General features: G+C 74.4%; 42 protein-coding genes, 3 tRNA genes and 1 pseudogene (1 of these 46 running past the window's edge). 25 read left to right on the plus strand and 21 right to left on the minus strand.

Annotated features, from left to right (window positions below; translation table 11 throughout):
• From IF30_RS0117185 to trpS, 3 genes are all read right to left on the minus strand, one after another.
• Positions 1 to 909: nucleoside/nucleotide kinase family protein (locus IF30_RS0117185; RefSeq protein WP_063752665.1), on the minus strand; the 909-nt coding region annotated here is incomplete at its 3' end.
• Between the two features lie 66 nt (positions 910 to 975).
• A complete protein-coding gene (locus IF30_RS0117190; RefSeq protein ID WP_030238617.1) occupies positions 976 to 1,938 on the minus strand; it encodes a S66 peptidase family protein in 963 nt (320 codons plus the stop codon).
• 161 nt (positions 1,939 to 2,099) lie between these two features.
• Positions 2,100 to 3,194, minus strand: a complete 1,095-nt coding sequence (gene trpS, locus IF30_RS0117195) for a tryptophan--tRNA ligase (protein WP_030238619.1) — start codon at positions 3,192 to 3,194, stop codon at positions 2,100 to 2,102.
• A gap of 333 nt (positions 3,195 to 3,527) precedes the next feature.
• Here trpS and IF30_RS0117200 point away from each other — a divergent pair, with 333 nt between their 5' ends.
• Complete coding sequence (locus IF30_RS0117200; RefSeq protein ID WP_234322732.1) at positions 3,528 to 4,643, plus strand: ABC transporter substrate-binding protein; 1,116 nt, start codon at positions 3,528 to 3,530, stop codon at positions 4,641 to 4,643.
• A 305-nt stretch (positions 4,644 to 4,948) separates the two neighbouring features.
• Positions 4,949 to 6,268: a hypothetical protein gene (locus IF30_RS48680; RefSeq protein WP_030238625.1), complete on the plus strand. Its 1,320-nt coding sequence runs from the start codon at positions 4,949 to 4,951 to the stop codon at positions 6,266 to 6,268.
• Positions 6,269 to 6,361: 93 nt separating this feature from the next.
• On the opposite strand, the gene IF30_RS0117210 is transcribed toward IF30_RS48680, so the two are convergent.
• Positions 6,362 to 6,895, minus strand: coding sequence for an NUDIX hydrolase (locus IF30_RS0117210; protein WP_030238628.1), 534 nt, complete (start codon positions 6,893 to 6,895; stop codon positions 6,362 to 6,364).
• 175 nt (positions 6,896 to 7,070) lie between these two features.
• On the opposite strand from IF30_RS0117210, the gene IF30_RS41605 reads away from it, so the two are divergent.
• Complete coding sequence (locus IF30_RS41605) at positions 7,071 to 8,060, plus strand: ATP-grasp domain-containing protein (RefSeq protein ID WP_037900242.1); 990 nt, start codon at positions 7,071 to 7,073, stop codon at positions 8,058 to 8,060.
• A 143-nt stretch (positions 8,061 to 8,203) separates the two neighbouring features.
• Here the strand turns inward: IF30_RS41605 and IF30_RS0117220 are convergent, their stop codons facing one another.
• A complete protein-coding gene (locus IF30_RS0117220; RefSeq protein WP_234322733.1) occupies positions 8,204 to 12,277 on the minus strand; it encodes an ABC transporter ATP-binding protein in 4,074 nt (1,357 codons plus the stop codon).
• 279 nt (positions 12,278 to 12,556) lie between these two features.
• The gene (locus tag IF30_RS0117225) at positions 12,557 to 13,363 is read right to left on the minus strand and encodes a TetR/AcrR family transcriptional regulator (protein WP_078891451.1); all 807 of its coding nucleotides are present in this window, start codon (positions 13,361 to 13,363) and stop codon (positions 12,557 to 12,559) included.
• A gap of 134 nt (positions 13,364 to 13,497) precedes the next feature.
• On the opposite strand from IF30_RS0117225, the gene IF30_RS0117230 reads away from it, so the two are divergent.
• The 4 genes from IF30_RS0117230 (at position 13,498) to IF30_RS0117245 (ending at position 20,163) form a co-directional block, all read left to right on the plus strand.
• Entirely contained in the window at positions 13,498 to 15,222 is a 1,725-nt protein-coding gene (locus tag IF30_RS0117230) for a carboxyl transferase domain-containing protein (RefSeq protein WP_234322734.1), read from the plus strand.
• 219 nt (positions 15,223 to 15,441) lie between these two features.
• Positions 15,442 to 17,751 carry a biotin carboxylase N-terminal domain-containing protein gene (locus IF30_RS0117235; protein WP_037900244.1) on the plus strand — a complete coding sequence of 770 codons (2,310 nt, stop codon included), beginning with the start codon at positions 15,442 to 15,444 and terminating at the stop codon, positions 17,749 to 17,751.
• Positions 17,748 to 18,734 (plus strand): hydroxymethylglutaryl-CoA lyase, encoded by a 987-nt coding sequence (locus tag IF30_RS0117240; RefSeq protein ID WP_107054422.1) that lies wholly within the window; start codon positions 17,748 to 17,750, stop codon positions 18,732 to 18,734. The genes IF30_RS0117235 and IF30_RS0117240 overlap by 4 nt, the downstream gene beginning before the upstream one ends.
• A gap of 238 nt (positions 18,735 to 18,972) precedes the next feature.
• Complete coding sequence (locus IF30_RS0117245; RefSeq protein WP_030238647.1) at positions 18,973 to 20,163, plus strand: acyl-CoA dehydrogenase family protein; 1,191 nt, start codon at positions 18,973 to 18,975, stop codon at positions 20,161 to 20,163.
• A gap of 94 nt (positions 20,164 to 20,257) precedes the next feature.
• Here IF30_RS0117245 and IF30_RS0117250 read toward each other — a convergent pair whose 3' ends face one another.
• A complete protein-coding gene (locus tag IF30_RS0117250) occupies positions 20,258 to 20,701 on the minus strand; it encodes a universal stress protein (protein WP_051710503.1) in 444 nt (147 codons plus the stop codon).
• Between the two features lie 183 nt (positions 20,702 to 20,884).
• Between IF30_RS0117250 and IF30_RS49370 the strand changes: the two genes are divergently transcribed.
• Both IF30_RS49370 and IF30_RS50240 read left to right on the plus strand, forming a co-directional pair.
• The gene (locus IF30_RS49370) at positions 20,885 to 21,421 is read left to right on the plus strand and encodes a hypothetical protein (RefSeq protein WP_030238654.1); all 537 of its coding nucleotides are present in this window, start codon (positions 20,885 to 20,887) and stop codon (positions 21,419 to 21,421) included.
• A 621-nt stretch (positions 21,422 to 22,042) separates the two neighbouring features.
• Positions 22,043 to 23,227, plus strand: a complete 1,185-nt coding sequence (locus IF30_RS50240) for an HAD family hydrolase (RefSeq protein WP_107054427.1) — start codon at positions 22,043 to 22,045, stop codon at positions 23,225 to 23,227.
• 23 nt (positions 23,228 to 23,250) lie between these two features.
• Here IF30_RS50240 and IF30_RS43705 read toward each other — a convergent pair whose 3' ends face one another.
• A complete protein-coding gene (locus IF30_RS43705) occupies positions 23,251 to 24,114 on the minus strand; it encodes a GNAT family N-acetyltransferase (RefSeq protein WP_051710469.1) in 864 nt (287 codons plus the stop codon).
• A 956-nt stretch (positions 24,115 to 25,070) separates the two neighbouring features.
• Here IF30_RS43705 and IF30_RS46755 point away from each other — a divergent pair.
• From IF30_RS46755 to IF30_RS0117290, 5 genes and pseudogenes are all read left to right on the plus strand, one after another.
• A pseudogene (locus IF30_RS46755) lies at positions 25,071 to 26,252 on the plus strand (helix-turn-helix domain-containing protein); the annotation flags it as partial.
• A 692-nt stretch (positions 26,253 to 26,944) separates the two neighbouring features.
• Complete coding sequence (gene orn / locus IF30_RS0117275; RefSeq protein ID WP_030238669.1) at positions 26,945 to 27,547, plus strand: oligoribonuclease; 603 nt, start codon at positions 26,945 to 26,947, stop codon at positions 27,545 to 27,547.
• A 197-nt stretch (positions 27,548 to 27,744) separates the two neighbouring features.
• Positions 27,745 to 27,820, plus strand: a tRNA-His gene (locus IF30_RS0117280).
• A gap of 132 nt (positions 27,821 to 27,952) precedes the next feature.
• Positions 27,953 to 28,399 (plus strand): DUF4442 domain-containing protein, encoded by a 447-nt coding sequence (locus IF30_RS0117285; RefSeq protein WP_030238674.1) that lies wholly within the window; start codon positions 27,953 to 27,955, stop codon positions 28,397 to 28,399.
• Positions 28,400 to 28,508: 109 nt separating this feature from the next.
• Complete coding sequence (locus tag IF30_RS0117290) at positions 28,509 to 29,450, plus strand: hypothetical protein (protein ID WP_030238677.1); 942 nt, start codon at positions 28,509 to 28,511, stop codon at positions 29,448 to 29,450.
• Positions 29,451 to 29,632: 182 nt separating this feature from the next.
• Here IF30_RS0117290 and IF30_RS0117295 read toward each other — a convergent pair whose 3' ends face one another.
• Positions 29,633 to 30,550, minus strand: a complete 918-nt coding sequence (locus IF30_RS0117295) for a spermidine synthase (protein ID WP_078891453.1) — start codon at positions 30,548 to 30,550, stop codon at positions 29,633 to 29,635.
• Between the two features lie 195 nt (positions 30,551 to 30,745).
• Positions 30,746 to 31,258 carry a hypothetical protein gene (locus IF30_RS48685; protein WP_051710472.1) on the minus strand — a complete coding sequence of 171 codons (513 nt, stop codon included), beginning with the start codon at positions 31,256 to 31,258 and terminating at the stop codon, positions 30,746 to 30,748.
• A gap of 259 nt (positions 31,259 to 31,517) precedes the next feature.
• Between IF30_RS48685 and IF30_RS0117310 the strand changes: the two genes are divergently transcribed.
• The gene (locus tag IF30_RS0117310) at positions 31,518 to 33,137 is read left to right on the plus strand and encodes a hypothetical protein (RefSeq protein WP_030238686.1); all 1,620 of its coding nucleotides are present in this window, start codon (positions 31,518 to 31,520) and stop codon (positions 33,135 to 33,137) included.
• An 86-nt stretch (positions 33,138 to 33,223) separates the two neighbouring features.
• On the opposite strand, the gene IF30_RS0117315 is transcribed toward IF30_RS0117310, so the two are convergent.
• Positions 33,224 to 33,880, minus strand: a complete 657-nt coding sequence (locus IF30_RS0117315; RefSeq protein ID WP_030238689.1) for a histidine phosphatase family protein — start codon at positions 33,878 to 33,880, stop codon at positions 33,224 to 33,226.
• Between the two features lie 319 nt (positions 33,881 to 34,199).
• On the opposite strand from IF30_RS0117315, the gene IF30_RS0117320 reads away from it, so the two are divergent.
• Genes IF30_RS0117320 through IF30_RS0117330 form a run of 3 tightly spaced genes read left to right on the plus strand, consistent with a single transcriptional unit; the run spans position 34,200 to position 38,535 of the window.
• Entirely contained in the window at positions 34,200 to 35,516 is a 1,317-nt protein-coding gene (locus tag IF30_RS0117320) for a hypothetical protein (protein WP_037900278.1), read from the plus strand.
• On the plus strand, positions 35,513 to 37,138 hold the full coding sequence (locus IF30_RS0117325) for a membrane protein (RefSeq protein WP_030238694.1): 1,626 nt from the start codon (positions 35,513 to 35,515) through the stop codon (positions 37,136 to 37,138). Before IF30_RS0117320 ends, IF30_RS0117325 begins: the two co-directional genes overlap by 4 nt.
• Positions 37,138 to 38,535, plus strand: a complete 1,398-nt coding sequence (locus tag IF30_RS0117330; RefSeq protein WP_107054423.1) for an AAA domain-containing protein — start codon at positions 37,138 to 37,140, stop codon at positions 38,533 to 38,535. Before IF30_RS0117325 ends, IF30_RS0117330 begins: the two co-directional genes overlap by 1 nt.
• Positions 38,536 to 38,539: 4 nt before the next feature.
• Here the strand turns inward: IF30_RS0117330 and IF30_RS0117335 are convergent, their stop codons facing one another.
• A complete protein-coding gene (locus tag IF30_RS0117335) occupies positions 38,540 to 38,845 on the minus strand; it encodes a hypothetical protein (protein WP_030238698.1) in 306 nt (101 codons plus the stop codon).
• Positions 38,846 to 39,092: 247 nt separating this feature from the next.
• On the opposite strand from IF30_RS0117335, the gene IF30_RS0117340 reads away from it, so the two are divergent.
• The 3 genes from IF30_RS0117340 (at position 39,093) to IF30_RS0117350 (ending at position 40,303) form a co-directional block, all read left to right on the plus strand.
• On the plus strand, positions 39,093 to 39,449 hold the full coding sequence (locus tag IF30_RS0117340; protein WP_030238699.1) for a hypothetical protein: 357 nt from the start codon (positions 39,093 to 39,095) through the stop codon (positions 39,447 to 39,449).
• Between the two features lie 154 nt (positions 39,450 to 39,603).
• Positions 39,604 to 40,161 carry a bifunctional DNA primase/polymerase gene (locus IF30_RS0117345; protein ID WP_030238701.1) on the plus strand — a complete coding sequence of 186 codons (558 nt, stop codon included), beginning with the start codon at positions 39,604 to 39,606 and terminating at the stop codon, positions 40,159 to 40,161.
• 68 nt (positions 40,162 to 40,229) lie between these two features.
• Positions 40,230 to 40,303, plus strand: a tRNA-Lys gene (locus IF30_RS0117350).
• Between the two features lie 140 nt (positions 40,304 to 40,443).
• On the opposite strand, the gene pgi is transcribed toward IF30_RS0117350, so the two are convergent.
• Together pgi and IF30_RS0117360 are read right to left on the minus strand one after the other, a co-directional pair.
• Positions 40,444 to 42,135 carry a glucose-6-phosphate isomerase gene (gene pgi, locus IF30_RS0117355; protein ID WP_030238703.1) on the minus strand — a complete coding sequence of 564 codons (1,692 nt, stop codon included), beginning with the start codon at positions 42,133 to 42,135 and terminating at the stop codon, positions 40,444 to 40,446.
• 240 nt (positions 42,136 to 42,375) lie between these two features.
• Positions 42,376 to 43,959, minus strand: a complete 1,584-nt coding sequence (locus IF30_RS0117360) for a Na+/H+ antiporter (protein WP_030238705.1) — start codon at positions 43,957 to 43,959, stop codon at positions 42,376 to 42,378.
• A gap of 237 nt (positions 43,960 to 44,196) precedes the next feature.
• Between IF30_RS0117360 and IF30_RS0117365 the strand changes: the two genes are divergently transcribed.
• On the plus strand, positions 44,197 to 45,105 hold the full coding sequence (locus IF30_RS0117365; RefSeq protein WP_030238708.1) for an NADP-dependent oxidoreductase: 909 nt from the start codon (positions 44,197 to 44,199) through the stop codon (positions 45,103 to 45,105).
• A gap of 80 nt (positions 45,106 to 45,185) precedes the next feature.
• A tRNA-Lys gene (locus IF30_RS0117370) sits at positions 45,186 to 45,259 on the plus strand.
• A 119-nt stretch (positions 45,260 to 45,378) separates the two neighbouring features.
• Here the strand turns inward: IF30_RS0117370 and IF30_RS0117375 are convergent.
• Entirely contained in the window at positions 45,379 to 46,569 is a 1,191-nt protein-coding gene (locus tag IF30_RS0117375; protein ID WP_030238711.1) for an MFS transporter, read from the minus strand.
• 133 nt (positions 46,570 to 46,702) lie between these two features.
• Positions 46,703 to 48,358: a chitinase gene (locus IF30_RS0117380; protein ID WP_030238715.1), complete on the minus strand. Its 1,656-nt coding sequence runs from the start codon at positions 48,356 to 48,358 to the stop codon at positions 46,703 to 46,705.
• A gap of 220 nt (positions 48,359 to 48,578) precedes the next feature.
• Here IF30_RS0117380 and IF30_RS0117385 point away from each other — a divergent pair, with 220 nt between their 5' ends.
• Complete coding sequence (locus IF30_RS0117385; protein WP_030238718.1) at positions 48,579 to 51,788, plus strand: S41 family peptidase; 3,210 nt, start codon at positions 48,579 to 48,581, stop codon at positions 51,786 to 51,788.
• A 48-nt stretch (positions 51,789 to 51,836) separates the two neighbouring features.
• On the opposite strand, the gene IF30_RS0117390 is transcribed toward IF30_RS0117385, so the two are convergent.
• A complete protein-coding gene (locus IF30_RS0117390; RefSeq protein ID WP_030238721.1) occupies positions 51,837 to 52,097 on the minus strand; it encodes a hypothetical protein in 261 nt (86 codons plus the stop codon).
• 182 nt (positions 52,098 to 52,279) lie between these two features.
• Between IF30_RS0117390 and IF30_RS43715 the strand changes: the two genes are divergently transcribed.
• A complete protein-coding gene (locus IF30_RS43715) occupies positions 52,280 to 53,086 on the plus strand; it encodes a phosphoribosyl-dephospho-CoA transferase MdcG domain-containing protein (protein ID WP_051710476.1) in 807 nt (268 codons plus the stop codon).
• Positions 53,087 to 53,163: 77 nt separating this feature from the next.
• Here IF30_RS43715 and IF30_RS0117400 read toward each other — a convergent pair whose 3' ends face one another.
• The 4 genes from IF30_RS0117400 to snpA (IF30_RS0117415) form a co-directional block, all read right to left on the minus strand.
• Positions 53,164 to 55,242 carry a phosphocholine-specific phospholipase C gene (locus tag IF30_RS0117400; protein ID WP_030238727.1) on the minus strand — a complete coding sequence of 693 codons (2,079 nt, stop codon included), beginning with the start codon at positions 55,240 to 55,242 and terminating at the stop codon, positions 53,164 to 53,166.
• 209 nt (positions 55,243 to 55,451) lie between these two features.
• Positions 55,452 to 56,111 carry a pentapeptide repeat-containing protein gene (locus tag IF30_RS0117405; protein ID WP_030238729.1) on the minus strand — a complete coding sequence of 220 codons (660 nt, stop codon included), beginning with the start codon at positions 56,109 to 56,111 and terminating at the stop codon, positions 55,452 to 55,454.
• Positions 56,112 to 56,343: 232 nt separating this feature from the next.
• The gene (gene snpA, locus IF30_RS0117410) at positions 56,344 to 56,967 is read right to left on the minus strand and encodes a snapalysin (RefSeq protein WP_030238732.1); all 624 of its coding nucleotides are present in this window, start codon (positions 56,965 to 56,967) and stop codon (positions 56,344 to 56,346) included.
• Positions 56,968 to 57,318: 351 nt separating this feature from the next.
• Positions 57,319 to 57,671 carry the 3' portion of a snapalysin gene (snpA, locus tag IF30_RS0117415; protein WP_030238735.1) on the minus strand. 313 nt of this gene lie beyond the right edge of the window, so only the last 353 of its 666 coding nucleotides appear in the window; its start codon lies off the right edge, out of view — the gene reads right to left on this strand; the stop codon is at positions 57,319 to 57,321.

Consider the following 57,671-nt stretch of genomic DNA (forward strand, 5'->3'; position numbering starts at 1 on the left):
CCGGTGTCTTCCGGGGCTTGACGCCCTGTCCGACGTTTCAAACTCTAGCCGATCCCCGCCTCGAAAGGCGAATCCAGCCGCAATCCGATAAAACGCACACGCCACAGAAGAACCGAGCCGCGAATCGGAAATGCCGACGCGACCCAGCCCGAACCTGGGAAAGTGGTGTTTCAAAGGATTGGCCGCCCCGGGACCGTCCGCGCAGACGCGTGTCCGGTGCTCCCTGCCGAGCGACTCGGAAACACTACCCCTGACCGCTGCCGGAGGCAAACCGGTCCCGGGGACGGTCCGGGTGCAGAGTGCGCGGCCCCGCTTCACGTACTCGCCGTTGGGGTGGTCGTTGCCGGTCACCCAGCGGCGGGCGGTGGCCTCGTCGCGGCCGCTGTCCCGGTGGCGGCCGAGGAGGCGCTCCTCGCGGACGGCGTCGTCGGTGTCCACGTACCAGAGCTCGCGCAGCAGGCGGCGGGCGTCCGGCCAGGGGGTGTCGGAGGAGACGAGGTAGTTGCCCTCGGTGATGACGAGGCGGGTGTGCGGGCGCACCACGTGGCGGGCTGCGACCGGTTCGTCCAGGGCCCGGTCGAAGTCCGGGACATAGATGTCATGGAAGCGGTCGGCGGCGATGCGGCGCAGCAGGGCGACGTAGCCGTGGGCGTCGAAGGTGGCGGGGGCGCCCTTGCGGTGGGCGAGGCCGAGGCGGTCGAGCTGGGTGCCGGAGAGGTGGAACCCGTCGAGCGGGACGTAGGCCGCGGTGCCCGGCCCTTCGGCCCGCTCGACTTCGGCGACCAGGTGGCGGGCCAGGGTGGACTTTCCGGCGCCGGGCGGGCCGGCGAGTCCGAGGATCGCGCGGGCGTTGCTGCCCGGGCCGTGGAGGAAGCCGAGGGCAAGGGCGGTGAGGCGGTCCTCGTTCATGGCCGCACCTTACTCATCGAGGCTTCTCGACTCACGGGCTCTCGCCGGAGCCGGGGCGCAGGACGGTCAGTCGGACCGTTCGGTGAGGGCGGGCCCGTCCAGTGTGAGCGTGCCGGCATCGGCGTCGAGCACGGCGGGGACGCCGAGCGGGACGGTGAGGGTGGACGGGCAGTGGCCGAAACCGAGCTCCCAGAGCACTGGTACGCCGAGTTCGCCGAGTCGGTCGAGCATCACGTCGCGGACTCGTTCGGGCCGTCCGCAGCCCTCCCAGGAGCCGAGGGCTATGCCGGCCACACCGTCGAGGGCTCCGGAGCGGCGGAACTGGGTGAGGAGGCGGTCCAGCTGGTACGGGTGCTCGTTGACGTCTTCGAGCACCAGGATGCTGCCCGTGTACGAGGGCCGGGCGGCGGGTGTGCCGCGCTCGGAGGCGAGGACGTGGACGCAGCCTCCGGCGGTGACGCCCCGGGCTCGGCCGGGGACGAGCGGGCCGGCCGTGGGTGAGGTGAGGACGGTGGTCGCGGCGGGATCGAAGAGGGTGCGGCGCAGGTGCTCGGCGGTGGGGCGGTCGGAGACGAAGGAGGCGCCGGCGGCCAACGGCCCGTACAGGGTGGCGAGGCCGAGGCGCTGGGCGAAGGCCTCGTGCAGGGAGCTGACGTCGCTGAAGCCGATGAAGGGTTTGGGCCGGGCGGCGCTCATCGCCGTCCAGTCGAGCAGGTCGACCATGCGGTGGACGCCGTAGCCGCCGCGGGCGCATATGACGGCGTCGACGGTCGGGTCGAGCCAGGCGGACTGGAGGTCGACGGCGCGGTCGGCGTCGGTGCCGGCCAGGTATCCGAGCGCGGGGTGGGTGTCGCGGGCGTGCGGGGCGACGGTGACGCGCAGGCCCCAGGAGCGGAGGATCTCGCAGCCGGCGGTGAGGCGTTCCGGTTCGACCGGGCCGCTGGTGGCGACGACGACGATGTGGTCGCCGGGGCGCAGGTGCGACGGGCGGGTCAGCCCCTGGCCGGGTGTGGTCGGGTGCTGGTCCATGGGCCGGGCCGCCTTTCGGGCGCGGGGAGGGGGTCGCGGGCGGCCGCGGTGTGGTCGCGGCCGCCCGTGACGGTATGCCCCCTCGCCGACCGGCCGATGTCCGGGGGGGCGGTGTCCGCCGGTCCGCGGTGTGAAGCCGGGAGGGGCGGGGTGAGCGCTCTTCAGATCGCCCCCATCACCTCCCGGACCTCGGTGAGGGTGGCGTCGGCGACGGCGTTGGCGCGTTCGGCTCCGTCCCGGAGGACCTGCCGCAGGTGGCCGCGGTCGGCGGCGAGGTCGGCGCGGCGGGCGCGCATCGGTCGGAGGTGCTCGTTGACGGACTCGGTGACGGTGCGCTTGAGCGCGGCGGCGCCACGGTCGCCGATCTCCTCGGCGACGGCCTCGGGGGCACGGTCCTGACAGAGCGCGGCGAGCAGGACCAGGCCGGCGACCTCGGGGCGGCCGACCGGGTCGTAGCCGATGCGGCGGTCGGCGTCGGTCCTGGCGCCGCGGATGATCCGGGCGGTCTCGTCCTCGGTGGCGCCCAGGGGGATGGCGTTGCCCCGGCTCTTGCTCATCTTGCCGCCGTCCGTGCCGAGCAGCATGGGGGCGTCCGAGAGGAGGGCCTGCGGGTGGGGGAAGACGGCGCCGCCGTCGGCGTGCGGGTAGCGCTCGTTGAAGCGGCGGGCGACGGTGCGGGCGACTTCGAGGTGGGGCAGCTGGTCCTGGCCGACCGGGACGAGGTCGGCCTTGCAGAAGAGGATGTCGGCGGCCTGGTGGACGGGGTAGGTGAACATCAGTCCGCTGACGGCGGACTGGCGGGAATGGGCGATCTCGTCCTTGACGGTGGGGTTGCGGCTCAGTTCGGCGACGCTCACCAGGCTGAGGAAGGGCAGCAGCAGCTGGTTGAGGGCGGGGACGGCGCTGTGCGCGAAGATCGTCGCCCGCTCGGGGTCGAGGCCGGCCGCGAGGTAGTCGAGGACGAGGTTCTCGGTGTGCTCGGCGAGCCGGTCGGCGAGGTCGCGGTCGGTGATGACCTGGTAGTCGGCGACCACGACGAACAACTCGACGCCCTGGTCCTGCAGGCGGACGCGGTTGCGCAGGGTGCCGAAGTAGTGGCCGAGGTGGAGCGGGCCGGTGGGGCGGTCCCCGGTGAGGACCCTGTGCGCGGCCGGATCGTCGATGAGGCCGGGCGAAACGGCGGCGGTGGCGGCGGTGGTGGTGGGCGGGGTGGTGGCAGGCGTGCTGGTGGCAGCGGTGATGGTCTCGGCGGTCACGGTTTCTCCTCGGTACGGCGGGTGGTGGTGGCCGTCCGGGGCGAGGGGCCCGTCCCGCGTGCGCGGGGAAATGCGACAGGGCCGTCCATCCCGGACGGCCCTGGGCAGGCGAGTGCTGGTGGCCGTCCTAGGACGGCCACCAGCCCAGGCCCACGAAGCGCTTCATGGGCCCGAGCGTACCGTCAGTCCTCTCTCCCGAGCGCGGGAGTATCCCTGCGCGGCATCCCGCCACAGAAGAGTTGCGTTGGGCCCCGGCGGAAGCACCGAGGGTGGCGTCGAGATAGGTTTGCCTCACCTAAGTTCGATCTGTCCCGACCCACGAAGGAGCGTCGCGTGGCCCCCAGCTCCGACGACCCGGCCGTCACCCCCCGCACCCCCAGCCGCCGCAGGCTCCTCACCGCCGGGATCGCCGGCGGGGCGGTGCTCGGCCTCGGCGGGCTACTCACCGCCTGCGGCAGTTCGGGCGGCTCCGGTAGCAGTGGCGGCTCGGGAGGCAGTGGCGGCTCGGCGGCGGGCGGCGGCTCCACGCCCGACCAGAAGTCGGTCAAGCAGGGCGGCGACGACTACGCCGGCGTGATCGAGAAGATGAAGGGCTTCGGCACCGACGCGGCCCCCGGCGTCTACCCGCGCACCGTCAGGCACGCGATGGGCGAGACCGTCATCCCGGCCAAGCCCGCCCGGGTCGTGGTGCTGGACACCGGCGAGCTCGACAACGTCGTCTCGCTCGGCATCCGACCCGTCGGCGTCGTCCACACCGACGGGTCCAAGTCCCTGCCGTCCTACCTCAAGGACAGGGCCGGCAGCCCGACCGCCGTCGGCACCATCAACAGCCTCAACCTGGAGGCGATCGCCGCCCTCAAGCCGGACCTGATCCTCGGCAGCCAGTTGCGTGCCCAGGACCAGTACGCGCAACTGTCCAAGATCGCGCCGACCGTCTTCTCGCTGCGCCCCGGCTACCCCTGGAAGCAGAACTTCCTGCTCAACGCGAGCCCGTTCGGCCTGGGCGCCGAAGCCAAGGCGCAGTTGGACGCGTACCAGGCGGCGGCCACCACGATCGGCGCCGAGCTCGGCGACAAGCGGCCCACCGTCACGCCGCTGCGCTTCATGCCGGGCCGCACCCGGCTCTACGCCGAACTCTCCTTCGTCGGCACCATCCTCACCGACGTGCCGCTGCCGCAGCCCGAGATCGAGCAGGTCAAGGAGCTCGCGGTGGAGGTCAGCCCGGAACAGATCGACAAGGCCGACGCCGACTGGATCTTCTACGGCGTGTACGGCAGCCCCAGCTCTACCAATCAGGACACGGTGCTGGGCGGCGCGCTCTGGAAGACCCTCGGTGCGGTCAAGTCCGGTCAGGCCCGGCCGGTTTCGGACGAGACCTGGTTCCTCGGGCTCGGAGTCCTGGCAGCGAACGCGGTACTCGCCGACCTCAAGGGGTTCGTCGCCCGGTAGTTGACCGCCCACCCGCAGGAGGGGCAGGAGGCAGCGGCGACGGGAACGACGCTGCGGCGGCGATCTCCCGGCGCTCGCAACGTCGTTGCGCGGTGCTGCGGGCGCGGTACGCGGGTACCGCACGCGTAGGACCGGCGTACCGCGCGCCTGGCACCGGCGCACCCACGCGCGTGGCACCGGCGTACCGGACGCGTGGCACCGGCGTACCGGACGCGGTGGTCTCGCGCACACCGCCGGGTTCGACGCTTGGAGCTGGTCGCGCGGTGCGGCAGGATCGTCGGGACCGTCCCCTGAAGGGCCCGCCGATGACCTCACTGCACCCCGCCACGACCGACCCGTCCCAGCCCGGCCCACCCGGGGACAGGACCGGGTCCTCGCCCCCGCCGACCGCGCCCGGGCTGACGTTCGCGGCCGTCCGGATGTGCTCGATCGCGACCGCCGTCGAGGCGGGGGGCCCGGCCGCCTCCGGTTCCTCCGACGGGGTGCTCCGCCACGACTCGGTGCCGCAACCGCGCGGCCGGGAGGATGCGGAGCCGCAAGCCCTCCCCGCAGTGGCCGCCGGCCTGGGCGCGGCTCCGGAGTCCGAGCCGCAGCCGGCCGCGCACAGGGCTCCGGAGGCAAGCTCGGATCCGGCCGCCACTCCTCCGGCGGACAGTGATCCGACCGCGGCACGGCTGCGGGCGGCCTTCGCCGAGCGGCTGCGGGCCGCACGCGCCCAGGGCCGTTCGATCGCCGAGCTGGCGGACGCGTGCCGTCGGCCGGTCGCAGAGGTACTGGCACTGCTCGGCGAGTCGGTCGCTTCGGTCCAGCCGGACCAGTCGAACCAGTCGGACCAGTCGGACCAGTCGGACCAGTCGGACCAGTCGGACCAGTCGGACCGGCCGGCAGAGGCAACCGAGGCAGCCGAGGCGGCTGGGGACGGTGCGGGGGTGCCCGGCTTCGTCCGGTTCCGACCGGACGTCCCGCCGTCGGAGAACGGGCCGTCCGTACCGGCGCCACTTCCGGTGCGCGAAGAGCCACGGACCCCGGGATCCCTGGGCTTGCTGGGCTCTCCGGGCTTCCGGCGGCCGTCACCCTCGCGCCGACTGCGCCGAATGCACCCGCAGGCCGCACCGATCGGGCGGGAGGCGACCGCACGGGAGACGGCCGCGACCGGCCCGCTCGGGGCGGGTTCGCGGGCCGGCACTCCCGGGGCGGGCGAATTCGCCGGCCCCGGGGGAACGGTGGCGGGTCAGGTGCCGTTCGCGGCCGACTCCGCCATGGCCGCCCCCGGCGCCGAGGCCTCCCGGGCCGAAGCTCCGCTCGGCATCCTGATCGGCGGCAGCCCCGGCCAGCCCGACACCGTCGGCCGACCGGAGGAGCGCACGCCGGTCCGGGTGGTGGCAGAGCCGATCAGGGTCGGGCGGGGCACCAGCCTGGTGGTCCTGCCGTCCTGGCGCCCCGCCATCGCCGTCTCCGTCTCCACCGAGCTGCTGCTGTCCGCGACCGGGCTCGGTTTCGAGCAGCTCGCCGGCACCCGGCTGACGGTGCTGATGAACCCCAACGCGCTGCACGACCGGGAGCTGGATCTGCACGGCTGGGAGCCCTGCCCGACCGGGCGTGGCCGACGCGCCGGACGCGGCTGACCAGCCCTCGGACGGCGGTCGGCGGGCAGCGACCGGCCGGCGGCGGACGGGGAGCAGCGACCGGACGGGGAGCAGCGGGCGGGGGCTGGGCGGCTATCGGGCGGCCCGGGCGTTCGGGATGAACCCGAGGTCGACGGGCACCGGTGGGCGCCTGCCGACCGCCCAGTCCTCGCGCACGGCGTCCAGCAGCTCCGGCAGTCGGGGCGGCCAGAGCGCGTCGGCGTTCTCGTCGGCGAGGTCGGCGGGGGTCCACCAGCGCCAGTCGAGTATCCGGTCCACGGCGTGCACCGCGCTGACGTCGCCGACCGGGCCGCGGTGCGGTCCGCCGGTGAGGTAGATGTGCTCGTGCTGGCGGACCGGGGTGCCGTGCCAGGTGAAGTCGTGCTCCCAGGTGCAGAGCAGCGGGCCGGGTTCGAGGTCGGTCCAGCCGGTCTCCTCCCACAGCTCGCGCCGGGCGCCGTCCCGGGGGGACTCGCCCGGTTCCAGTCCGCCGCCCGGCATGGTCCAGTGGACGCCGACCTCGTCGTTGTCCGAACGGAGCAGGAACACCGAGCCGTCGCCGTCCAGGACCACCGTGCGGGCGGCCTGCCGGGGTACGCGCTTGCGGGGACGCAGCAGATTTCGCATCGGATCACTCTCGCAGCGGCCGTCCGGGGCGTCGAGCGGATTGGTCGCGGCGGCCCGGCGCCGGCCGGGGATTCGTGCCCGCAGGGCCGGGTGCGCGGGTGTCGCTTCCGGATTCGCGGGCGCAGGGCCGGATTTCGCGGGCTCGGGAGCTGCCCGGGGCCGTACCCTGACGGCCATGTCCGTTCCCGCGATCATCTTCCCCGCCGATCCGCTCAACCCGCGCCGACCCGACCCGCACTTCGCCTGGGAGGCCCGGCTGTTGCGGGAGTTGGGCGGCGAGCACCACCTGGTCGACCACGACGCGCTGCTCGCGGGGCAGGCCGAGGAGGCGGTGCGGCGGGTGCCGCAGGCCGGCGGCCCGCTCTGGTACCGGGGTTGGATGCTGCCCTCCGCCCGGTACGCCGAGTTCGCCGCCGCGCTCGCCGACCGCGGCGGCAACCTGCTCACCAGCGCGCCCGGCTACGCGACGGCACACGAACTGCCCGGCTGGTACGGCGTGTTCGAGGGGGCGACCCCGGTCAGTGCGTGGATCCCGTCCGACGGGCCGTCGGCACCGCGGCCGGAGGAGCTGGCGGCGGCCGTGGCCCGGCTCGGCGGCCGCGGGCCGGCGATCGTCAAGGACTACGTGAAGTCGCGCAAGCACGAGTGGCACGAGGCCTGCTACGTACCGGAGTTGGCCGATCTGGCAGCCGTCGGCCGGGTGGTGGAACGGTTCGTCGAGCTGCAGGGCGAGTTCCTGGCCGGCGGGGTCGTGCTGCGGCGGTACGAGGAGTTCGAGCGCGCGGGTGGCGGCGCGGAGGATCCGGCCGGTACGAGTGAGGCGAACGGGGGCAGCGGCGCCGACGGCGCCGAACCCGCCGACACCGACGGTGACGACGCGCACGGAGCAGTCGGGCGGCCCGTGGAGGCACGGGTGTGGTGGTTGGACGGTCATCCGGTCCTGGTCGGACCGCACCCGGACGCCCCGCACCGGACGGTCGAGCCGGACCTCACCGACGTCCGGTCGCTGGTCCGGACCCTCGGCTGCCGCTTCATCACCACCGACCTCGCCAACCGGGCCGACGGCTCCGGCTGGCGGGTGGTCGAGGTCGGGGACGGCCAGGTCAGCGACCTGCCGCGCGGGATCGACCCGTCGGGCCTGCTGTCCTCGCTGATCGCCGCCTGACGGGCGCCGCGCGACGGCAGGCCGGGCGATCACCTCACCGGCGATCGCCCGACCGCCCCACCCACGCCCTACCTGACGGTCCGACCGGACGGCCTACCCGGCGGACCTACCTGACGGCCTACCCGGCGGACCTACCTGACGGCCTACCCGGCGGGGACGGCGTCGACCGCCGGATGGCCGTCCGCGATGAACGCCTGCCAGAGCCGGGCGTACGCCCCACCCCGGGCGAGCAGTTCGGCGTGGGTGCCGTCCTCCACCACCCGGCCGTGGTCCAGCACGATCACCCGGTCGGCGCGCTCGGCGGTGGTCAGGCGGTGGGCGATGACCAGGGTGGTGCGGCCGCCGCTGAGCCGGTCCGCGGCCTGGTTGACCGCCGCCTCGGTGGCCAGGTCGAGCGCGGCGGTGGCCTCGTCGAGCAGCAGGATGTCCGGGTCGACCAGCTCGGCCCGGGCCAGCGCGATCAGCTGACGCTGGCCGGCAGAGAGGTTGCGGCCGCGCCCGGCCACCTCGTGGTCGTAGCCCCCGGACAGCCTGACGATCATGTCGTGCGCGCCGACCGACCTGGCCGCCGCCTCGACCTCGGCCGCCGAGGCGCCCGGCCGGCCGTACGCGATGGCCTCGCGGACCGTCCCCGCGAACAGGTACGCCTCCTGCGGCACCACGCCCAGGCGGTGGCGGTACTGCGCGAGGTCGTAGCGGGTGAGGTCGACCCCGTCCACCCGGACGGTGCCCTCGGTCGCGTCGTAGAACCGGGCGACCAGCTTCACCAGCGTCGACTTGCCGGCACCCGTCTCCCCGACCAGCGCCACCGTCTGCCCCGCCGGGATGTGCAGGTCCACCCCGGTCAGCACGGTCGGGGCACCGTCCGCGCCGCCGTTGTAGGCGAAGCCGACGCCCTCGAAACTGATCTCCCCGCGCAGCCCCTTGGGCACCGGGACCGGGTCGGCCGCCTCCGCCGTGGTGGTCGGGGTGCGCAGCAGCTCACGGATCCGGCCGAGACCCACGGAGGCCTGCTGGTAGCCGTCGAAGACCTGGGACAGCTGATTGACCGGCGCGAAGAACAGGTCGATGTAGAGCAGGTACGCGACCAGCGCGCCGACCGTCAGCGTCCCCGCGTCGACCCGGGCGGCACCGACGATCAGCACCAGCGCGGCGGCCACGCTGGAGAGGAACTGGACGAACGGGAAGTACAGCGAGATGTACAGCTGCGCCCGGACCCGGGCCTCCCGGTAGGCGATGCCGCGCGCCACGAAGCGGTCGGTGTTGGTGTCCAGCCGGCGGAACGCCTGGACGATCCGCATGCCGGCCACGTTCTCCTGCAGGTCGGCGTTGACGGCACTGATCAGGTCGCGGGAACGCTCGTACTGGTCCCGGGACTTCCGGCGGAACACCAGGGTGGCGATCACCAGCAGCGGCAGCACGGCGAAGACCACCAGGGCCAGGCCGGTGTCGATGATCAGCAGGGCGGCGAAGATCCCGGCGAAGGTGAGCAGGCTGACCACGGCAGTGACCATGCCGGTCTGCAGGAAGGACGTCAGGGAGTCCAGGTCGGTGGTCATCCTGGTCATGATCCGGCCGGTCAGCTCGCGCTCGTAGTAGTCCAGGCCGAGCCGGTTGAGGTGGGCGAAGATCTTGAGCCGGAGCGTGTAGAGGACGCGTTCTCCGGTACGGCCGCTGACCCTGTTCTCGGCACTCTGCACCAGCCAGTCCAGCAGGACCACGACCAGCGCGGCGAGCGAAGCCACCGCGACGCCGGACATCAGGCCCTTGCGGACGCCCTCGTCGATGCCGTGCCGGATCAGCACCGGCAGGACCAGACCGGACGCCGCGTCCAACGCGACCAGCAGGAGGGCGATGAGCAGCGGAATGCGGAAGGGGCGCAGCAGGCGGCTCAGGGTGAAGTCGGGGTCACCGGCCTCGGCCTCGGCGCGGGGGACGGCCGGGTGGTCGGTGGCGGGCGGGAGGGCTGCCACCTTGGCCAGCAGGTCGGGGTCGGCGGAGCGGGCAGCCTTCGCCAGGGCGGGGGTGGGGAGGTCGGGGACGGGGAGGTCCGGGGCGGTGGGGGCGGCGGCGGTTCCCGGCGCCGACGCCTGCTCGACGGGCGGGGAGGCCTCCGGCTCGGTCCGCGCATCGGCCGGTGTTCCGGCCACTGTTCCGGCCGGTGATTCGGCTCGCGATTCGGTTGGCTGCCCGGTGGTGCGTCCCGCCTCGGGGTCGGTGATCAGCGCCCGGTACTGGGGACATCGGGCTTCGAGTTCCTCGTGGGTACCGATGTCCAGCAGGCGGCCGCGCTCCAGGACCGCGATCCGGTCGGCGAGCTGGAGGGTCGAACGGCGGTGGGCGATCAGCAGCGTGGTGCGGCCGGTCATCACCGAGCGCAGCGCGTCGTGGATCTCCGCCTCGATCTGCGGGTCCACCGCCGAGGTGGCGTCGTCCAGCAGCAGGATCCGGGGGTCCGTGAGGATCGCCCGGGCCAACGCGATGCGCTGGCGCTGCCCGCCGGAGAGGGTCAGGCCCTGCTCGCCGACCCTGGTCTCGTAGCCGTCCGGGAGGGCACGGACGAACTCGTCGGCCTGGGCGGCCCGCGCGGCGGCGACGATCTGCTCGTCCGTGGCGTCCGGGCGGCCGTACGCGATGTTGGTGCGGACCGACTCGGAGAAGAGGAAGCTCTCCTCGGGCACGATGCCGACCGCCGCCCGAACCGAGTCCAGCGTGAGGTCGCGCAGGTCATGGCCGTAGAGGCGGACGGTGCCGGCGGCCGGGTCGTAGAACCGGGGCACCAGCTGCGCCACCGTCGACTTGCCGGAGCCGGAGGCGCCGACCAGGGCCAGGGTCTCCCCGGGGGCCAGCGTCAGGCTGAGGCCGTGCAGCACGGGGGCGGGGTGCTCGGGGTCGTAGCGGAACTCGACCTGGTCGAACTCCAGGGCGACGTCGGGCGTGCGAGGGCCGACGGCGGCGGCGGTGGTGGCTGAGGTGGGGGTGAGGGCGGGGGTGAGGTCGAGATCCAGGGCCAGCGCGTCCGGACGTTCCTGGACCAGCGGGCGCTCGTCGATCAGCTGCAGCACGCGTTCCACGCCCGCACGCGCCTGCTGACCGACCGTGATGACCATGGTCAGCATCCGCACCGGGCCGGTCATCTGGGCGACGTAGGTGGAGAAGGCGACGAAGGTGCCGAGGGAGACCCTGCCGTCGACCGCCAGCCAGCCGCCGAAGGCCAGGACGGCGACCTGGGCGAGGGCCGGTATCGCCTGCATCGCCGGGTTGTACCGGGCGTTGAGCCGGATCGACCGGAGGCGGGCGGCGAAGAGGTCGTGGGAGGCCCGTTCCAGCTTGTCCAGCTCCTGGGCCTCCTGGCCGAAGCCCTTGACGACCCGGACGCCGCCGATCGCCCCGTCCACCACGCCCGCGACGGCGGCCGCCTCCTGCTGGGCCGCCCAGGTGGCCGGGAACAGGCGCTTGCGACTGAGCACCGAGACCCACCACAGGGCGGGGGCCATGACCAGGGCGACCAGGGTGAGCGGCGGGGACAGCCAGACCATCACGGCCACCGACATGACGAACATCAGCAGGTAGCCGGTCATCATGGGCAGCATCGACAGCAGGCCGTTCACCAGCTGGAGGTCCGAGGTCGCGCGCCCGACCACCTGACCGGTGTCCAGCCGGTCCTGGCGGTGGCCGTCGAGCCGGCCGAGCGAGCGGAACAGGTCGCTGCGCATGTCGTGCTGGACGTCGAGGGCGAGTTGGCCGCCGTAGTAGCGGCGGACCTGGGTGCAGCCGAACACCACGACGGCGCCGAGCAACAGCACCACCGCCCAGGGCGCCAGCGAACGGGTGTGGGCGACGATCACGTCGTCGATGATCACCTTCGTGACCAACGGCACCAGGGCGGTGACGGCCATGCCGAGGAGTGAGGCGCCGAACGCGAACAGCAGGCTTCGACGGGACCGCCAGCTGTAGCCGACCAGACGGCGCAGCCAGCCGGCGGGCTCGGCGCGCTCGCTGTCGAGGCCCGGGTTCCCGCTGGTCCCGGCTGCGGTGGTCCCGGCTGCGGGGGCCGCGTCGGGGGCCGCGGCGGCGGTGGTCGCGGCGGCGGTGGTCCCGGCGGCGGGGGCCGCGTCGGCGGTCTGCGAGCTGTCGACGGGGACCTCCGGAGTCGAGCCGGAGGCCGGCGAGCCGCTCGGGGATTGCTCGACCGTGGGTCCGTGAGTCTCAGGCATATTTAGGGATGCTAACCATTTCGTCGGGTGGTCGCCACGGCGTTTCCGCCCCTGGTGGGTTCGGGGCGGGCCGGGCAGCCCGGATCGTCCGGTCCGGCGGACTGACCAACAGCCTGCGGTCTGCGGTGATTCCCGATCGAACGCCCACACGACCCCGCGCGACCACCGTCGCCCGCCGCCCGCATCCCAGGGTCGCCGATCACCCGCCTCACGCCCAGCGACCAGGGGTGGGAGGACGCCCTCCTTTGGCCCTATAGGCCTCCCGACCGGCGCAGCGCATCAGGCGTCCATGGGCACCGAGTCCGCGGCGGCCGAACCCGCAGACGTCGAACCTGCGCACGTCGAACCCGCAGGCGACGAACCCGCGGCTGCCGCATCCGCGGTCGTCGAACCCGCTGCCGCATCCGCAGCGGCCGCGAACGCACCGTGGGCGAGATGGTGCAGCAGCGCGGCCATGCCGTCACGCTGAAGGCCCGAGCGCTCGCCGTGGCCGGAACGCTCACCCCCGCGGCTCTCGGCGCCGGCCCGCTCAGCCCCGGGACGCTCGCCCTGTCCGGGGTTCGAGCCGAGACTGTGCGGAGTCGAGTTGATCAGACCGAAGACGGCGTGGACGGCGGCCCGCGCCACCGGCTCGGCGGCGGGGTCGGCGAGCGGCGGGTAGGCCTGCCGGACCACGTCCACCCACAGCTCCACGTAGCCGCGCTGGAGCCGACGGACGGTGCGGCGGTCCTCCTCCTTGAGGTTCAGCAGCTCGCGGTCGTGCAGGGTGATGAGGTCGCGGTCGTCCAGGGCGAAGTCGACGTGGCCGCCGATGAGCGCGTCCAGGGCGGCTCCGGGGCCCTCGCCGCCGCCCGCCCGGCGGCGCCCCTCCTCCAGCAGGCGCTCACTGATGCCGATCAGCAGGTCGGCGAGCATCGCGTCCTTGCCGGCGAAGTGGCGGTAGAGCCCGGGGCCGCTGATCCCGACGGCCTTGCCGATCTCGTCCACGCCCACGCCGAGGAAGCCCCGGGCGGCGAACAGCCGCGCGGCCTCCTGGCGGATCTGGTCGCGGCGTGGGAGCGCGGAGGTTGCGGGGACGTTCGGCATGCTGCCCATCGTAGACAGTGAGGTTATCGGCCGTTAACCTGGGCGGCGTAAGTTAACGTTAATTAACGTGGGATCCCATGGGCGCACCACACCCGGCCGCCCACTCGGTGCCGAGGGCAAGGGAGCTCTTGGAAATGGTCATCTCCACCGCCGGTGCAGCCACCGGCGTTCATTTCGGCACGGCGAACGGCACGGCGAACGGCTCCGCCGCGGCGCCGGGTGCCGTTCCGCCCGGAGCCGCCGCACCGGCGCCCCGGCTGGGCACCTCCGTCGACCCGGGCTCCGCGGCCTACCGTGCCAACACCGAGGCGCACCAGGCCCTGGTCGCCGAACTGCGCGCGAAGCTCGACACGGCCTCGCTGGGCGGCGGCGCCAAGGCCCGCGCCCGGCACACCTCCCGCGGCAAGCTCCTCCCCCGCGACCGGGTGGACACCCTGCTCGACCCGGCCTCGCCCTTCCTGGAGCTGGCCCCGCTGGCCGCCGACGGCATGTACGACGGGGCGGCGCCCGCAGCCGGGGTGATCGCCGGAATCGGCCGGGTCGCGGGACGCGAGGTGGTGGTGGTCGCCAACGACGCCACCGTCAAGGGCGGCACCTACTACCCGATGACGGTGAAGAAGCACCTGCGCGCCCAGGAGGTCGCGCTGGAGAACCGGCTGCCCTGCGTCTACCTGGTGGACTCCGGCGGCGCCTTCCTGCCGATGCAGGACGAGGTCTTCCCGGACCGCGACCACTTCGGCCGGATCTTCTACAACCAGGCCCGGCTCTCCGCTGCCGGAATCCCGCAGATCGCCGCCGTGCTCGGCTCCTGCACGGCCGGCGGCGCGTACGTCCCGGCGATGAGCGACCAGGCCGTGATCGTCCGCAACCAGGGCACGATCTTCCTGGGCGGGCCGCCGCTGGTGAAGGCCGCCACCGGCGAGGTGGTCACCGCCGAGGAGCTGGGCGGTGGCGAGCTGCACTCCCGCACCTCCGGTGTGACGGACCACCTGGCCGAGGACGACGCCCACGCCCTCTCGATCGTCCGCACCATCGTCGCCGGGCTCGGCCCGCGAGCGGCCAAGCCCTGGCCGCTCGCCCCGGTCGAGCCGCCGGCCGTGGACCCGGCGGGCCTCTACGGGGCTGTTCCGGTCGACCCGCGCACGCCCTACGACGTGCGTGAGGTGATCGCCCGGCTGGTGGACGGCAGCCGCTTCGCCGAGTTCAAGGCCGAGTACGGCGCGACCCTGGTCACCGGCTTCGCCCGGATCCACGGCCACCCCGTCGGCATCGTCGCCAACAACGGCGTGCTGTTCTCCGAGTCGGCCCTCAAGGGCGCCCACTTCATCGAACTGTGCGACCAGCGCGGCATCCCCCTCCTCTTCCTGCAGAACATCACCGGGTTCATGGTCGGCCGACAGTACGAGGCGGGCGGCATCGCCAAGCACGGCGCCAAGATGGTCAACGCCGTCGCCTGCACCCGGGTCCCGAAGCTGACCGTGGTGGTCGGCGGCTCGTACGGAGCCGGCAACTACTCGATGTGCGGCCGGGCCTACTCGCCCCGCTTCCTGTGGATGTGGCCGGGCGCCAAGATCTCCGTGATGGGCGGCGAGCAGGCGGCCTCCGTCCTCGCCACCGTCCGCCGCGACCAGCTGGAGGCGCACGGCGAGCAGTGGCCGACCGAGGCGGAGGAGGAGTTCAAGCGCCCCGTCCGCGAGCAGTACGAGCGCCAGGGCAGCGCCTACTACGCCACCGCCCGGCTCTGGGACGACGGTGTGATCGACCCGATGGACACCCGCACCGTCGTCGGGCTCGCGCTCACCGCCTGCGCCAACGCCCCGCTGACGCCACCCGCTCCGTACGGCGTCTTCCGCATGTGATGCCGCCCCGCGACACCCCTGATCGTCGCCCCTGCTCGTCACCGCTGCGTCCGTGACGCTCGCGTCCGGGGCGCCGCCTTCCGGGGCGCCACCTTCCGGGTGTGCCTCCCGAGGCTCCGGTCCGGCTCCCCCGGCTCCGGTCCGGCCCCGGGCCGGCGCCCCGGCCGCCCACCACCACCTCCTTCGTACGGCTCCCCTCGACCCGGAGGAACGCCTCCCATGTTCGACACAGTTCTGGTCGCCAACCGCGGTGAGATCGCCCTCCGGGTGATCCGCACCCTGCGGCGGCTCGGTGTCCGCTCGGTCGCCGTGTTCAGCGACGCGGACGCCGACGCTCCGCACGTCCGTGAGGCCGACGTCGCAGTCCGGCTCGGCCCGGCAGACCGCAGCGACAGCTCGGCGGCCGAGACCTACCTGCGGACGGACCAGATCCTCGCCGCCGCCCGCCGCACCGGCGCTCAGGCCGTCCACCCCGGCTACGGCTTCCTCGCCGAGAACGCCGGCTTCGCCCGCGCCTGCGCCGACGCGGGCCTCGTCTTCATCGGTCCACCTCCCGGTGCGGTCGAACTGATGGGTGACAAGATCAACGCCAAGGAGGCCGTCCGGGCCGCCGGCGTCCCGGTGGTTCCCGGCAGCCAGGCCACCGCGCCCACCGACGGGGATCTCGTCGCCGCCGCCGACGAGATCGGCTACCCCGTGCTGCTCAAGCCGTCCGCCGGCGGCGGCGGCAAGGGCATGCGCCTCGTGCGCGACCGGGCCGACCTGCCCACCGAGATCGCCGCCGCCCGCCGCGTCGCCCGGACCGCCTTCGGCGACGACACCCTCCTGTTGGAGCGCTGGATCGACCGGCCGCGCCACATCGAGGTGCAGGTGCTGGCCGACGCCCACGGCACCACCGTCCACCTCGGCGAGCGCGAGTGCAGTCTGCAGCGCCGCCACCAGAAACTGATCGAAGAGGCTCCCTCCGTTCTGCTCAATGCCGAGACCCGCGCCGCGATGGGCGCCGCGGCCGTCCGCGCCGCGGAGTCATGCGGCTACACCGGGGCCGGCACCGTGGAGTTCATCGTCCCCGGCATCGACCCGAACGCCCCCGCCTCCGCCGCGGAGGGGGTGCGGGACTTCTTCTTCATGGAGATGAACACCCGTCTCCAGGTGGAACACCCCGTCACCGAACTCGCCGTCGCCGTCGGCGCCGACGCGGCCCGGCTCGACCTCGTCGAGTGGCAGCTCCGCGTCGCCGCCGGTGAACCGCTCTCCTTCACCCAGCCCGACATCTCCTTCCTGGGCCACGCCATCGAGGCCCGCATCTGCGCCGAGGACCCGGAACGGGACTTCCTGCCCACCGGCGGCCGCATCCTCACCCTGGACGAACCCCGGGGCGAGGGCATCCGCGTCGACTCCGGGGTCGCCCCCGGAACCGTCGTCACCAGCGCCTACGACCCCATGCTCGCCAAGGTCATCGCGTACGGGCCCGACCGCCCGACCGCGCTGCGCCGACTCCGCGCCGCGCTGGCCGACACCCGCATCCTGGGCGTCACCACCAACACCGGCTTCCTGCGCCGACTCCTCGCACACCCCGAGGTCGTCGCCGGACGACTGGACACCGGCCTGGTGGAGCAGACGGCCCAGCAGCAGCCAGCCCTGCTCACCGCGCCGTACTCACCCACCAACCCGACCGCCCCGGCCGAGGCCACGGCGCCCGCCCACCCCGGGAACGGAACCGACGCCGCGCCGGCCGAACTGCCGTCGCCCACCCACCTCCTCTACTACGCGGCCGCGCTGGCACGGCACCTGGGACTCACCCCGGCCGCCGACCCCGGCGGTTGGACCGACCCGTTCTCCCTTCCCTCCGGCTGGCGCCTCGGCGGCACGCCCGCCTGGACGACCCACCGACTCCGTACCCCCGGCCAGGATCCGGTCTCGGTGCGCATCCGTTCGATCACTGCGGGCAACGTAGCGGATGCCACTGACAAATCCACCGAGCTCACCCGCGAGGTGGAGCTCCGGCTCGACGCCGGACCGGTGCACGGCGCCCGCGTGACCCTGGCGGGCGACCGGCTGCACCTGACCGTCGACGGCCTGCAGACCACGTTCTCGCTGGCCACCGACGCCTCCCCCGGCCTCGCCGCCGGCCCGGTGACCTGGCTCGGCGTCGAGGGCGACGCCTGGCCGCTGCACGCCTACGACCCCGCCGTCGAGAGCGCCGCCGGGGCCGGCGCGCACCACGGCGGCCTGACCGCCCCGATGCCCGGCACCGTCACCGTCGTCAAGACCGCGGCGGGAGAGACCGTCCGCAAGGGCCAGCCCCTGCTCGTGCTGGAGGCCATGAAGATGGAACACGTGATCGCCGCGCCGCACGACGGCGTGGTGGCCGAACTGCGCGTCACCGCGGGCGCCACCGTCGCGATGGAGGACCTGCTGGTCGTGGTCGCCCCGGTCGAGGAGACCGCGACCGGGGCCGGCGCGGTCGCGGGCGCCCCGGCTGAGCCGGCCGCCGCCCCCGCCGAGCCCGCGGAGGTGCGGTCGTGACCGCCGCCGCCCACGAGCCCGACGCCCTCGACCTGGGCCTGCCGGCCCCGGTCCGCGCCCCCGGCCTGCCCGAGGAGGTCCGCATCCACGAGGTCGGGCCGCGCGACGGACTGCAGAACGAGGGCTCCCTGGTGCCGGTCGAGGTCAAGGCCGAGTTCATCGCCCGGCTCGCGGCGGCCGGGCTGCGCACCGTCGAGGCCACCAGCTTCGTTCACCCGAAATGGGTACCGCAGCTGGCCGACGCCGAGGACCTGATGCCCCGGCTCGCCGACCTGCCGGGACGCCACCCCGGTCTGCGGCTGCCGGTCCTGGTGCCCAACGAGCGGGGCCTGGACCGCGCGCTCGCCCACCACGCCACGGACATCGCGGTGTTCGCCAGCGCCACCGAGACCTTCGCCCGCCGCAACCTCAACCGCTCGGCGGACGAGGCCATGGAGATGTTCCGCCCGGTCGTGACGCGGGCCGCCGAAGCGGGCGTCACGGTCCGCGGCTACCTCTCGATGTGCTTCGGCGATCCGTGGGAGGGGCCCGTGCCCGTCCCCCAGGTGGTCCGGTACGGCGTCCAGCTGCTGGAGATGGGCTGCTCGGAGCTGAGCCTCGGCGACACCATCGGCGTGGCCACCCCGGGCCAGGTCGGCGCGCTGCTGGCGGGCTTCGCGCAGGCCGGGGTGCCCGCCGGCCGGCTCGCCGTGCACTTCCACGACACCTACGGCCAGGCGCTCAGCAACACCCTGGCCGCGCTTCGGGAGGGCGTCACCACCGTGGACGCCTCGGCGGGCGGCCTGGGCGGCTGCCCGTACGCGAAGAGCGCCACCGGCAACCTGGCCACCGAGGACCTGGTCTGGATGCTGCACGGGCTGGGCATCCGCACCGGCGTCGACCTGCGCGCGCTGGTCGCGACCAGCGGATGGATGGCGGGGCGCCTCGGCCGCCCCAGCCCATCCCGCACCGTCCAGGCGCTGCTCGGCGCCGCCGGGGGCTGACCTCGGCCGCGCTCCCGCCCTGCCCCGTTCCACCCACCCCCGCACCACCCCGGCACCATCCCCGCTCCGCCCCTGCTCCGGCGCCGGCCGCGCCCGTACGGTCCGTTCGGCGCCGCACACCGCTCATCTCATCGCACTCATCCCTCAAGCACACCGTGCGACCGTCACACCGTCAGACGGACGCCGGTCATCCCGCTCACGCCCGCGGCCACCCCGGCCGGGCCTCAGGAGGATCACCATGTTCGACCACCGGCTCAGCAGCGAGTACGAGGAACTGCGGCGCACCGTCGCCGAGTTCGCCCAGGACGTGGTGGCGCCGAAGATCGGCGGGTTCTACGAGCGGGAGGAGTTCCCCTACGAGATCGTCCGCGAGATGGGGCGGATGGGCCTCTTCGGCCTGCCCTTCCCGGAGGAGTACGGCGGCATGGGCGGCGACTACTTCGCCCTCGGCATCGCCCTGGAGGAACTCGCCCGCGTCGACTCCTCGGTGGCGATCACGCTGGAGGCCGGCGTCTCGCTCGGCGCGATGCCGATCCACCGCTTCGGCACGGAGGAGCAGAAGCGGGAGTGGCTGCCCCGGCTGACCTCCGGCGAACTCCTCGGCGCCTTCGGCCTGACCGAGCCGGAGGGCGGCTCGGACGCCGGGGCCACCCGCACCACCGCGCGGTACGACGAGACCACCGACGAGTGGGTCATCAACGGCACCAAGTGCTTCATCACCAACTCCGGTACCGACATCACCGGCCTGGTCACCGTCACCGCGCTCACCGAACCGATCGCTCGTTCGAGTGAAGAAGGCGAATTCCGCTCGCCCACGCGGGAGATCTCCTCCATCATCGTGCCCACCGGGACCCCCGGATTCCAGGTCTCGAAGAAGTACTCGAAGGTCGGGTGGAACGCATCCGACACCCGCGAACTGTCCTTTACCGACTGCCGCGTTCCCGCGGCCAACCTGCTGGGCGAGCGTGGCCGAGGCTACGCCCAGTTCCTGCGGATCCTCGACGAGGGCCGCATCGCGATCGCGGCCCTGGCCACCGGCCTGGCCCAGGGGTGCGTCGACGAGTCCGTGAAGTACGCCGGCGAGCGCCGCGCCTTCGGCCGGCCGATCGGCGCCAACCAGGCCGTCCAGTTCAAGCTTGCCGACATGGAGCTGCGCGCCCACACCTCCCGCCTGGCCTGGCGGGACGCCGCCTCCCGGATGCTGCACGGTGAACCGTTCAAGAAGGAGGCCGCGATCGCGAAGCTGTACTCGTCGGAGGCCGCCGTCGACAACGCCCGCGAGGCGACCCAGATCCACGGCGGGTACGGCTTCATGAACGAATTCCCGGTCGCCCGCTTCTGGCGCGACAGCAAGATCCTGGAAATCGGGGAGGGCACGTCGGAGGTTCAGCGCATGCTCATCGCCCGGGAGCTCGGCATGACGTCCTGAGCCGAGCCCGCCGGGGCAACGCCCCGCTCCCCAACCGATGTTGGGGAGCGGCCCACGGTGGAGGAGGCGACAGGGGACGGTCCGGAACGGACCGTCAGGGAATCACGATCACCGGGCGGTTGGCCCGCCGCGCCAGCCGCCCGGAGACCGACCCGAAGATCTTGCCGAGCAGGCCGTGCGTCGTGCCGACGACGATCGCGTCGGCGGCGTACTCACGGCCGACCTCCTCGATCTCGTGGCAGATGTCGCCGCCGCGCTCGATCAGGACCCACGGCACCCCGGCGAGGAAGTCCGCACAGGCGAGCTCCAAACCGAGGACCTCGGTCCGGTGGTCGGGGAGGTCGACGAAGACGGGAGGCTCACAGCCCGCCCAGACCGTCGCGGGCAGGCGGTTGGCGACGTGCACGATGACCAGGCCGCACTGCGATCGGCGTGCCATGCCGACCGCGTAGGCAAGGGCGCGCTCGCTCGACAGTGAGCCGTCGAATCCGACCACCACGCCGTGCTGGAACACCGGGTCGAGCGGGGGCGCGGGCATCTCCTGCGCGGACGAGTCGGTGCGCCCGTCGAACCCGCCGGCCGCACCGGGAGCCGTCTCCGGGCGCTCGGCGCCCGGGCCGAGGCGGCCCGTCACCGGACGCCCCCCAGGGCCGACCGGAGGCTCGCCGCGCCGCTCGTGGGGCCGGGAACGGTCACGGCGGGAGAGACTGCCGCGGCGGGAATGGCCGCCCCGGCGGGCGAGGCCGCGCAGAGCGCGCGCGACGCCCTGGGCGTCGCCACTCCCCGCTGCTTCGTTCCTGTCGTCGTGGCTCCCGACGGGTTCGCTCCCGGGGCCGTCGTTCGCAGGAGCCGGCTCGGCAGGCCGGGCTGCTTCGACAGCGTCGGCGCGCTGTTCACCGCCCACTCGGCCGGACGGGATGCGCGACCCAGCCTCGTCGGGCGCGTCAGCGCGCCCGCCGGACGGCTCGACGACGAACGGCTCGATGACGGCCTCGACCACGGTCCGCTCAACGACGGCCGGCTCGGCGACGGAGCCGTCGGCGGCAGCGCCGACGCGCTCGGCAGCATGCTGCCCGTCGACCGGGCCGGGGGTCGTGCGCACGCCGTCTCTCCCGGTCCCTGCGCCCGCGCTGGGGGGCGTGTCCGGTTCGACCGGTCGGGGAGGCTCAAAACCAGCCATGGCTCACGGCTCTTCGATGGAGAGGGGCCGACAGAAGAGGACAACGCTGCCCGGGCAGCAGGCCCGCCCACGGGATGACGTCGGTGTGAGCCGCGCAGCACCGTATGGACCTGTTCCTTTCAGAGTACGACTCAGGGTACGACGAGCGTGGGGCGGAGCCCACCGGCGAAGCCCCGGACCGACCTTGTTCCCACGATCGTGGGATGCGCCCGCCGTGGCAGTGCGCCTTCCCGCGGGCGGTCGCGCCCCTCCGGAGAGGAGGTTCCCTGGAGCTTGACTGAGCGGACCGGGCGGCGCAACAGGCCCCCGGGAGACCGTGACCGGACTGTCATGGATCGGCGACGATCCGTAGCGACGCGTCGCGGATCCGTTACGCCCCACCGCTCCTGGCAGGCCTCTCCCAGCACAGTCGCCCGGCATCTCCCCATGTCCCGCAGGTCCCATGAGTCCTACGCGTTGCATGAGTCCTACGCGTTCCGCGAGTCCCACGCGCCCCACACGTCCCGTTGGCTCCTGTTGGCCCCGGGCATTCCGTACGCCCCACGCGCCCCGTCCGGCCCGCACGCCCTGGCCCGTCCCGAGCCTGCGCAGGATCCGTACGTCAGGTGTCGGAACCCGTTTCAGCCACTTCGTACGGCTTCGCGACGGGCTCTGGCATTTGCCAAACGCATAGGCGCGGGCGCTGGCACCATGCTCGGCATGCCCCTGCTCCTGTTCGACCTCGACAACACGCTGCTCCCCCGCGACGCCGCCTTCCGGGCCTGGGCGCAGGACTTCCTGTCCGAACACGACCTGCCGCCCGGCGACGTCGACTGGTTCGTCACCCTCGACGGCGGCGGCTACGTACCGCGCAGCACCGTACTGTCCGCGGTCCGGCGCCGCTACGGTCTGGACGTCTCCACCGAGTTCCTGCTCGCCCACTACCGACGTGGCATCAACTCCCACATCCACTGCCCGCCGCGGCACGTCGAGGCGCTGCGGGTGGCGCGGGCGGCCGGGTGGACGCTCGGGATCGTGAGCAACGGCGGTACCCGCCCGCAGTTGGAGAAGATCCGGCGGACCGGACTGGGGCCGCTGGTCGACGGCTGGGTCATCTCCGAGGAGGCGGACTGCGTCAAGCCGGACCCGCTGATCTTCGAGATGGCCGCGCAGCGGTGCGGCATCGCGCCCACCGGGGATTGGACCGCGCACACCTGGATGGTCGGGGACCACGCGCCCGCCGACATCGCCGGTGCCGAGCTGACCGGGCTGCGCAGCGTCTGGCTGCACCACGGCCGGCCGTGGGCGGAGAGCGGCTACCGGCCGACGCTCAAGGCGGCCGGGCTGCCGGAGGCCGTCGGCCAGGTGCTCGCCGCGCGCAACGCGCCCTCGCCCCGGCCGGGGATCCGGGCGGGCGGGGCCGGGCGGCGGGGGGCCGTCGGGGTGTCGGCACGGTCCGGAGCGCTGGTCGGCGCACGGTCCGGCGCGCGCCCGTCGGTGGCCGCCCCGGAGGGCCCGAGTGCGCCCGTTCCTGCGGGCGTCGGGGCGGGCGGTGTGTCGGGTGGGCCGACGGGTTCGGCAGCCGAGTCCGGTGTCCGAAACCGATCCGGCGGGTTTGCCGTGATCGCCGTCGCCGGCCTCGGCCCGGGAGCTGTCGCGGGCTCGGGATCGGTCGCGGGCCCGGGAGCAGCCGCGGGCTCGGGAGCGGTCGCGGGCGCGCGGGCGGGTGCCGCACCGGATCCGGGCGTGGAGGGGCGCCGGGCCGCCCCGGCCGTGCGCCCGTCGCCGCTCCGCCCGGTGGCCGACGGGGCGCTGCCCGCCCGGACGGTCTTCGCCGCGGAGGCCCCTCCGGCGGCGGCCGTCACCACAGCACGTGCAGCAGCCGGGGTGGCTGCCGGACAGTAGCGCCCGCCCCGCACGCCGCGGGGTCAGCCGGCCGCCGAGGTGCGGCTCCACCAGCAGGTACGGGTCTGCTCGGTGAATCCGAGCTTGCGGTAGAGCGGTTCACCGACCGCGGTGGCGACCAGGGTGGCCGGGCGGTCCGGGTGCGCGTGGGTCAGCGCGGTCTGCAGGACGGCGCGGGCCACTCCCCGGCCGCGCCAGTCGGGCAGGGTCGCGACCCAGTACACCCCGGTGGCCCGGCCGTCGTCGTAGGTGAGGCAGCTGCCCGCCACGGCGCCGTCGACGCGGCCGAGCCACGCCCGCCAGCCGGGCTCGCCCAGCAGTCGCTCCGGGAGGGCGACGCCGCGGACCCAGGGCTGTCGGGCGGGCAGCGGGAAACCCTCCACGATCGCCCGTTCGACCTGCGCGAAGCTGTCGCCGTCCCGCGCCTCATCGACCGTCAGGGCGCCGCTCCTCCCATTTCCCCCGCTTCCACCGCTCCCCCCGTTCCCGTCGCTCCCGCCGCTCCCGTCGCTCCCGCGCGCTTCCGAGACGGTCGGCAGGCCGGTCGTCAAGCCTTCGATCCGGCCCGGATCCCGGACCATCACCGGCATGAGCGGCATCCGGGCGGCCCCGAAGCGGGTGAGGTCGAGCCCGCCGTAGGGGTCCTCCAGCGTGAAGCGTATGGTCGACCACTCGGCGAGCAGGTCGGCCAACTCCTGTTCCAGTCGGCCTGGTTCGGCGTAGGGGCGGGTCACCACGAACCGGTGCGCGTCGTCCGGGGTGCGGGCGCAGCGGACCGCCGTCAGGCCCGGTCCGGTGCGGAACTGCCAGTCGTGCGCCCGGGCTTGGGCGAGCCAGAAGGCGGCGGCGTTGTCGTTGGCCCGTTCGAGCCGGCTGTCGGTGTTCACGGCAGGACCGTAACCCGGGGCTCCGGATCCCGGTTCGGCCGCACCAGGCTTGGCCGGATGAAGCCTGGGAGGCGCACGGCGTGCCTCCGTGCGCCCTCTCGTGCACCGCCGATTTTCGGTCAATTTCGCGCCGATCTCTCCGCCTTGGGGAAATCCGCAGCCCAGACCTGTCGACCGGGCGCACGGGAGCCGGACGCCCCGGGAACGGCCCCTCGACAACCAGCCACCGTTGCCCCGGCCCTCTTCCCAGAAAGGTCGACGGGTGCCACGCTTCGTGATCGAATGCATCACGCCAAATTGCCATGTCGACATAGCGTCGGATGGTGAACTTGTCACAACGGCAATGGTCCACCCGATAGATTTCGATCTTGGCCAGCAGTGCCGCACCACCCACACCACACCACCGAGGGGGCTTGAGCGCCTTGAGCAGGGTGAGCAGGAGCGACGCGGGTCCTGACAGCGGCCAGGCGGTGGCCGGCACAGCGAGCCGGTCCGCGAGAAGCACTGGCACCTCCGCGATCGCCGCCACCCGCACCGTCGGCAGCCCCAGCAGCCCGGGCGCCGCAGCGCACTCCTCGCACCCCGCAGCGAACTCCCCGGCCGGCGGCCCCAACGGGGCCCCGGCCGGAGCCGAGCACGGCGCGGTGACACCGCAGGGAGGCCATCCCCAGGCGGGCGGACACCCCGTCAGCGGTGGGCAGTCGACCGGCGGGCCGCATGCCAGCCGAGGCCTCGTCAGCCAACCGTCGGCGTACGGCGGCGACTACCCCGGCTATTCCGGCTACTCGGGCCACCCCGCCCACTCGGCCCACTCCGCCCACCCCGGCGGCGGTCCCGGCCCGAACGGTGCCCAGGGAGCCGCCGGCGGCCCGCTCGGCGGCCTCGCGCTCGGCACCGCCACCGGCCACGCCCCGCTGGGCCACAGCGGGGCCGGGGCGAACGGCTCCTCGGCCCCGATGACGGCCGCCACCCCGCGGAAGCTGTCCGGCCGCCGCCGCCGGGAGACCGTCGCGGTGCTGATCTTCGGTGGCGCCCCGATCTTCGAGAGCTCGATCCCGCTCTCGGTCTTCGGCGTGGACCGCCAGGACGCCGGGGTGCCCCGCTACCGCCTGCTGGTCTGCGCCGGTGAGGAGGGTCCGCTGGCCACCACCGGTGGCCTGACCCTCTCCGCCCCGTACGGCCTGGAAGCCCTCGCCCGGGCCGGCACGATCGTCGTACCGGCCTGGCGTTCGATCTCCCAGCCCCCGCCGGTCGAGGCGATCACCGCCCTGCGCAAGGCCCACCACGAGGGCGCCCGGATCATCGGCCTGTGCACCGGCGCCTTCGTGCTGGCCGCCGCCGGCCTGCTCGACGGCCGCCCGGCGACCACCCACTGGATGTACGCGCCGACGCTGGCCAAGCGCTACCCGCGGGTCCACGTCGACCCGCGCGAGCTGTTCGTCGACGACGGCGACGTGCTCACCTCGGCCGGTACGGCCGCCGGTATCGACCTGTGCCTGCACGTGGTGCGCAGCGACCACGGTGCCGAGGCGGCCAACGCCCTGGCCCGCCGCCTGGTGGTGCCGAGCCGCCGCGGCGGCGGCGGGCAGGCCCAGTACATCGATCAGTCTTTACCGGAGGAGATCGGCAACGACCCGCTGGCCGAAGTGGTCACCTGGGCGCTGGAGAACCTCAACCAGCAGTTCGACGTCGAAGTGCTGGCGGCTCGCGCCTACATGAGCCGTCGCACCTTCGACCGGCGGTTCCGCACGCTCACCGGCAGTGCGCCGCTGCAGTGGCTGATCACCCAGCGGGTGCTCCAGGCCCAGCGGCTGCTGGAGACCTCGGAACTGTCGGTGGACGACGTCGCGCGCCGGTGCGGGTTCCGTTCGCCGGTGGCGCTGCGCGGGCACTTCCGCCGCCAGCTCGGGGTCTCCCCGGCCGCGTACCGGACCAGCTACCGGGCACGCCGCCCCGGACAGCAGCCGCCCACGGCGGCCGGCGTGCACGGCGGCGACCTGCGGCTGCCCGGGGCGCTGTCGCACGCGGCCGCAACGGCCGGGGCGCTGTACGGCGGCGGGGCTCACGGCGCTCAGTCGGCGCAGCCGTTTCCGGGTGGGCCGGGGGCACCGATGCCGGTGGGCTCCCACGGGCAGCCGGTGCCGCACGGGCAGTCGGTCGGCCACGGACAGCCGGGGGTGCACGGCCAGCCGGTCGGGTACGGCCAGGGCCAGGCCGGGACGCCGGGCGCCCAGGCCTTCCACGCCCGGGCCGGCCAGCCGTACCCCCACCAGCAGGCCGCGCAGCAACCGCACCCCGGGCAGCAGGGTGCGGGCGGGCGCGGTCCGGTGCGGCCCCCGGTGGTGCCGCCGCAGGCCGGTCCGGGCGCGGGGGCAGGACGGCCGCCGCGCACCGCCGAGCACGCGGCGGCCGAGGACGGGCTCCCCCAGCCGGGGGCACGCGGCCAAGGACAGGGGCACCGCAGCGTGGTCGAGCGGCCCGCGGAGGAGCCGGGTGCGGCCGGGCGCGGCCACGGCGCGTCCTCCGGGCGGATGCCGTCCCCCGCCGGGCAGCCGGCGGTCGGGCCGGACGGGCCCCGTGGCCGGCAGGCCCGGGTGCCGCAGGGTCGCCCCCAGGGCGGTCGGGCGGCGTCCGACGGCGCCCGGACGGCGCGCGAGACCCGGACCGGCCGGGACGGTCATCCGGTCCGCGCCGACCGGGAGGGCGAGCATCCGGACGGCCGCGGCACGCACGGCGGGGCGGAGGACCAGCAGGCCGATGCCGGCGCTGCGGCACCCCGCTCGGCTCCATCCGTCCCCGCGGCGCGTGATCGCGCCGTAGGGTGAGTTGCGTGAATGACCGTTTGGTATGGATCGACTGTGAAATGACCGGCCTCGACCTCGACCGGGACGCCCTGGTCGAGGTCGCGGTGCTGGTGACGGACTCCGAGTTGAACGTCCTCGGCGAGGGCGTCGACGTCATCGTCCGGCCGCCGGCGGAGGCGCTGGCGAACATGCCGGAGGTGGTGCGCGCGATGCACACCGCCTCGGGCCTGCTGGAGGAGCTGGAGCAGGGCGTGACCCTGGCCGAGGCCGAGGCGCGGGTGCTCGCGTACGTGCGCGAGCACGCACCGGAGGCCGGGAAGACGCCGCTGTGCGGCAACTCCGTGGCCACCGACCGCGGCTTCCTGGCCCGGGACATGCCGACCCTGGAGAAGCACCTGCACTACCGGATCGTGGACGTCTCCTCGATCAAGGAGCTGGCCCGCCGCTGGTACCCGAAGGCGTACTACAACAGCCCGCCGAAGGGCGGCAACCACCGGGCGCTCGCCGACATCCGGGAGAGCATCGACGAACTGCGGTACTACCGCGAGGCCGTGTTCGTCCCGCAGCCCGGCCCGGACGCCGAGACGGCGCGCGCCATCGCCGGGAAGTACCAGCCGCCGGCCGGCTGATCCCGGTTCCGACCGACCGGATCCGCCGCACCCGACCCCCTCCGGACGGGAACCCGCCCGACCGGAACCTCCCTACGGGGCCCGCGGGGGTGCCCGCGATCGCCGGAACGAAACCCTGGCGCGAGCACCCTCTCGGATCCTGTAGAGTTCTTCCTGTCGGAACGGGAACGCGAGAGCGGGAACGGACCGGACAGATGGTGGGTGTAGCTCAGTTGGTAGAGCACCTGGTTGTGGTCCAGGTGGCCGCGGGTTCGAGTCCCGTCACTCACCCCAGAGCCCGAGGGGCCGATCTCTTCAAGAGGTCGGCCCCTCGGGCGTTTTCGCGTTCCTTCAACTGCGCCCGGTGGCCCGGCTTTTCCGGTCGACCCCTGCCGCCGGAAGCTACCGGCTAGTAACATCGTCGCCATGACCACACCTACGATCGGCCAGATGCTCGACTCCACCGTGCCGATGGCGCGCACCCTGAAGCTCGAGTACCTGGAGACCACCCCGGAACGCGCCGTGCTCCGGCTGCCCGACCAGCCCGCGTACCACAACCACGTCGGCGGCCCGCACGCCGGCGCGATGTTCACGCTCGCCGAGTCCGCCAGCGGCTGCATCGTGCTCGCCGCCTTCGGCGACCAGCTGTCCCGGGCCGTGCCGCTGGCCGTGAACGCCGAGATCGCGTACAAGAAGCTGGCCATGGGCGAGGTCACCGCCACCGCGACGCTCGGCCGCCCGGCCGCCGAGGTCGTCGCCGAACTGGACGCGGGCGGCCGCCCCGAGTTCCCGGTCACCGTCGAGATCACCCGCGCCGACGGCGCCGTCACCGGTGTGATGACGGTCACCTGGACCCTGCGCCCCAACTCCTGACCACCGCACCGCCGGTGGCCCCGGGAACGTCGCCCCGGGGCCGCCCGCGCGATGACTGTCCGTGACGGCGGCCGTGACCTCACCGCCCGTCCGCTCGTTCTCAACTCACGTGCGAGCCAATCACGCGACCAAGCCCCAGGAACCCGTTCCCCGCGGCGACGCCGGAGCCAGACGCGGGATCGTCCGGTGGCTGCCCCGCCCCCGGACCGCCGCGGCCGGAGGGGCCCTGCTCGCACAACTCTGGGGCCTCGGCGCCACCGGTGCCTACGCGGCGGCCGCCGGCCCCCTACCGGAACCGGCCCAACCCGCCGTCCGCCGCGCGCTGCACGGCGCACCCGCGCTCGACGCACCGGCCCACGGCGCACCGGCCCTGGGCGGGCCCGCGCTCGACGGGCAGTCAGCCGAACGCCCCGTCGGGCGGGGGCAGTCGGCGCCCGCGACGCCCGACCGATCCCCCGCCCCAGTCCCCGCCCCGGGCCCGGCCCCCGCCGGAGAACCGACCGGCGCCGAACCCGCCACCACGGCCGCGACGGCCGCCGGAAGTGTCAACGGCACCCTGCAGGAGCGGATCCGGGCCGGCGGGCTGCCCCTGCCCGGTCAACGAGCGGCCGTCCCCGACGCCTTCGCGATCGCCTCCGGCCTCACCGACACCGTCCCCGCCCAGCCCCGGCCCGCCGAGACTCGCGCCTCCCGGGAGGGCCTGCCCGTCGGACTGCCCACCGCAGGGCGGGTGCACCCCGACACCGTCCGCTCCGCCGACGCGGGGCGGGCCGAACCCGCGGAGGCACCGCCGGTCCAGGAGGCGGCTTCCACGGCCGTCACGGCGGCCGGTCCCGACGCCGACCGCGCCGGGGTGGCGGTCGACCCTGCCATTCCGGCCGCACCCGGCGGCGGCACCCCGGAGACGCTCGCGGTCACGGACGCCGCGACGGTGACGCCCGTGACCGGCGGCCCCACCACCGCGACCGCCGTCCTCGCCCCCATCGCCGCCGGTCTGCTGCTCACCGGGGCGGCCATGTGCAAGCACCGCGGACTGCCGAGCGGGCACTGAGCGCTCGCCGCGCGGGCGCTGAGCGGGCACTGAGCAGGCGCTGCGCGCGCTGAGCCGGCGCGAGCGGGCCCGCCCGCCGTGCCGCCGCAGGCTCCTGCGGCCGGGGCGAACGGCAGCGGGCGCAGCCGGACCGGAGCACGGGCCGAGCGGCAGCCCTGGGGCCCGGCCCTCCGCGCGGGGTGTCAGCGGAAGACGCCCGGTGGCGGTTCCGGGGACGGCGCGGCCGTCGTGTCCGTCGCGGGGGCGGCTCCGGCGGCGAAGTCGGTGAGGGCGCGGCCGTGTTCGACCCGCGCGTGGGCCGGGTCGGAGGCGGCACGGCGGGTGAGGTCGGCGATCGGGAGGGGGGTGTGGGCGGCGGCGAGGACGAGGTTGCCGAAGCGCTTGCCGCGCAGGACGGCCGGGTCGGCGATCAGGCAGAGCTCCGGGAAGACCGCGCCGAGCGTGGCGACCTGGGAGCGGGCGAAGGGCAGCGCGGCGCCGTCGGCGATGTTGGCGGCGTACCAGCCGCCGGGGGCGAGGGCCCGGGCGGCGAGGGCGGTGAATTCGACGGTGGTGCAGTGGGCCGGGGTGCGGGCGCCGGAGAAGACGTCGGTGATGACCAGGTCGACGGTGCCCTCGGGGGTGCGTTCCAGGACGCTGCGCGCGTCCGCGCCGCGCACCTTGATCTGCCAGCTCCGGTCCAACGGCAGTTCGGTGCGGACGAGTTCGGTGAGGTCGGTGTCGATCTCGGCGACCTGCTGGCGGGAGCGCGGCCTGGTGGCGGCGACGTAGCGGGCCAGGGTCAGGGCGCCGCCGCCGAGGTGGAGGACGGTCAGCGGGCGGCCGGGCGGGGCGACGAGGTCGATCAGGTGGCCGAGCCTGCGCTGGTACTCGAAGCCGAGGTGGGTGGGGTCGGCGAGGTCGACGAGGGACTGCGGGGCGCCGTCGATCAACAGCGACCAGGCGGCGGGGCGGTCGCGGTCGGGCCGCAGTTCGGCCAGGCCGGAGCCGACGGGACGGCTGAGCGGGCCCTGGGCGTGGCTGCGTCCGCCCGGGCCGGTGGTGGCCGCCGTCTCGCCGACGCGGGCGGCCCTGCTGCTGCTTCGTCCCATGTCGGCCATTATCTCCGCCGCCCGCGAACACTTCTCCGCCGCCCGCGGACACTTCTCCGCCGCACGGGAGCGGGCCCCGCACCGACCGAGCCCTGGCGACCGCCGTGCGCCCCGAGAGTCGGGCGTGCCGAGGCGTGCCGGGTGGATCCGGCCGGCGGGACGAGCGGCGCTCGTGGGCCCGGCGGGATCCGCGCGGCACGCCCGCTAGAACGGGCCGAGGCCGCCCGCGGTGAGCGTGCAGGCGGCCTCGCAGAGGGCGGAGCGGAGCACCCAGGCGTCCGTGGGGCGGGCGGTGCGGTCGGCGCCGGTGGGCGGGATCACCCAGCGCGGGTCGGTGGCGGCCGGGACGAGGGCGCCCGCCGTACAGGAGCTGCCGGGCAGGTGCCAGGTCTCCCAGGTGCCGGCGGGGACGAGGAAGGAGACGGTGCTGCCGTTGCGGCTCTGCAGCACGGCTCCGCAGGCGCGGCGCAGTCTGAGGATGTCGACGGCTTCCAGGCCGTGCCGCAGGGCGACCGTCACGGTGTCGCGCGTGGTGACGAGAGTGCCCTCGTGCGCGGGGTGTTCGCGTCGGGGGCCGCCGCAGGGGGCGCGGCCGCCTTCGACCGGGCCGCGGCCGGGGATCCGGTCGTCGGCCGGCTCGGGGAGCAGGGCGGGGACCGCCCTGGCGAGCACACCCCCGGCGACGGGTCGGTGCTGCGGCAGTCCGGTGACCATCATGGGCCCTCCTGTACCTCGTCGGATCGGGAAGCACAGCCGCCCGGGGGGCCACCGGGCTGGGACGGGCCGGGGCGACGGCGTGGGCTTCCACGTATCAGGACAACGCCGCGGACGCATCCCGGGCCACGGGGCGCCTTACAGCAAGGCATGGCATTTCATGGCAGATTCCCCGCAACATGGACCGCTTTGGCCAGGATTGTCAGCAGATATCCCACGAACCCCACGTGACCGCCCGGTGACTCCGAGTACTCTCGGCGCCATGGCAGCCACCCCACCGGCCGAGCCGAACCGACCGTCCCCCAACACCGTGATGCGCGCGCTGCGCGGCGACCGCTCGCCCGGCGAGTTCGCCATGGCGGTGCGCCGGGCCGCCCGGGAGATCGGCGAGCACGTGTCCTGCGACGCCCGCTACGTCGGCCGGGTCGAGTCCGGTGAGATCCGTTGCCCCAACTACGCCTACGAGCGGGTGTTCCGGCACATGTGGCCGGGTCGCACGCTCACCGACCTCGGCTTCGCTCCCCGGACCTCCGTCCGCCGTCGTTCGACGGACGGCGGCGGACGGGCCGCGACGCCTCCGCCCCACCCTCCGTTCCCGCCCCTGCCCGCCCCGCGCTCACCACTCTCCACCCAACTCCCGTACGCTGCCTCGCCGTACGCGGATCCATCCGTTCCGGACGGGCCGCCGTGGCCGGGCCCCGGCGCGGCGCCCAGGGGGCCCGATGGATCGCCCAATCTCGACGAGGAGAACGACGACGTGCGTCGCCGTACGTTCCTGGCCGGCGGCACCACCGCGCTGGCCACCGTGATCGGCATCGACCGACCGGCATCGGCCGCCGGTCGACGGGCCGGTACCCACGGCGCCTCCGGTGCTTCCGCCGGCCAAGGTGCTTTCCCCGGTGCGAAGTTCACCGCACCGTCGCTGTTCGCCCCCGACCAGGTGGTGCCCGGTCGCCCCGGGCCCGTGCCGCCACTGCGCAAGGTCGGCACCGCCGAGGTGCTGGGCGTCGAACAGGCCGTACGGGAGATCCGGTTGGCCGACGACGCGCACGGCGCCGACGCCCTGTACGAACTCGCCGGCCAGTCGCTGCGCAACGCGTACGTGCTGCTCAACGAGGGCGAGTACAGCGCCGAGACGGAGCGCCGGCTCCAGGCCGGGGCCGGCGAACTCGCCATCTCGGTGGGCTGGTTGGCGCACGACTCGAACCGGCTGGCGGACGCCCGCTCGTTCTACGCCGAGGCGCTGGCCACCGCCCGGATGGCCGGGGACTCCGGGCTGGAGGCGCACGTCTTCTGCAACAGCGCGTTCCTCGCCCGGGACGCCGGCCGCCCGCGCGAGGCACTGCGCGCCGCCCAGGCCGGGCAGGTCGCCGCCCGGGGCCTGGGCTCCCACCGGCTGCTCGCGCTGCTGGCCATGCGCGAAGCCGGCGCCTGGGCCCTGCTGCAGGACCGCACCTCCTGCGAACGCGCGCTCGGCCGGGCCTACTCGCTGTTCGGCCGCGGCCCCGCCGAGGGCGATCCGGAATGGATGTCCTTCTTCGGCGAGGCCGAAATCGCCGGCCTCCAGTCGCAGTGCTGGTCCGCGTTGGGCGACTGGGACCGCGCCAGCGAGCAGGCCGGGCTGGCCATAGCGCTGCAGGAACCGCACTTCGTCCGCAACCGGGTGCTGTACACCGCCGAGCTGGCCCACGACCGGCTCGGCCGGGGGGACCTGGCCGGCGCGGCGCACCACGGCTCGTCCGCCGTCGCGCTGTTCGGTGACGTCCGCTCGGCCCGGATCCGGAGCATGCTGGCGGACACCGCCGGACGGCTGCGCCCGCACGCCGCGGTGCCCGAGGTTCGCCGGTTCCTGTCCGAGTACGACCGGGCGGCCGCCGCGTAGGGACCTCGTCGGCCCCCGAGCGACGGCCGCCCGTACGGTGCGTGCGCGGCCCGGCTCCGTCACCGCCTGGCGCTCGTGCCCGGCGGTCAGTGCCCGGCGGTCAGGCCCTCAAGGTGGGAGAGGTCGTTCCAGACCTCCACGGCCGGGGCGCCGTACTCCCAGGACAGCACGCACAGCGCGGCCGTGCCGAGCTTGAACCGCTGGGCGTACTCGGGCGGCAGGCCCAGCCAGCGGGCGGTCAGGATGCGCAGCAGGTGGCCGTGCGCGAACAGGAGGACGTCCCGGTCGGCGCAGTGCATCACGGTGGTGTCCGGATCCGGGACGCCGTGCTCCTGGTGGAGGCCGGCGAGGAAGGCGTCCACCCGGGCGGCGACCTCGGAGAGCTTCTCGCCCCCGGGCACCCCGTCCCGCCAGATCAGCCAGCCGGGGTGGTCGGTGGCCCGGATGTCCGCGCCGGTGCGGCCCTCGTAGCTGCCGTAGTCCCACTCCATCAGCTCCGGGCGCTCCACCGCGCGGTCGCCGAAGCCGGCCAGCGCGCAGGTCTCCTTGGCGCGGCCCAGCGGACTGGTGTAGACGAGCGCGTCCGGCAGCCCGTTCCAGGGCGCCTTGGCGAGGCGGGCGCCGAGGGCCCGGGCCATCGCGCGGCCCTCCTCGGTCAGCGGGATGTCGGTGCGGCCGGTGTGGCGGCCGGTGGCGGACCACTCGGTCTCGCCGTGGCGGACCAGCACGATTCGGGCGGGCATGGAGGGCTCCTCGCAGCGGGGCGGTGGCAACGGTCGGTCTCGCCATCGAGCACCGGGTTCCATGATCCCCCACCCGGGCGGCGGACACGATCGCGGGCCGGTACCGACGGCCGGCGACGCCGACAGCCCCCGACCGACCGCCCGCGCTCACCTCCCACGCCGACCGCCCGCGTTCACCGCCCGCGCGGCGCCCGTTCCGGCCGGCGACGCCGTGCTCCGGCGTCCGGTCCGCACCGCGTCGTCGGACCCGGTCCGCACCGCGTCGTCGGACCCGGTACGCACCGAGTTGTCGGACCCGGATGCGACACTGGGCCGCACCATGAACGTCTCGACGAACGTCCCGCCCAGCGGGCCCGCTGAGCCGCTCGCCCAGCGGCTCGCCGAGCTGCGCGGACCGGCCCCCCAGCGCACTCTGAACGCCCGCTCCCTCGCCGCGCTCGCCGCCAATCCGGGCTGCCACCGCCGTGCCGTGCTCGACGCCGCCGGGGTGGACAAGTCGGTGCTGGCCGCCCGGCTCGGCCGGCCCGCCCCCTTCGGCCAGTCCCCGTTCGCGATCGCCCGCGGCGTGATCTTCGAGTCCCGGCTGAAGGCGGACGGCTACGCCCCGCTGCTGGAGCCGCTGCGCCGCCACCTCGGTGTCCCCGCGGACGGCCACGTCCCGCTGCAGGTGCCGGACCTGCTGCAGCGCTCCGGCCCGGCCGTCCGCGCGGACCGGACGATCGAGGCGCTGGGCCGGGCCGCCGCCGACCCCGAGGCCTGGACGCTGCTGGACCACCCGATGCTGCGCCTGGACGTGGCCGGCAGCACCGCCTACCTGGAGCCGGACGCACTCGTGGTCCACGGCGGGCGGTGCACGGTCGTCGAGATCAAGTCCTTCCCGGTGCTCGACGGCAGCGCGGACCCGGCGAAGGTCGGCGCCGCCGCCCGCCAGGCCGCCGTGTACGTGCTGGCGCTCCAGCACGCCGCCGCGGCGGCGGCCGGGCAGCCGCTCGCCGACGACCCGTACACCGAGCAGCGGCTGCCGGGCAGCCCCCGCACGAGCGTGCTGCTGGTCTGCCCGAAGGACTTCGGCAACCGGCCGACGGCGGTCGCCGTGGACGTCCGCCGGGAGCTGGCCACCACCCGCCGACAGCTGACCCGGATGACCGGCATCGACCGGTTGCTGGGCGCGCTGCCGCCCGGCGCGGACTTCGACCTGGCGGCCGACGAGGACGGCGCGCCGGCCCGGAGCACCGAGGAGCTGGCCGCCTCGGTCGAGGCGGTGCCCGCCGCGTACAGCCCGGACTGCCTGTCCGCCTGCGAGCTCGGCTTCCACTGCCGGGCCGAGGCCCGCTGCGGCGACCGGGTCGAGCAGCTCGGCCGGGGCGTGCGCGGCGAGCTGGGCAGCATCCGCACGGTGGCCGGGGCGTTGGCCGCCGCCTCGGGGGGCGCTGCCGGAACGGCCTGCGGCACCGGGGCCGCCCGTGACACAAGGACGGACGACCCCGACTCCCCACACTCCCCGGACGACCCGGACGACCCGGACGACCCGGACGACCCGGACGACCCGGACGACGCGGACGACGCGGACGACGCGGCCGAGCGTCTGGCCTACGCGGCCGCCCTTCGCGCGGAGGCCCTGGGGATCCGCGCATGAGCCTCCTCACCACCCTGGCCCGGCTGGAGGCCGTCCGCAGCGGCCGGGCCGAGCCGCTGGCCACCGTGCGGCACCGGCACCTGTCCGACCGCCCGATGGTGCTGGTCCCGCTGACCGCGGCCGGCGAGTCCGGGGCGCCGCTGGCGGTGATGCTGGGCACCGACCGGAACGCACCCCGGCTGCACCTGGTGCCGCAGCCGCTCAACCGCACCCTGCGGTTCGACTTCCTCGCCGAGCTGGCCGCCGACCTGCTGCCCTACCTGGAGTCCTTCGCCGACGACGTCGAGCAGATCGAGGGCTCCGAGAAGGACCCGGAGACCGGTGAGAAGACCCAGGTGTTCCGGGAGTTGTGCGCGGACGCCCCGCAGCTGATCGTGCCGAACGGCGCGGGCATCCACCACCTCGCCCTGATCGGCCGCTCGACCCGCTTCCGCCGCACCGTCGAGGACGACGAGCCGGGCCCCTACCCGGCGCCGGTCCGGGTGCCGCTGCTGGGCCGCTGGCTGACCCACCTCACCGACCGCGCCCAGGTGCCCGGCTCCAGCCTGCTGCTGCCGATGACCGGCCTGCTGGCGCGGCACTGGGCGACCGGCCAGAGCCACCTGGAGGACCAGCACCTGGCCGCCCGGCTCGCCTGGCACGACCCGCCGGCCGGCCTGACCGGCGCGCAGGCGGCCGAACTGGCCGAGTCCGCCCGGGACGAGCAGGGCCGGCTGCTGCACCCGCCGGCCGGCCCGGCCACCGACCCCCGCTTCGACGAGGCCGTGCTCGCCCCGGCGATCACCCGCTACGACGCCGCGGTGAGCGCCCTGCAGCACAGCACCGAGCAGCGCGACGAGGCCGCCGCCCAACGCGCCAGGGCCGCCGTGCGGGCCGCGGTCGGGCAGTTGGAGGAGGTGCTGACGGCGGTCCTGCTGCCCACCTGGCGGGACGTCTGGCGGGGTCTGGACCTGCTGCGGACCCTGCCGCCGGCCGGCCACCTGGCGGAGCGCTGGACGGCCGACCGCTGGTCCTACACCGGCCACCGGGACCGCCTGGCGGCCGGCGAGCCGCCGCAGCCCCGGCAGGACGACGCCGTCACCGCCGCCCGCAAGCTCGCCCAGCGCGAGCGCGAACAGGCCCGGTTGGACGTCCAGGAGGCGCTGGACGACCCGCTGGCGATGGCCGAACACCGGCTGGCCGGCGAGGCGTTCAGCGGCGTGGTGACCGAGGTGGTGCCGGCCTGGGACACCACCGGCCGCTCCCCCAAGCCCCGCCCGCTGGTCACCCTGCGCACCGCCGACCGCCCGCACGCGGATCCCGGCCGGGAGGTGCACCGGGTGTGGGGGCCTCCTCGGCCGGAGGGCGGCGGAGCGCCGGCCGCGCAGAAGGCCGAGGTCGTCGCGGTCGACGCGGCCGGGGGCACGATCACGCTGCGGGTGCTGTCCGGCATGGGCCGCAGGAAGGAGCCGGAGCCGGGCAGTCTGCCGGAGCCCGGCGAGCAGGTCACCTTCACCCTCTTCGAGTTGACCGTCCGCCAGTCCGCGCCGCTCCCCGAGCCGGACGACACCCCCTGGACGCACGGCGGCCCGCCAGGCGCCGCGCCCGTCCCCGTCCCGTCCGCCTCAGAGGAGTGGGAGTGATGGCCGCCTCGATCCCCGAGCAGACCCCCTCGCAGGCCCCTTCGCGGCCCTCCGAGCCGGCCCCGGGGGCCGCCGCCGACGCGGCGGTGGCCGCGATCCTCGCGGCGACCGTCCACCCGCCCGTCGGCGCCCCGCGCGGCGTGGTGGTGGACTCCCCGCCCGGCGCCGGGAAGTCGACGCTCGTGGTGCGGGCCGCCCGCGAGCTGGTCGGGGCCGGCGAGCGGCTGATGATCGTCGCCCAGACCAACGGCCAGGTGGACGACCTGGTCGGCCGGCTCGCCGAGAAGGCGCCGGAGCTGACGATCGGCCGGCTGCACGCCGCGGACTCCCGGCCCGGGCCGGAGGTGCTGAAGCACGCCAACGTCACGCCTTCCGACAAGGTCGCCGACCTGGTCGAGCACGACGTGGTGATCTCCACCTCGGCCAAGTGGCAGTGGGTGCGGGCGGAGGCGCCGTGGCGGCACGCGATCGTCGACGAGGCGTACCAGATGCGGTCCGACGCCCTGCTCGCGGTGGCCCGACTGTTCGAGCGGGCCCTGTTCGTCGGGGATCCCGGGCAACTGGACCCGTTCACCGTCGTCGGCACCGAGCAGTGGGCGGGCCTGTCGTACGACCCGTCCGGCAGCGCCGTGGTGACGATGCTGGCGCACAACCCGCAGATCGAGCCGCACCGGCTGCCGGTCTCCTGGCGGCTGCCCGCCAGCGCGGCACCGCTGATCTCGCGGGCCTTCTACCCGTACACCCCGTTCCGTTCCGGCACCGGCCCGGACGACCGTCGGCTGACCGCCGCCGTCCGCCCCGACGGCTCGGCACTGGACGCCGTGATCGACCGGGCCGCCGAGCACGGTTGGGCGCTGCTGGAGCTGCCCGCCCGGCACACCGTACGGACCGATCCGCAGGCCGTGGCGGCGGTCGCGGCCACCGTCCGCCGCCTGCTGGAGCGCGGCGTGACGGCGCACTCCGAGCAGGGTGAGGCGCCGCTGACCGCCGACCGGATCGCCGTCGGCACCGCGCACCGCGACCAGGCGGCGGCGGTGCGCGCGGCGCTGCTCCGGGTCGGCGTCCCGGTGGACGGCGCCGCCGGGCCGGCCGTCACCGTGGACACCGCCAACCGGCTGCAGGGCCGGGAGTACGACGTCACCGTGGTGCTGCACCCGCTCTCCGGCCGCCCCGACGCGACCGCCTTCCACCTGGAGACCGGTCGGCTCTGTGTGCTCGCCTCCCGCCACCGGCACGCCTGCATCGTGGTGGCCCGGGCCGGGATCGCCGAGCTGCTCGACGAGCACCCCTCCACCGAGCCGGTGCAGTTGGGCGTCCCGGTGGCCTTCCCGGACGGCTGGGAGGCCAACCACCAGGTGTTGCACCACCTGGGCGGCCACCGGGTCCGCCTGCGTTAGCGGGTCACTCGGTCTCGCAGACGGCGAAGGCCTTGATGGGGGTGTGGTCGGCCTGGGCGAACCAGGTGGTCGCGTCCTGGGACGGGCCGTTGTAGACGACGGCGTCGCTCGCCCCGGCCGGGAGCTGGTACCCGCCGCCGGTCAGGTGGGTGCCGCTCGGGCAGGTCGCCCGCGACGGGGCGCCCGGGGCGCTCGGCGCGCCCTGCACCACCACCGCGGACTCGGCGGCGACGGCCGGCGGCGCGGCGGCCAGGGCGAGGGCGGGGAGGGTCAGCAGGACACCGGTGGACAGGGCCTTCCGCACGGACACGGGGATTCTCCTTGGTGGGACGAGTGGAACGGCTGGACACCGGATCAACCGGTTCGCATGCGATCCGGTCACTCGGCTGATGGGCGGCGCCCGAAGCGCGCCCCCGGCGCACGCCGGGGAATAGCGCCCGCACGCGCACCGTTCCGCTACCGGCCGCCGCCGCGAGACAATGGACGACGGCCACACCCCGGGCGGCGCAGCCCGGAGCAGTTCTGCCCGCCCCATCGAGACCCGGAGGTGTCCGTCCATGCCCGACTCCCCTGCAGAGTCGACCGAGCCCACCAGGCGTCTGCGTCCGGTGCAGCTGCTGTTCGAGCCGCAGTCCGCCGAACCGGAGCCGGAACGGTTCTTCGACCTGGAGTCGATCGAGGACCCGGCGGAGCTGCTGCGCCGCTCCACCGAACTGGCCCTGGCCTTCCGGGCGGCCGCCGAGCGGGCCACGGACTTCCAGGCGGTCGCCGCCGCGCAGCTCGCCGACCCGCGCCGGTTCGACGCTCTGTCGGGTGCCGAGGTCGCCGTGCGGGCGGACTGGACCCCGGACTACGCCGCCAAGATGATCGAGTACGGTCGCACCCTGCTCCAGCCGCGCCGCCACGAGGACTGAGCGCCCGGCGGGCCGTCCGTCGGCGGTCCCGGCCACCCGTTCACTGGCCACTGGCATATGCGCGGCGGGGAAGGGTACGCCGTTCCCCGCCCCCCTGTCCGGCAAACGGTGCTTTCCGCCGCGCCCGGGGTGCGCACGGCGCACGCTGCTGTGCGTGGACATCTGGACGCATCAGTCGGTGGAGTACGTCAGCGCGGCCGGGGAGGCCTGGCTCGCCTCCGCCAGCGAGTACCCGCACAGCATGCGCGCCCTCTGGGAGACCCGCCCGTGGGCGCCGTCGGTGCTGCCCTGCGGGCGCGCCTTCGACGTGATCAGCCTGCCGGCGCTGTTCGGCCGCCGGGTGCTGGACGAGCTGTGGGCCTCCGGGCCGGGCTGCGGCCCGGTCGCCACCCACCGGGGGCGGACGCTGCTGTTCGTGCAGCCCGGTGCGGCGCCCCGGCTGCGCCGGCTGCTGGCCTGGGAGGAGTGGGCCCGGGACGTGCCGCCGCTGCTCTGCCACGGAAAGGGCGACGCGGTGACCGTGCCGCCGCTGCAGCGGATGGTGAACGGCCCGGATTCGCCCGGGCAGGGCGCGGGCCGCTGGATCGTCGCCCCTGAGGAGCGGGAGCCCTGGCTTCCCGGCGCCTCGGTGGTGCTGTGGGCGTGCGTCCGGGCGGCGCGGGAGCGGGGCGCGCCGGTCGCCGCGGCGGCCGCGGTCGTGACCGGCGGGTGAACGCGGGGCGACCGGCATTCGATTTTGGCTCGGCCGCGCGGCGCTGCTAGAGTCTTCTCTGTCAGCAGGCGCCGCTAGCTCAGTTGGTTAGAGCAGCTGACTCTTAATCAGCGGGTCCGGGGTTCGAGTCCCTGGCGGCGCACAGACAGTCGGAAGGCCCCTCGCGAAAGCGAGGGGCCTTCCGGCGTTTCCAGGCCGCGAGCCGGACCGGGGCCCGCCCGGGCCGTCCCGAGGCGGACCCGGAGCGGGACCGCCCGCCGGAGCGGACGGCCCCGCCGGGGTTCAGCGGCCGCGCAGTGCCCGGTAGCGGGCGACCAGCTCGGCGGTGGAACTGTCCAGCTGCTCCGCGCCCTCGCCGGTCAGCAGGACCGGCTCGATCCGCTTGGCGAGCACCTTGCCCAGCTCGACGCCCCACTGGTCGAAGGAGTCGATGTTCCAGATCGCGCCCTGGACGAACACCTTGTGCTCGTAGAGCGCGACCAGCTGGCCGAGCACCGAGGGGGTCAGCTCGCCGGCCAGGATGGTGGTGGTCGGGTGGTTGCCCTTGAAGGTCTTGTGCGGGACGAGTTCGGCCGGCACGCCCTCGGCGGCGACCTCCTCCGGGGTCTTGCCGAAGGCCAGCGCCTGGGTCTGGGCGAAGAAGTTGGCCAGCAGCAGGTCGTGCTGGGCGACCAGGCCCGGGAGCAGGTCGGCGACGGGCTTGGCGAAGCCGATGAAGTCGGCCGGGATCACCTTGGTGCCCTGGTGCAGCAGCTGGTAGTAGGCGTGCTGGCCGTTGGTGCCGGGCGTGCCCCAGACCACCGGGCCGGTCTGCCAGTCCACCGGGGTGCCGTCGCGGGTCACCGACTTGCCGTTGGACTCCATGTCCAGCTGCTGCAGGTAGGCGGTGAACTTGGACAGGTAGTGCGAGTACGGCAGCACTGCGTGCGCCTGGGCGTCGAAGAACGCGCCGTACCAGACGCCCAGCAGGCCGAGCAGCAGCGGGACGTTGCGCTCCGGCGGGGCGGTGCGGAAGTGCTCGTCGACCAGGTGGAAGCCGTCCAGCATCTCGCGGAAGGCGTCCGGGCCGATGGCGACCATCAGCGAGAGGCCGATCGCCGAGTCGTAGGAGTAGCGGCCGCCGACCCAGTCCCAGAACTCGAACATGTTGGCGGTGTCGATACCGAAGTCCTGCACGCCCTGCGCGTTGGTGGACAGCGCGACGAAGTGCTTGGCGACCGCCTCCTGGCCGGCGCCGAGGCCGCCGAGCAGCCAGTCCCGGGCGGAGACCGCGTTGGTGATGGTCTCGATGGTGGTGAAGGTCTTCGAGGCGACGATGAACAGGGTCTCGGTCGGGTCGAGGTCGCGGACGGCCTCGTGGAGGTCGGCGCCGTCGACGTTGGAGACGAAGCGGACGTCGAGGTCGCGCTTGGTGAACGAGCGGAGCACCTCGTGGGCCATCGCGGGGCCGAGGTCGGAGCCGCCGATGCCGATGTTGACGACGGCGCGGATCGGCTTGCCGGTGTGGCCCTTCCACTCGCCGCTGCGGACCCGTTCGGCGAAGCCGGCCATCTTGTCGAGGACGGCGTGCACGGCGGGCACCACGTTCTCGCCGTCGACCTCGATCACGGCGCCGCGCGGGGCCCGCAGAGCGGTGTGCAGGACGGCGCGGTGCTCGGTGATGTTGATCTTCTCGCCACGGAACATCGCGTCCCGCAGCTCGGCGACGCCGGTCGCGGCGGCGAGTTCGCGCAGCAGCTCCAGCGTCCCGTCGGTGACCAGGTGCTTGGCGTAGTCCACGTGCAGGTCGCCGACCTGGAGGGTGTAGCGGCGGCCGCGCTCCGGATCGGCGGCGAACAGCTCGCGCAGGTGGGTGTCGCCCAGTTCGGCCCGGTGCTTGGCCAGGGCGGCCCACTGCGGGGTGCGGTCGAGCGGGGTGCGGTCGAGCGGGGTGCGGTCGAGCGGGGTGCGGGCGTCGGCGCGGGTCTCCGACATCGGTGTGTCCTCGATTCATCTGGGTGCAGAAACCGGCAGGGCCAGGCGTGAGGGCCAGGCAGCAAAGGGCCTGCGCGAGGTCGTGCGGGTACTGGTGGTGCGCCGACTCCGTTGACGGCCTGCCCGGGTTCAGCCTATGCAACCCCGGGGGTGGTCGCGCACATTCCGCCCCGCCACGGCGGACGGGCCGTCACCTCGCGGTTTGCCGCTCCGCGTCACCCCGCGGTGCCCGCTCCGCCGTCATCTGCGCTCCGAGCGCAGGTCCAGCCCGCGCAGCACCCGGTCGACCAGCTCCGGGTCGGCGCCGGGCTCGCTGCGGGCGGCGAGCATCTCGCGGCGGGAGGCGGCGATCATCTCCTGCTCGACCTCCCGGGCGGCCCGCCACTGGGAGAGCCGCAGCTTGGCCTCGGCGGCCTCCTCCTCGGCGTAGTTCTCCGGGCAGAGCCGGGCCAGCCGGTCGTGCTGACGGTCCCGCAGGCGGTCGGCGACCTCGCCCGGGAGCCGGTCCTGCTCCTCCAGCTCGCCGAGCCGTCTGAGCCCGGCCTTGGCGGCCCGCCACCAGAGCTGACGGACGGCCTGCTCGTGCTTGTCCTGGTCGATGTCCAGTTCGAACCGCTTGGCCAGCCAGGGCAGGGTCAGGCCCTGCACCAGCAGCGTGAAGAGGACCACGCTGAAGGCGACGAAGACCAGCCGGCCGCGTTCGGGGAACTCGGCGCCGGAGTGCAGGGTGAGCGGGACGGCGAGGGCCAGGGCGACGGTGGCCACGCCCCGCATGCCGGACCACCAGAGGATCACGCTCTCCCTCCAGCTGAAGGGGGTGTCCTCGTCGTCGCCGCTGCGCAGCCTGCGCGAGAGCCAGCCGGCCGGCAGCAGCCACAGCAGCCGGACCAGCACGACGACGGCGATCACCACGGCGGCGTCGCCGATGAAGCCGGTCCAGCCGCGGCCGGCCTCCTTGAGCACGGTGGCCAGCTCCAGGCCGATCAGGCCGAAGGCGACTCCGGTGATCAGGATCTCGACCACCTCCCAGAAGGCGTTGCCCACCAGGCGGTAGGAGACCGCGTCGGCGTCGGAGGCCCGCTCGGCCAGGTAGAGCGCGCAGACCACGACGGCGAGCACGCCGGAGCCGTGGATCTCCTCGGCCAGGGTGTAGGCGGCGAAGGGCACCAGCAGGTTGAGGGCGACCTGCTGCGTCGGGTCGTCCAGGCGTTCGGAGAGCTTGGCGTTGATCCAGCCGAGCGCCACGCCGACGGCCACGGCCAGCACCGCGGACAGGACGAAGCGCAGCACCGCGTCGCCGACCGAGAAGTCGCCGCTGACCATGGCCTCGATCGCCAGCGAGTAGATGACGATCGCGGTGACGTCGTTGAACAGGCCCTCGCTCTCCAGGATCGCCACCAGGCGGCGGGGCAGTCCGATGCTGTCGGCCACCGCGACGGCGGCGACCGGGTCGGGCGGGGAGACCAGCGCGCCGACCGCGATGGCGGCAGCGAGGGGGAGGGCCGGCAGCAGCCAGTGCACGGTGGCGGCCACCGCGACGGTGGTGACCACGACCAGGGCGACGGCCAGCAGCAGGATCGAGCGGATGTTGGCCTTGAAGTACCGCACGGAGGAGCGCCGGGCGACGGCGAAGATCAGTGGCGGCAGGACCAGCGGGAGGATCAGCTCGGGCTCGATGGTGACGTCCGGGATCTGCGGGACGAGTGCCATGACGATGCCGAGCAGGGTCATCAGGACCGGTTGCGGCACACCGGTCTTGCGGCCGAGCGGCATGGTGACCACGGAGGCGAGCAGCACCAGGAAGAACAGGGGCAGCTGGCCCACGGGGGGTTCCTCTCGACGACGGACGGCCGAGCGCCGCCAGGATAAATCTGACAATGCGCCCATCAGTGGAGACTCGCCGCACAGGCGGGGTTGACCTCAAGTCCACTTCACGTTCGAGGATCAGGGCGGTCGAGCGGTCGAGCGGTCGAGCGGTCGAGCGGTCGAGCGGTCGAGCGGTCGAGCAACGGAATGGTCGAGCGGTCGAGCAGTGGAATGGTCGAGAGGGCGGGAGCAGACATGAAGGCGGTCACCGTGACGGAGTCCGGCGGTCCGGAGGTCCTGCGGGTCGTCGAGGTGCCCGATCCGGAGCCCGGCCCGGGCCAGGTGCGGGTGCGGGTGTACGCCGCCGGGGTGCAGCCGGTGGACCTCGCGATCCGGGAGGGGTTCCGGCCGCCGGGGGTGACGGCCGAGCCGCCGTTCGTCCTCGGCAACGAGTTCGCCGGGGTGGTGGAGCGGCTGGGGCCGGACAGCGGCCACTGGGCGGTCGGCGACGAGGTGCTGGGCTTCCGGCTGCTGCACAGCCAGGCCGAGCTGGTCACGGTGGACGCCGCCCAGTTGGTCGCCAAGCCGGCCGGGATGCCCTGGGAACAGGCCGGCTCGCTCTCCGCCTCCGGCCAGACCGCGCACGTCGCGCTCACCCTGCTCGGCGTCGGCCCCGGCGACACCGTGCTGGTGCACGGCGCCTCGGGCGGGGTCGGCACGGTGGCCGTCCAGCTGGCCCTTGCGTGGGGCGCCACCGCGGTCGGCACGGCGAGCGAACGCAACCACGCCTATCTGCGCGAGCTGGGCGCGGTGCCGGTCGCGTACGGGGAGGGCCTCGTCGAGCGGGTGCGGGCGGCGGCGCCCCAGGGCGTGACCGCGGCCTTCGACGCGGCCGGGCGGGGCGCGCTGGAGGCCTCGGTCGAGCTGGTGGCCGACCTGAACCGGATCGGCACCGTGGTCGACTACCCGGGTGCCCGGCGGCTGGGCGTCCGGCAGCTGCGGGCGCCGCGCACGGCCGAGCGGCTGGCCGAACTGGTCCGGCTCTGGGAGTCGGGCGGCCTTCGGCTGGAGGTCTCCGAGGCCCTACCGCTGGAGCGGGCCGCCGAGGCCCACCGGCTGGTCGGCACCGGGCACGTCCGGGGCAAGGTGGTGCTGACCATGTGATCCCCCGGGCCCCTCGGGCTCCCCTCCGGGCCGATTGTGTGTTCCGGCCGCTGACCAGGTAATGTTCTCCAGGTCAGCAGGCGCCGCTAGCTCAGTTGGTTAGAGCAGCTGACTCTTAATCAGCGGGTCCGGGGTTCGAGTCCCTGGCGGCGCACAGACAGCCGGAAGGCCCCTTGCGAAAGCGAGGGGCCTTCCGGCGTTTCGCCTTGCACGTCCGTCGCCGTCCGCGCCCGTCCGCGCCCGTGCGGGGACGGCGGGAGGACGGGAAGCGGGTCAGCGCCGCACCGGCGGGAAGGCGTGTCGGCGGGCACCGACGACCACGGTGAGGACGGGGAGCATCAGCGCGAGGACCGTCCAGGGCAGGGCGCCCGTGCCCAGACGGCCCAGGACGACGCCGCCGACCACCCCGCCGCCGGCCATCGCGACGTTCCACAGGGTGACCAGCATCGCCTGGGCGGCGTCCTGCTGCTCGCCGCCCGCGTCGCCGACGGCGGTCTGCAGCAGGGTCGGGGCGCCGCCCCAGCCGAGGCCCCAGAGCAGCGCCGCGAGGTACAGCAGCGGCGCGCTGCCGGACCCCACCGCGAGGATGCCCGCCGTCACCGCGACCAGCAGCGTGCCGCCGATCGTCAACTGCCGCAGCCGGCGGTGGATGTGGGCGCCGACGGTCCAGATGCTCACCAGCGAGGCCAGGCCGAAGACCAGCAGCACCGTGCCGGTGGCACCGCCGAGGCCGGCCCCCTCGAGGAAGGGCGCGATGTAGGTGAACAGGATGGTGTGCGCGAGCACGAAGAGCACCGTCACGCCGAGCACCGGCACCACGCCGGGCACGGTCAGTGCGCGTCGGACCGGCGCGCGCTCGCCGGCCGGCCGTCCGGGCAGGTCGGGCAGCAGCGCCGCGATCCAGCCGATCACGCCGACCGCCAGTGCCGTCATGGCCAGGAAGGGCACCCACCAGCCGAGCATCCGGCCCAGGAACGTGCCGATCGGCACTCCGAGCGACAGCGCCACCGGCACACCCGCCATTGCGACGGCCATCGCCCGGCCCTGCTGCTCGGCCGGCACCAGCCGACGGGCGTAACCGGCCAGCAGCGCCCAGGCGAGGCCCGCAGCGACGCCCGCGAGGAAGCGGGCGGCCATCGTGAGCGGGTAGTCGGCGGAGGCCGCGGTCACCGTGTTGGCCACGGCGAAGCCGGCCATGGCGGTGAGCAGCAGCCTCTTGCGGTTCCAGCCGGCGGTGGCCGCGGTGAGCGGGATCGCGGTGACGGCGGTCCCGATCGCGTAGACGGTGACGGTCTGCCCGGCAGCCGACTCGCTGACGCCGAGGGCCCGGCCCATCCCCGGCAGGACGCCGGCGGGCAGGGTCTCGGTGAGCGCGGTGACGAAGACCGCCGTGGCCAGGGCGAGCAGGGCGGGGAGCGGGAAGGACTTGCGGGACACCTGATCGGGGAGCTGTGTGGTCGCCATGGGGACCATGCTTGGACCTGACACCGGTGTGAGGTTCAAGAGGTTCAGGCACGGCCCCCGGGGCGTCGGGCCCCCGGGACGTCGGGGCTCCGCGGCGTCGGGGCTCCGCGGCCAGGGGATCCGGAACCCCGGATCAGCGGCCGAAGTAGGCGTCGAAGTTCCGGGAGAACTCCCGGCCGCCGAACCGGTCCCAGTCGACCGACCAGGCCATCAGCCCGCGCAGGTTCGGCTGGGCGCCCGAACGCGGCACGTACGCACCGCAGTCGGTGAGCTTGGTGAGGCAGTCCAGCGCCTTGTCGACCTCGGCGGGGGCGACGTAGCCGTTGCCCGCGTTCGTGGTGGCCGGCATGCCGATGGCGACCTTGGCGGCGGGCAGCGCCGGGAACACGTTGGCGGTGTCGCCCGCCACCGGGAAGCCCTTGAGCAGCATGTCGGTCATCGCGACGTGGAAGTCGGCGCCGCCCATGGAGTGGTACTGGTTGTCCAGGCCCATGACGGACCCGGAGTTGTAGTCCTGGACGTGCAGCAGGGTGAGGTCGTCGCGCAGCGCGTGGATCACCGGCAGGTACGCCCCGGCGCGCGGGTCCTGGCCGCCCCAGGGGCCGGACCCGTAGTACTGGTAGCCGAGTTGGACGAAGAAGGTCTCCGGCGCCATGGTCAGCACGAAGCCCGGGCCGTACGTGGCCTTGAGGGTCTTCAGCGCGGAGATCAGATTGACGATGACCGGGCTGGTCGGGTGTCTGAAGTCGGTGTCGCCGGTGTCGAGGGAGAGCGAGTGGCCCTCGAAGTCGATGTCCAGCCCGTCCAGACCCCACTTGTCGATGATCGCCGAGACGGAGCTGACGAAGGTGTCGCGGGCCGCCGTGGTGGTCAGCCGGACCTGCCCGTTCTGGCCGCCGATCGAGATCAGCACCTTCTTGCCCTGGGCGCGCTTGGCGGCGATGGCGGCCTTGAAGTCGGCGTCGGACTCGGCGGTCGGGCACTCGGTGGCCGGGCAGCGGTTGAAGCGGATGTCACCGGAGGTGACGGAGGTGGGCTCGCCGAACGAGAGGTCGATGAAGTCCCAGGAGTTCGGGACGTCGGCCATCCGGGTGTAGCCGGCACCGTTGGCGAAGCTCGCGTGCAGGTAGCCGACCAGGGCGTGGCTGCCGGCGGGCGGGGTGGTGGGGGTGCCGGTCGGGGTCACGGTGGGCGTGGGCGTGGGCGTGGCCGTGGGTGTGGGCGTGGGTGTGGCCGTGGGTGTGGGCGTCGGTGTCGGTGTCGGACTGGGGGCGCCCGGGCCGTCCAGCGAGACGTCGTCCGCGTAGTAGGTGCCCTGGCCGTACCAGCCGTGCGTGTACACGGTGGCGCTGGTCTGGGTGGCGCCGGTGGTGAAGGTGAGGCTGAGCTTCTGGTAGGAGCCGCCGGTGCCGGGCGTCCAGGTGCTGGGGCCACCGCCGTCGACGCCGAGGTAGACGTACGAGCCGTTGACGTAGGCGCTGAGGGTGTAGGTGGTGCCGGGGGTGACGGTGACGGTCTGGCCGCACTGGGCGGTGTCGCCGGCCGTGGCCGCGGCGGCGAGCGCGCGGCTGCCGCCGTGCACCGGGCCGGTGACGACGCTGCCGGTGCCGCCGGAGCAGTTCCAGGGGCCGAGCGAGCCCGATTCGAAGCCGCCGTTGGCCAGGAACTCGCCGGCCGAGGCGGCGGGGGCGAGGCCCAGGGTGACGCCGACCAGGGCGGCTGCGGCGACGGCGGAGGCGGTTCCGGCGGCGAGTGCGGCGCGGCGGTGTGGGGGTGTGGTTCTGCGCATGCGGGCGCTCCTGCGGTGGCACGGTCGTGGGGGACGTCCGAGGGCGCGCCGGGGCGCGTGGGGGTGGGGAACGGCCCGGCCCGGCACCCGAGTTGGACTAGACCACTGAAGTGGATCCGGCGGGGCGCTGTCAATGGTCCAGACCGGTTCGAGCGGCCCCCGGCCGTCCCGGCCGCCCGCCCCGGTTGCCGGTTGTGACACCCCGTCGAAGGATGGAGGGGTGACCTCGCCCGGCTACCTCCGCCACCCGCACCTGAACGGCGGCCTGCTGACCTTCACCGCCGAGGACGACGTGTGGATCGCCCCGCTGGACGCCGACGCCGGCTCCACCGGCCGGGCCTGGCGGGTCACCTGCGACCGGACCCGGGTCAGCCACCCCCGCCTCTCCCCCGACGGCGCCACCCTCGCCTGGACCAGCTGGCTGAGCCTGGCCCCCGAGGTGTGGACCGCCCCCGTCGACGGCGGCGAGGCCCGGCGGCTCAGCTACTGGGGCAGCCAGGACACCCGGGTCCGGGGCTGGCTGCCCGACGGCGAGGTCCTGGCCGTCACCTCCTACCACGAGCCCTTCGGCCACTACACCTGGGCGCACGCCCTGCCGCCGGACGGCTCCCCCGGCCGCCGGATGCCCTGGGGCCCCGTCGGCGACGCCCAGATGAGCCGCGAACGGACCGTGCTGCTCACCGGCTCCGCCCCGCACGAACCCGCCGCCTGGAAGCGGTACCGGGGCGGCGCCACCGGCCGGCTCTGGGCCGACGGCGACCGGATCCTGCCCGACCACGCCGGACACCTCGCCAACCCCATGCCCGTCGGCGGGCGGGTCGCCTTCCTCTCCGACCACGAAGGCATCGGCAACCTCTACTCCTGCCGCCCCGACGGCACCGACCTGCGCCGGCACACCGACCACGCCTCCTACTACGCCCGCGAGGCCGCCACCGACGGCACCCGGATCGTCTACCAGCACGCCGGCGACCTCTGGCTGCTCGACGGCCTGGACGCGCCCGCCCCCCGCCGGCTGCACGTCCCGCTCGGCGGCGCCCGGGCCGGGCGCCGCCCGTACCAGGTCAGCGCTGCCACCCAGGTCAAGGACCTCGCCTGCGACCAGACCGGCCGGGCCGGGGTGGTCACCGTGCGCGGCAGCCAGTACTGGCTCACCCACAAGGACGGCCCGGCCCGCGCGCTCGCCGACACCCCGGGCGTGCGGACCCGGCTCCCCGTCGTGCTCGGCCACACCGGCGAGGCCGCCTGGATCACCGACGCCCACGGCGCCGACGCGATCGAGGTGATGCCGCTGCCCGGGCACGAGGGCGGCGAGAAGCACCGCCACCGGGCACTCGCCACCGGGCGGCTCGGCCGCGTCCTGGAGCTCACCGCCTCCCCCGACGGCAGCCACCTCGCCGCCTCCTCCTCGGACGGGCGGCTGCTGCTGGTCCGCGCCGCCGACGGCGAGGTCCGCGAGCTCGCCGCCTCCGGCTACGGGCCGGTCTCCAGCGCCCGCTTCTCCCCGGACTCACACTGGATCGCCTGGTCCCAACCGGTCGCCGGCCGCTCGCTGCGCCGGATCAGGCTCACCCGCACCGACACGCCCGCGCCGACCACCGAGGTCACCGACGGCCGCTTCGAGGACGAGCAGCCGGTGTTCACCCGGGACGGCCGCTACCTGGCCTTCCTCTCCTGGCGCGGCTTCGACCCCGTCCACGACGTGCACACCGGCGACCTCTCCTTCCCGGTCGGCTGCCGCCCGTACCTCGTGCCGCTCACCGCCGACACGCCCTCGCCGTTCGCCGCCCCCGTCGACGACGGCGCCCCGCACGGCAACGGCGGCGGCGACGGCACCGTCCGGGTCGACCCCGAAGGCATCGGCGACCGGCTGCTGCAGTTCCCGGTGATCGCCTCCAAGTACTCGGCCACCGACGCGGTGCGCGGCGGCCTCGTCTGGCTGCGCTGGCCGATCTCCGGCACCCTCGGGCAGACCTTCGCCGGCCCGGAGGACACCTCGGGCCGCCCCTCGCTGGAGTACTTCGACCTGGCCCGGGGCACCCGCAGCACGCTGGTGGACAACCTGGACGGCTACGCCGTCTCCGGCGACGGCGGCACGATCGCCGTCTACTCGGCCGGGACGCTCCGGGTGATCCCGGTCGCCGCCCCCGCCGTCGGCACCGGCGTCGACCTGCGCCGGATCACCCACACCGTGCACCCGGCCGCCGAGTGGCGCCAGGCCTACCACGAGGCCGCCCGGATCGTCCGCGACCAGTTCTGGGACGAGGGGATGTGCGGCCTGGACTGGCCCGCCCTCGTCGCCCAGTACGAACCCCTGCTGGAACGCGTCTGCTCACCCGACGACTTCGCCGACCTGCTGCGCGAACTCCTCGGCGAACTGGGCACCTCGCACGCCTACGTCACCCCGTCCCGGCGCGCCGAGGGCCCCACCCTCGCCCGGCAGCCGCTCGGCCTGCTCGGCGCCAACGCCCGCCGCTCCCCCGACGGACGCTGGCTGGTCGGCCGGGTGCTGCCCGGCGAATCCTCCGACCCCCGCGCCCGGGCCCCGCTGGCCGCCCAGGGCGTGCGGGACGGCGACGAACTCGTCGAGATCGGCGGCCGCCCGGTGGACCCGGTGCGCGGACCCCTGCCCCTGCTCGCCGGCACCGGCGGCACCACCGTGGACCTCGCCCTGCGCAGCGCCCCGGACGGTCCGGTCCGGCGGATCGCGGTCACCCCCCTGACCGACGAACGGCCGATCCGCTACCAGGACTGGGTGGCCAAACGCCGCTCCCTGGTACGGGAGTTCAGCGACGGGCGGTGCGGCTACCTGCACATCCCGGACCTCGGCGGCTCCGGCTGGGCCCAGTTCAACCGGGACCTGCGGCGCGAACTGGACAAGCCCGCACTCGTCCTGGACGTACGCGGCAACGCCGGCGGCAACGTCTCCGAACTGGTCCTGGAGAAACTCACCCGGCACGTCCTCGCCTGGGACTTCACCCGGGACCGCCAGCCCGTCCGGTGGCCCCGGCACGCGCTGCGCGGCCCGCTGGTCGCCCTCGCCGACGAGGCGACCAGCTCGGACGGGGACGTGATCATCGCGGCCATCAAACTGCTCGGGCTCGGCCCCGTCATCGGCAACCGCACCTGGGGCGGGGTGGTCGGCATGTCCGGGCGGCACACCCTCGGCGACGGCACCCAGATCTCGGTGCCGAAGAACGCCTCCTGGTTCGGCGGCGGCCTCGGCTGGTCGGTGGAGAACCGGGGCGTCGAACCGGACGTCCACGTGCTGCGCACCCCGCGTGACTGGGCCCGGGGGCGGTACCCCGAACTCGTCACCGCCGTCCAGCTCGCCCTGGAACTGCTGGAGGACGCGCCCGCCTCCGTGCCCCCGCCGGAGTCCACGCCCCGGCCGGACCTGCGCCGCCCCCCGCTGCCGCCACGGTCACGGTGACGGCAGCGGGGGCGGGGGTCACGGGAGCGGGGGCCGCTTCCGGTGGGGTCAGTCCCAGGGGTCGCCCTCGGCCGTCATGTTCTCGGCGGCACGCCGGTCGGCCTCCTCCTGGAAGCGCCGCTCCTGGGTGAGCCGCTCCTGGGAGCGCTGCTCCTGGGTGAGCCGGTCCTGGGTCTGGCGGATGCGCTCGATCTCGTCGCCGTACGCGTCGGCGGCCTCGTCGTGGGCGAGGGCGGCGCGCTCGGACGAGTACGCGCCGGTGGTCTCGTGCTGCGGCGGCCGGTGGAACAGCCTGTCGAAGATGCCCATGACTCCTCCTCCAGAGGGAATGTCGGAATACCGGGCTGCCCCCACTCTCACACCGGGTTCCGACGGCCGCACGTTGAGTCCTTGGTCCCTGGTCGGAGCGCCCAAGGGCCGTGGCGCGAGCGCAGCCGGCGGGCGCAGGGTGGAGGCGTCGGACGAACTGACGCCACCGTCTGGAGCCCGCTGTGACCGTCGTACCTTCCGGAAGCCACGCCCGGCGCACCGCCGAGGACCCGCACGGCGGACCCCGTCGACGGGTCGGCCCGCTCGCCGCCCTGGACGGCCGGCTGCCCGGCGCGCACGACCTGCTGCTGATGCAGTGCCCCGGCTCGCTGCGGCCCCTCGCGGGCGGCGAACTGCCGGACTGGGCGCGCGTGGTGCTGCGGACGCACCCGTGGGTGACGGTCGGCCGGGCGCCCGCCGTCGTCGGCCACCCGGCCGACCTGCCGCACCCGGAGCGCTGCACCAGGGACGTGGAGGCCGCGCCCGAAGTCCGGTTCCCCGTGACCGTGCGCGGCCCGCACCCCGGGCAACGGCTCGACGCCCTGGCACCCTGGGCGGCGGTCGCCCGGACGCTGCGGCCCGAACAGCTGATCGGGCGGCGGGAGCTGCTGGCACCCGGGCGGATCGCCGAGGTCCCGGCGCTGGCCCTGCTGCCGGAGGTCGGCGGGCTGGTGTCGGACCACCGGCTGCCGTGGGGCCCGGTCGGCGCCGTCGCCTACGAACTGGCCGCCGGGCTGCCGGTCACCGGGCCGCTGACCCCGCTGCGGCTGGTCCTGCGGGCCCCGCAGCCGGTCAGCCGCCGCGACGCGCTGCAACTGTGGCGGGCGCTCGTCAAGCTGCCGGTGCCGGTGCAGGCCGAGTTGGAGACCCGACACGGCGGGGTGCGGTTGGCCGAGTACGCGGCCTCGCCGTACACCCTGACGCTGCAGACGCCGCACGGCCCCCGAGAGGTCCGCGACCCGTGGTTCCCGCGCGATCCGTACGCCTGAACGCCCCCGCCGGTCGGGCCGGTCGGGTGGCCCGACCGGCCCGAGGACGGCGCCGGCGCCCCACAGCCCGGGCGGCCTCAGCCGGTGACGCTGGGGGCCCCGGTCTCCAGGTGGCCGGTGAAGCGCTGGGACCAACTGCCGTCCGCGTCCACGGTCACCGTGAAGTCGTACCAGCCGTTGGTGTACGCCACCGCGTTGAAGTAGTCGCTCACGCTGCCGCCGGCCGGGACCCGGTACGTCCAGGGGCCGTCCGTGCGGTAGTTGTCGGAGGCGATGGTGAAGGTCATCGGCGAAGTGCCCGAGTTGGCCAGCTTGAAGTAGACGGCCGGCTTGCCGGTGCCCGGTTCGACCGCGTACGAGGCGGTGACGGCCGCGTTCTTGCCCGCCTTGGTGGCGTCGCCCCTGAAGCGGCGCAGGAACCGGTTGGGGCCGACGACGGTCAGGTCGTACGGGCCGCCGCCGAAGCCGGTGCCGCAGTTGAAGAAGTCGCTGGTGGCGCCGCCGGCATCGACGGTGTACTGCCAGGGGCCGCCGCCGCGGTAGGCGTTGGCGTAGGCCGCGAAGTGCGTGGTCCTCACCGCCGCCGCACCCGTGTTCTCCATCCTGATCCAGACCTTCATCACCCCGGCCGAGCCGAACTCCAGGTGGTCCAGGTTGGCGTTCGGCTGGTAGGGCAGGGCGCGGGCCGGGCGGGTGCCGGGTTCCTGCACCGGCAGCTGGTTGTCGACCGGGGCGGGGTTGGGCAGGGGGCCGCAGGCGGACAGGCCGATGGTCTGCGAGGTGTCGGGCAGCGCGGGCAGGCCGTAGACCGGGTTGGCGAAGTCGAACACGCTGGTCAGGTCGCCGCAGACGCGGCGGCGCCAGTCGCTGATGTTGACGCACTTGGCGGGCGTGCCGAGGGCGGCGGTCCAGGCCTCCAGGAAGCGCAGGACCGAGGTGTGGTCGAAGGTCTCGGAGTTGACCCAGCCGCCGCGCGTCCACGGCGAGACGGCGATGAGCGGTACGCGGAAGCCGAGGCCGATGTTGGTGCCGTTGTAGAACTCGCCGGGGGTGCCGGCCGGGGCGGCGGGCGGGGGGACGTGGTCGAAGAAGCCGTCGTTCTCGTCGTAGTTGACGAACAGGACGGACGAGTCGAAGACGTTCGGGTCGGCGTTGAGCGCGTCGATGACCATGTGGACGAAGTGCGCGCCGTCCGCCGGGGTGGCGTACGGGTGCTCGGAGGAGGCCTGGTCGGGGACGATCCAGGAGACCTGCGGGAGGGTGCCGGCCAGCACGTCGGCCTTGATCGCGGCGGCGATGTCGTCGGGAGTCCTCCCGGTGACCTTGGGCACCGAGCCCATGCCCTTGGTCGCCGGCGCGCTGCCGGCCGGGGCGTCGGCGAACCGGGAGAAGTAGGCCAGGGCGTTGTCACCGTAGTTGTCGGCGGCGTTCTGGTAGACCTTCCAGCTCACGCCGGCGTTCTCCAGGGCCTCGGCGTACGTCTGCCAGCGCAGGCCCTTCTCGTCGCCGCCGTCGTAGGCCGGGCCGCCCGCCGTACCGGCCGGGTCGATCGTGCCGGACCAGTGGTAGGTGCGGTTGGGGCCGGTCGCGCTGAGGACGGAGCAGTGGTACGCGTCGCAGATCGTCCAGTTCTCGGCGAGGGCGTAGTGGAACGGGATGTCCTGGCGGGTGAGGAAGCCCAGCGTGCGGACGTTGCCCTTGGCGGAGACCCAGTTGTCCATCCTGCCGCCGTTCCACGCGCTGTGCTGATCGCTCCACCCGTGGGAGAGGTCCCCGTTGCACTGGGCCAGGCGCTCGGGGTCGGCGCCGCCGGCCGGCTTGGTCCGGCTGAACTGCCACGGGTACTGGCGGCCGAACAGCCCGTTGGGCTGGTTGAAGACGCTGTAGCCGCCGGCGATCTGGATGGCGCTGCGGTCGGCGAAGCCGCGTACGCCGCGCAGCATGCCGAAGTAGTGGTCGAAGCTGCGGTTCTCCTGCATCAGGATCACCACGTGCTGCACGTCGGTGATGGTGCCGGTCTGCCGGAGCGCGGTGGTGGAGGCGGTTGCGGCGGCGGCGCCCGGGGCGGCTCCCGCGGCACCGGTGCCGGCCACCGCGAGACCGGCCGCGGCGGCCCCGGACAGCGTGACGAACTTCCTGCGACTCAGCTCGGCCATCAGCCCAGCCCGTCCCTTCACTGGTGATGTTGTGTACACAAGTCGGGGCTCATCGATCGCGGAGAAGTCTCCACCGCGCGCGGTGCGGCCACCAGATGCGTGCACCAGGGTTGGCGGACTGTTCGTCAGGGGCCCCCGCTGTTCGCCCGGGTGTCACCGAGCGACGCCCGGGCGAACGGGGGGCCGAGTCGTGGCGGCGGGGCCCGCGGTCAGCGGTCCTGCACGTCGATTCCCAGGGCCTGGGCGAACTGGGGCGCCAGCTCCAGCAGTTGCGTCGAGCTGATCACCGCGCCGCGCAGCCCCTGGTGGCCGTCGACCAGGCCGAGCCGGACGGCGCCGCGCAGGTCGGTCCTGCTCAGGGTGGCTCCGCGCAGCCGGACCTCCTCCAGTGTCGAGCCGGGGAAGGACACCCCGGTGAGCTTCGCCTCGCCGAAGTCCACGTCGCGCAGCAGGCAGTCCTCGAAGACGACGTCCCGCAGGACGGCCGACCGCAGGTTGACCGCCTCCAGCTTGCAGCCGCGGAACACCACCCGGCGCAGCGCCGAGCCGTACCCGGCGATCCCGGCCAGCACGCCGCCGACGAAGGCGCTGTCCTGCCACTCGGTGTCGCTCAGGTCGCAGGCCACCCAGCGGCCGGCCTGAACCCAGACCTCGTTGAACCGCGCCTGGCGCAGCTTGACCCCGCTGAGCGCGACACCGGTGAAGGCGCACTCCAGGAAGGCCGCCCCGGCGCCCGACTCGTCGGTGTGCTCCCCGCCGTCGAAGTGCGCGGTGTCGTACCGCTCGTCGCCGCGCAACGGCCCGGTGTGCGGGCTCAGCAGGTCGGCGTACGGCAGGTCGGCGAGCTGGTCGGCGACGGAACGGGGCATGGCGGCGGCTCCTGGCAGTCGAGGGCGGGCGGGGCGGAGGGGTCTCGCCCGCATGCTCGCACGCGGCACCGACAAGGCCCCGGACCGGCGGCGCACCGCATCGGCGACCCGCCGGACCGGCGACGCACCGCGCCGACGACGCGCCGCGCCGGTGACGCGCCGCGCCGGTGACGCGCCCACAACGCCCGGGACCGGCCGCGCGGGGCGGCCGGTCCCGGGTCGGCCACGAGCGTCAGCCGCGCGCCCAGAGGGAGTTGACGCGGCTGCGCTCGGTGCTGTTCGGGTAGGGGTTGGTGCAGGAGGTGCCGGGGCCGCCGCCCGACATCAGCTCGCTGCACGGGCCCGAGTAGTGGTCCGGCAGGCCGAGCACGTGCCCGGTCTCGTGGGCGGTGACCCGCACCGAGTTGTACTGCCGGTTCTGCTGGTAGTCGAGGAAGATGTAGCCGCTGCCGTGGCCGTCGGTGCTGGCGTAGGAGCCGCGGCTGTCGTTGCCCTCGTAGTAGCGGAAGTCGGCGGCGGAGCCGGAGCGCAGTTGGACGTTGGAGACCGAGCTGTTCCAGATCTGCGCGGCCTGGGATATCTGGTTGCGGAAGGTCGGGGCCGAGCTGGCGTCGTAGGTGACGACGACGGTCGCCAGGCCCGGGTTGGCGGCCTGCTTGGCCTTGGCGGAGGCCATCACTGCTTGGTAGAAGGCCTGGTTGTCCGCGGTCTCGGCGGCCGAGCCGGCGTACGTCGAGGCGGTGTAGCCCTGTACGGCCGGGGCGGCCGGGGCCGCGTTCGCGGCGGTGGCGGGCAGCACGGCGAGGCCGGCCGCGAGGGCGAGGCCGAGGGTGGCGGACAGCACGGATCGCTTCATGTGGGGGCTCCGATTCCTGTGGTGCCGTGGCCGGTTGGGGGCCGGCGTGGGGGGACACCTGGTCAACGGGTGATGTCCCCAGAGCTTCGGGTAGGCCGGCGGGCGCGCGGATGATGTCAATCCGCGATAGCCCCGTGCAATACCCCTGCCGTTCAAGGACTTTGGATCGACTTTTCCTGGCCTTGACCCAACCGAGCCCCTGGCATTCCGTTCCGGCGGCGGCTACGCTCCCCAGCGGGGAAGTACCCGGAGCGGCGGGCCGCTTGATTCCGGCCGAGCGGCCCGCCGCGCCGAACCCGACCGCCGGGCTGCCCGGCACCGGGCCGGGCGGCTACCGGGACTGCCGGTTCGCTACCGGGACTGCCGGTTCGCTGCCGCGAGTCCGTTCGCCCACAGGTAGTCGACCTGGCTGCGCTCGTTGGCGTCGGGGTAGGGGTTGGTGCAGGAGGGGCCGGGGCCGCCGCCCGACATCAGCTCGCTGCACGGGCCCGAGTAGTCGTCGGGCAGGCCGAGCACGTGCCCGGTCTCGTGGGTGGTGACGCGCACCGAGTCGTACTCCTGGTTCTGCTGGTAGTCGAGGAAGACGTAGCCGTGGCCGTGCCCGTCGGTGCTGGCGTACGAGCCCTGGCTGTCGCTGCCCTCGTAGTACGAGTAGTCGCCGGTGCCGCCCGTCTCCTGGAGCCGCACGTTGTGCACCGAGCCGT

The sequence above is a fragment of the Streptomyces sp. NRRL S-350 genome, from assembly GCF_000719705.1.
Lineage (GTDB): Bacteria > Actinomycetota > Actinomycetes > Streptomycetales > Streptomycetaceae > Kitasatospora.

Excerpts from the sequence above, each read along its gene's own strand:
- IF30_RS0117190 (WP_030238617.1), bottom strand. The coding sequence starts at position 1,938 with ATGGACCAGCACCCGACCACACCCGGCCAGGGGCTGACCCGCCCGTCG.
- IF30_RS48680 (WP_030238625.1), top strand. The coding sequence starts at position 4,949 with ATGACCTCACTGCACCCCGCCACGACCGACCCGTCCCAGCCCGGCCCA.
- IF30_RS0117210 (WP_030238628.1), bottom strand. The coding sequence starts at position 6,895 with ATGCGAAATCTGCTGCGTCCCCGCAAGCGCGTACCCCGGCAGGCCGCC.
- IF30_RS41605 (WP_037900242.1), top strand. The coding sequence starts at position 7,071 with ATGTCCGTTCCCGCGATCATCTTCCCCGCCGATCCGCTCAACCCGCGC.
- IF30_RS0117220 (WP_234322733.1), bottom strand. The coding sequence starts at position 12,277 with ATGCCTGAGACTCACGGACCCACGGTCGAGCAATCCCCGAGCGGCTCG.
- IF30_RS0117225 (WP_078891451.1), bottom strand. The coding sequence starts at position 13,363 with ATGCCGAACGTCCCCGCAACCTCCGCGCTCCCACGCCGCGACCAGATC.
- IF30_RS0117230 (WP_234322734.1), top strand. The coding sequence starts at position 13,498 with ATGGTCATCTCCACCGCCGGTGCAGCCACCGGCGTTCATTTCGGCACG.
- IF30_RS0117235 (WP_037900244.1), top strand. The coding sequence starts at position 15,442 with ATGTTCGACACAGTTCTGGTCGCCAACCGCGGTGAGATCGCCCTCCGG.
- IF30_RS0117245 (WP_030238647.1), top strand. The coding sequence starts at position 18,973 with ATGTTCGACCACCGGCTCAGCAGCGAGTACGAGGAACTGCGGCGCACC.
- IF30_RS0117250 (WP_051710503.1), bottom strand. The coding sequence starts at position 20,701 with ATGCCCGCGCCCCCGCTCGACCCGGTGTTCCAGCACGGCGTGGTGGTC.
- IF30_RS49370 (WP_030238654.1), top strand. The coding sequence starts at position 20,885 with ATGGCCGCCCCGGCGGGCGAGGCCGCGCAGAGCGCGCGCGACGCCCTG.
- IF30_RS50240 (WP_107054427.1), top strand. The coding sequence starts at position 22,043 with ATGCCCCTGCTCCTGTTCGACCTCGACAACACGCTGCTCCCCCGCGAC.
- IF30_RS0117285 (WP_030238674.1), top strand. The coding sequence starts at position 27,953 with ATGACCACACCTACGATCGGCCAGATGCTCGACTCCACCGTGCCGATG.
- IF30_RS0117295 (WP_078891453.1), bottom strand. The coding sequence starts at position 30,550 with ATGGCCGACATGGGACGAAGCAGCAGCAGGGCCGCCCGCGTCGGCGAG.
- IF30_RS48685 (WP_051710472.1), bottom strand. The coding sequence starts at position 31,258 with ATGATGGTCACCGGACTGCCGCAGCACCGACCCGTCGCCGGGGGTGTG.
- IF30_RS0117310 (WP_030238686.1), top strand. The coding sequence starts at position 31,518 with ATGGCAGCCACCCCACCGGCCGAGCCGAACCGACCGTCCCCCAACACC.
- IF30_RS0117315 (WP_030238689.1), bottom strand. The coding sequence starts at position 33,880 with ATGCCCGCCCGAATCGTGCTGGTCCGCCACGGCGAGACCGAGTGGTCC.
- IF30_RS0117320 (WP_037900278.1), top strand. The coding sequence starts at position 34,200 with ATGAACGTCTCGACGAACGTCCCGCCCAGCGGGCCCGCTGAGCCGCTC.
- IF30_RS0117325 (WP_030238694.1), top strand. The coding sequence starts at position 35,513 with ATGAGCCTCCTCACCACCCTGGCCCGGCTGGAGGCCGTCCGCAGCGGC.
- IF30_RS0117330 (WP_107054423.1), top strand. The coding sequence starts at position 37,138 with ATGGCCGCCTCGATCCCCGAGCAGACCCCCTCGCAGGCCCCTTCGCGG.
- IF30_RS0117340 (WP_030238699.1), top strand. The coding sequence starts at position 39,093 with ATGCCCGACTCCCCTGCAGAGTCGACCGAGCCCACCAGGCGTCTGCGT.
- pgi (WP_030238703.1), bottom strand. The coding sequence starts at position 42,135 with ATGTCGGAGACCCGCGCCGACGCCCGCACCCCGCTCGACCGCACCCCG.
- IF30_RS0117365 (WP_030238708.1), top strand. The coding sequence starts at position 44,197 with ATGAAGGCGGTCACCGTGACGGAGTCCGGCGGTCCGGAGGTCCTGCGG.
- IF30_RS0117375 (WP_030238711.1), bottom strand. The coding sequence starts at position 46,569 with ATGGCGACCACACAGCTCCCCGATCAGGTGTCCCGCAAGTCCTTCCCG.
- IF30_RS0117380 (WP_030238715.1), bottom strand. The coding sequence starts at position 48,358 with ATGCGCAGAACCACACCCCCACACCGCCGCGCCGCACTCGCCGCCGGA.
- IF30_RS0117390 (WP_030238721.1), bottom strand. The coding sequence starts at position 52,097 with ATGGGCATCTTCGACAGGCTGTTCCACCGGCCGCCGCAGCACGAGACC.
- IF30_RS0117400 (WP_030238727.1), bottom strand. The coding sequence starts at position 55,242 with ATGGCCGAGCTGAGTCGCAGGAAGTTCGTCACGCTGTCCGGGGCCGCC.
- IF30_RS0117405 (WP_030238729.1), bottom strand. The coding sequence starts at position 56,111 with ATGCCCCGTTCCGTCGCCGACCAGCTCGCCGACCTGCCGTACGCCGAC.
- snpA (WP_030238732.1), bottom strand. The coding sequence starts at position 56,967 with ATGAAGCGATCCGTGCTGTCCGCCACCCTCGGCCTCGCCCTCGCGGCC.